Raw genomic sequence first — 57,671 nt, forward strand, 5'->3', positions numbered from 1 at the left:
CCTGATTAATGCGGAGGCCTTCTGATGGCTGCTCAGGCGTTTCTGCTTATTGCCAGCTTCTTAGTGGTACTGTTCGTTCTGGCAAGACCACTGGGAACAGGACTGGCACGATTGATCAACAACGTCCCCCTGCCCGGCACGGGAAGCGTTGAAAAAGGGATCTGGCGCGTACTGGGAATAGACGATCGGGAGATGAACTGGCGTGAGTATCTGCTCGCCATTCTGCTGCTGAATATCGTTGGGCTCGTTGCGCTTTTTGCCATGCTGATGTTGCAGGGCATCCTGCCGCTGAACCCGCAACAGTTACCGGGCCTGTCCTGGCATCTTGCGCTGAACACGGCGGTCAGCTTTGTCTCCAACACTAACTGGCAGTCCTATTCCGGCGAAACCACGCTCAGCTACTTCAGCCAGATGGTCGGGTTAACCGTGCAGAACTTCCTCTCTGCCGCGAGCGGTATTGCGGTGATCTTCGCGCTGACGCGTGCGTTTGCGCGCCAGAAGGTGAGTACGCTCGGTAACGCGTGGGTGGATCTGACGCGCATTACGCTGTGGATCCTGCTGCCGATTGCGCTGCTGATCGCGCTGTTCTTTATTCAGCAGGGCACCCTGCAAAACCTGATGCCTTACGCGCCGTATACCTCGCTGGAAGGGGCAAAACAGCTCCTGCCGATGGGGCCAGTGGCGTCACAGGAAGCCATCAAAATGCTCGGGACGAATGGCGGGGGCTTCTTCAACGCCAACTCGTCGCATCCGTTTGAAAACCCTACCGCGTTGACCAATTTCGTGCAGATGCTGGCGATTTTCCTGATCCCCGCCGCGCTCTGCTTTGCCTTTGGCGACGTGGTCAACGATCGCCGTCAGGGCCGCACCCTGCTCTGGACGATGTCGCTTATCTTTGTGGTCTGCGCCGCGCTGGTGATGTGGGCCGAGTGGCAGGGTAATCCTCACTTCCTCTCGCTGGGTGCCGATAGCGCAATCAACATGGAAGGTAAAGAGAGCCGCTTTGGCATTCTCGCCAGCAGCCTGTATGCGGTGGTCACCACGGCAGCCTCGTGCGGGGCAGTCAACGCCATGCACGATTCCTTTACGGCGCTGGGTGGCATGATCCCGATGTGGCTGATGCAGATTGGCGAGGTAGTGTTTGGCGGCGTGGGCTCGGGTCTGTACGGCATGCTGCTGTTCGTGCTGCTGGCGGTGTTTATTGCCGGTTTGATGATTGGCCGCACCCCGGAATACCTCGGTAAAAAAATCGACGTTCGCGAGATGAAATTAACCGCGCTGGCGATTCTGGTCACCCCGGCGCTTGTGCTGCTCGGCACCGCGCTGGCGCTGATGACCGAGGCCGGACGCAGCGGCATCTTTAACCCCGGCATTCACGGTTTTAGTGAAGTGCTGTATGCCGTCTCCTCTGCCGCCAACAACAACGGCAGCGCCTTTGCAGGCTTGAGCGCCAACTCACCGTTCTGGAACTGCCTGCTGGCGTTCTGCATGTTTGTGGGTCGCTTCGGGATCATTGTGCCGGTTATGGCGATTGCCGGATCGCTGGTGAATAAAAAAATTCAACCGACCACCACCGGGACATTACCGACCCACGGCGCGCTGTTTATTGGCCTGCTGACGGGCACCGTGTTACTGGTCGGCGCCCTGACCTTTATCCCCGCCCTCGCGTTAGGCCCGGTCGCGGAATACCTCTCTTTACGCTGATTTTGCGGAGAAATTGTCATGAGTCGTAAACAACTGGCCCTGTTCGAACCGTCATTAGTTCGCCAGGCGCTCATGGATGCGGTGAAAAAGCTGAGCCCGCGCGTGCAGTGGCACAACCCGGTGATGTTTATTGTCTGGGCGGGAAGCGTACTGACCACCGCCCTGGCGATTGCCATGGGAACGGGCCACATGCCGGGGAATGCGATGTTTACCGGCGCCATCAGCCTGTGGCTGTGGTTTACCGTGCTGTTCGCCAACTTTGCGGAAGCGCTGGCGGAAGGCCGGAGTAAAGCCCAGGCCAACAGCCTGAAAGGGGTGAAAAAAACCGCCTTCGCGCGCAAGCTGCGCGAGCCGAAATACGGCGCGCAGATGGACCACGTTCCGGCGGATGAACTGCGTAAAGGCGATGTGGTGCTGGTGGAAGCCGGTGACATTATCCCTTGCGACGGGGAAGTCATTGAAGGGGGCGCCTCGGTGGATGAAAGCGCCATTACCGGGGAATCCGCGCCGGTGATCCGTGAATCCGGCGGCGATTTCGCCTCCGTGACGGGCGGGACGCGCATTCTCTCCGACTGGCTGGTGATCCAGTGCAGCGTTAACCCGGGGGAAACGTTCCTCGACCGGATGATCGCCATGGTGGAAGGCGCGCAGCGCCGTAAAACGCCGAACGAAATTGCCCTGACCATCCTGCTGGTGGCCCTGACCATCGTCTTCCTGCTGGCAACCGCGACGCTGTGGCCGTTCTCCGCCTACGGCGGCACCGCGGTCACCATCACGGTGCTGGTGGCGCTGCTGGTCTGCCTGATCCCAACCACCATTGGTGGCCTGCTGTCAGCCATCGGCGTGGCCGGCATGAGCCGTATGCTCGGTGCCAACGTCATCGCCACCAGCGGACGTGCGGTGGAAGCCGCCGGTGACGTGGATGTCTTACTGCTGGATAAAACCGGGACCATTACCCTCGGTAACCGCCAGGCGTCAGATTTCTTACCCGCCCCGGGCGTGGATGAAAAAACGCTGGCAGATGCGGCACAGCTCTCCTCGCTTGCCGATGAAACCCCGGAAGGCCGCAGTATCGTGATCCTCGCCAAGCAGCGCTTTAACCTGCGCCAGCGCGACGTTCAGAGCCTGCACGCCACTTTCGTGCCCTTCACGGCGCAAACCCGCATGAGCGGCATTAACATTCAGGATCGCATGATCCGTAAAGGCTCTGTTGACGCCATCCGTCGCCACATTGAGGCCAATAACGGCCACTTCCCACCGGAAGTGGACAGCCTGGTCGAGAGCGTGGCCCGACAGGGGGCGACGCCGCTGGTGGTAGCCGAGGGCGCGCGCGTCCTGGGGGTGATTGCCCTGAAGGATATCGTCAAGGGCGGCATCAAGGAGCGCTTTGCCCAACTGCGTAAAATGGGGATCAAAACGGTGATGATCACCGGGGATAACCGTCTTACCGCCGCGGCGATTGCCGCCGAAGCGGGAGTGGATGATTTTCTTTCTGAAGCCACACCGGAAGCGAAGCTGGCGCTGATTCGTCAGTATCAGGCGGAAGGCCGTCTGGTGGCGATGACGGGTGACGGTACCAACGATGCGCCTGCCCTGGCGCAGGCCGACGTGGCGGTGGCAATGAACTCCGGTACCCAGGCGGCAAAAGAGGCGGGCAACATGGTCGACCTCGACTCTAACCCGACCAAGCTGATTGAAGTGGTGCACATCGGCAAGCAGATGCTGATGACGCGCGGGTCGCTGACCACGTTCAGCATCGCTAACGACGTGGCGAAATATTTCGCCATCATTCCGGCCGCGTTTGCTGCGACCTATCCGCAATTAAACGCCCTGAACGTGATGCACCTGCACTCCCCGGCATCGGCCATTCTCAGCGCAGTGATTTTTAACGCCCTGATTATTGTCTTCCTGATCCCGCTGGCGCTGAAAGGCGTGAGCTATAAGCCGCTCACGGCCGCCGCCATGCTGCGCCGCAACCTGTGGATTTACGGCCTGGGCGGGCTGGTGGTGCCTTTCATTGGTATCAAGGTTATCGACCTGCTGTTGACGCTGTTTGGCCTGGTTTAAAAGGTGAATCAAATGACGATGTTACGCCCCGCTATACTTCTGTTTATTCTGCTGTCTCTTATTACCGGCGGGCTGTATCCGCTGGTGACCACCGCGCTGGGCCAGTGGTGGTTTAAGGATCGGGCCAACGGCTCGCTGATTATGCAAAGCGGTGAAAACCGCGGTTCGCGTCTGATTGGCCAGAACTTTACGGATGCCCGTTACTTCCAGGGACGCCCTTCCGCCACTGCCGAAAGCCCGTATAATCCGATGGCATCCGGCGGCAGCAACCTGGCGGGCAGCAACCCTGAGCTGGATAAAGCCGTTGCCGTGCGCGTGGCAGCCCTGCGCGCCGCCAATCCACAGGCCAGCCGTGACGTTCCCGTAGAGCTGGTGACCGCCTCGGCCAGCGGGCTGGACTACAGCCTGACCCCGGCAGCAGCGGCCTGGCAAATCCCGCGCGTCGCCGCGGCCCGTCAGCTGACGGTAGAACAGGTTAGCCAGCTGGTTGCCGAGCACACGCAAAAGCCGCTGGTCAGCTTCATCGGCATGCCCGTGGTGAATATTGTTGAGCTGAATCTGGCGCTGGACGCGCTAAGGAAAAACTAAATGACCGACGAGCCCATGCGCCCGGATCCGGACAGGCTGCTTGAACAGACGGCTGAAGCCCATCGCGGCAAACTGAAAATTTTCTTTGGCGCCTGCGCAGGCGTCGGGAAAACCTTCGCCATGCTGACGGAAGCCCAGCGGCTTCGGGCGCAGGGGCTCGATATTTTGATTGGCGTGGTTGAAACCCACGGACGTAAAGAGACGGCATCGCTGCTGAAGGGGCTGGCTACCCAGCCGCCCCGGCGCATCAGCCACCGCGGTCGGTTAGTTACCGAATTCGATCTTGATGCCGCCCTCGCCCGCCGTCCCGCCCTTATCCTGATGGACGAACTGGCGCACAGCAATGCGCCAGGCTCACGCCACCCGAAGCGCTGGCAGGATGTTGAAGAGCTGCTTGAAGCCGGCATCGACGTTTTCACGACGGTTAACGTTCAGCATCTCGAAAGCCTGAACGACGTGGTGAGCGGCGTGACCGGCATTCAGGTGCGCGAGACGGTGCCCGATCCCTTCTTTGATTCCGCGGACGAGGTGGTGCTGGTTGACCTGCCTCCCGATGATTTACGCCAGCGCCTGCACGAAGGCAAAGTCTATATCGCCGGCCAGGCCGAGCGCGCCATCGAACATTTCTTCCGTAAAGGCAACCTGATTGCCCTGCGCGAACTGGCCCTGCGGCGAACCGCCGACCGGGTGGACGATCAGATGCGCGCCTGGCGCGACTTACAGGGACAGGAACGCGTCTGGCATACCCGGGACGCCATCCTGCTGTGCGTGGGCCACGGCAGCGGCAATGAAAAGCTTGTCCGCACCGCCGCTCGCCTGGCGGCCAAATTTGGCAGCGTCTGGCATGCGGTCTATGTCGAAACGCCGCAGCTGCACGCGCTGCCAGAAAACCAGCGCCGCGCTATTCTGAGTTCGCTTCGCCTGGCGCAGGAGCTGGGTGCCGAAACCGCCACCCTTTCCGATCCTCAGGAAGATAAAGCCATTCTGCGCTACGCCCGTGAGCACAATCTGGGGAAAATCGTGATTGGCCGTCGCCAGCATCGCCGCTGGTTTAGCCGCGAATCGTTTGCTGACAAACTGGCCCGCCGGGCACCGGATCTGGATCTGGTGATCGTGGCGCTGGACGACAAACCCACGCTCCTGCCCTCCCGCACACCGGACGCGCGGGCGTTTGGTGATAAATGGCGTATGCAAATTCGCGGCTGTCTTGTTGCCGTCGTGCTCTGTGCCCTGATCACCATGATTGCCAGCCAGTGGCTGTTTGCCTTCGACGCGGCCAACCTGGTGATGATTTACCTGCTCGGCGTGGTGGTGGTGGCGCTCTTTTACGGACGCTGGCCGTCGGTACTTGCGACCGTCATCAACGTCATCAGCTTCGATCTTTTCTTTATTGCCCCGCGCGGCACGCTGGCGGTTTCGGACGTGCAGTACATTCTCACCTTTGGCGTGATGCTCACCGTCGGGCTGGTTATTGGTAACCTGACGGCGGGCGTTCGCTATCAGGCGCGTATCGCCCGCTATCGCGAGCAGCGCACGCGCCATCTCTATGAGATGTCGAAATCGCTGGCGGTGGGCCGCACGCCGCTGGATATTGTGCAGACCAGCGAGCAGTTTATTCGCTCGACGTTTCATGCCAGCAACCTGATTTTACTCCCGGACGAACACGGCAGGCTGCGCCCGCTGACGTCGGCCTCAGGCATGACGCCCTGGGACGAGGCCATCGCGCGCTGGAGCTTTGATAAAGGGCTGCCTGCGGGCGCAGGCACCGACACCCTGCCCGGCGTGCCCTATCAAATTCTGCCGCTGCGCAGTGCCGATAAAAATCAGGGGCTGGTGATTGTTGAGCCCTCCAACCTGCGCCAGCTGATGATCCCCGAACAGCAGCGGCTGCTGGAGACCTTTACGCTGCTGGTTGCCAGCGCGCTGGAACGACTGTCCCTCACCGCCAGCGAAGAGCAGGCCCGGCTGGCGAGCGAGCGTGAAAGCATACGTAACTCGCTGCTGGCGGCGCTCTCTCACGATCTGCGAACCCCGCTCACCGTCCTGTTTGGTCAGTCGGAAATCCTGACGCTGGACCTGGCGGCGGAAGGCTCTAAACACGCCCTTCAGGCCAGCGAGATCCGCCAGCACGTGCTGAACACCACGCGCCTGGTGAATAACCTGCTCGATATGGCGCGTATCCAGTCAGGCGGTTTTAACCTCAAAAAAGAGTGGCTCACGATTGAAGAGGTGGTGGGCAGCGCCCTGAAAATGCTCGAACCCGGTCTGGGTGGGCGACATATCGCGCTGAACATGCCCGAGCCCCTGACGTTAATTCACGTCGATGGCCCGCTGTTTGAGCGGGTGCTGATCAACCTGCTGGAAAATGCCGGCAAATATGCGGGTACCAACGCTCAAATTGGGGTGGATGCGACGGTGGACGATGGCACGCTTCGCCTTGACGTCTGGGACACCGGGCCGGGCATTCCTGCCGGGCAGGAGTTGGCTATTTTCGAAAAATTCGCGCGCGGCAATAAGGAGTCGGCCATTCCGGGCGTCGGGTTGGGGCTGGCCATTTGCCAGGCGATCGTTGACGTCCACGGTGGGTCCATTTCAGCAGAGAATCGTCCGGAAGGCGGCGCGCGGTTTTGTGTTACACTTCCTCTGGAAACCCCGCCAGAACTTAATGAATTACCAGAGGATTTGTGATCAACGTTCTGATTGTTGAAGATGAGATCGCCATTAGCCGTTTTCTGCGCGCTGCGCTGGAAGGAGACGGTCTGCGCGTTCATGATGCGGGTACGCTTCAGCGGGGTTTAATTGAAGCCGCTACCCGCAAGCCGGACCTGGTGATCCTCGATCTTGGTCTACCGGACGGTGACGGCATCGACTTTATCCGGGAAGTGCGTCAGTGGAGCCAGATGCCAATCCTCGTGCTCTCCGCCCGTACTGAAGAGACGGATAAAATCGCGGCGCTGGATGCCGGTGCGGATGACTATCTGATTAAACCTTTTGGTATCGGCGAACTGCAGGCTCGCCTTCGCGTCGCGCTGCGTCGCCACAGCGCAACCACGCCTGCTGACCCCACCTACACGTTTGGGGATATCCGGGTTGACCTGGCCGCGCGGCGCATTGTGCGCGGCGATGAGGAGATTCATCTCACGCCAATAGAATTTCGCCTGCTCGCCGTACTGCTCAACAACCACGGCAAGGTACTCACCCAACGCCAGCTGTTAAGCCAGGTGTGGGGACCCAACGCTGTTGAACATAGTCATTATTTACGCATATATATGGGACATCTTCGTCAGAAACTCGAAGTCGACCCCGCTCGTCCTCGCCATTTATTAACTGAAACCGGTATCGGTTATCGGTTTATGCTTTGAATAACTATTCATTTTATTTTTAAATAAAAACGAAACCCCTCAGAAAATATTTCACAAATAACCCATGCGTTATTTTTCCGGGTTATTTCCGCTCATTTAAAACATTAATAACACAACCCATTAACGCATCATCAACAAATCAGAATTTTGATCTGCGATATTCATTTAAAACGAATATTTATTTCTGGTTTGATCGGTTAACGGTGATCTACCTCACGGTTAATCGGCTTTTCCTGGATAAAATGACCATGCTTTCAATTACTGAAAGGAAAATGAAACATGGAAAACAACAATCGCTTAATGCCCCATATAAGGCGGACAACACACATCATGATGTTTGCCCACCGAAACTGCTTTGACTTTCATCTCTTTAATGCCCGGTAGTCCTTCGACTTCTGGCGCACTCGCCTACAGGTTATCCTGAAACACCTTATCTTACAGGCTATTGCCTGTGATCTCGTGCGCTCATTCATGTTGATTCAGACTCATCCGCACCGGGCGGACTGAATTTCTATCATCAAAAAAGCAATTCACTGATTTTAATCAGCGGCCACCCTTTGCTTTTTTTCCGGAAAATTATCGATTTCTTTCTTGCAAGAAATCGAGGGACGCTTATTACCTAAAATAAAGAGAGAAAGATGAAAAGTTTAAAAATCGCAGCCAGCCGTGCATGTCCGGATTGCTTTACTACCCAGCGTGAACTGGTGGATGTCCGCGCGTCTGATTATATTGATGTTGCTGCCATTGTTCTGGCGGTCACGGATATTGCCAGCGGTATCCTGGACGAAATAGAAGCCACCGGTTTTGGCATTCCTGTATTTGTCGCGACGCACAAAGAAGAGTTCATCCCGGCAGACTATTTATCGCGCATTCATGGCGTATTTGAGTATTCAGACACCAGCAATGATTTTTATGGACGCCAGCTGGAAGCGGCAGCCCAGAAGTATGAAACCCAGCTGCGCCCGCCGTTTTTCCGCGCGCTTGTCGACTATGTGAAGCAGGGCAACAGCGCGTTTGACTGCCCGGGGCATCAGGGTGGCCAGTTCTTCCGCCGCCATCCTGCCGGTAATCAGTTTGTCGATTTCTTTGGTGAGACGCTTTTCCGCTCCGATCTGTGCAACGCCGACGTGGCGATGGGCGATCTGCTGATCCACGAGGGCGCGCCATGCATTGCCCAGCAGCATGCGGCAAAAGTCTTTAATGCCGATAAGACCTACTTCGTGCTGAATGGCACCTCGTCATCCAACAAAGTGGTGCTTAACGCCCTGCTCACCCCGGGCGACCTGGTGCTGTTCGATCGTAACAACCACAAATCTAACCATCACGGAGCCCTCCTCCAGGCTGGCGCAACGCCGGTCTATCTGGAAACCGCGCGCAACCCGTACGGCTTTATTGGCGGCATTGACGCCCACTGCTTTGAAGAACGTTATCTGCGCGAGCTGGTGACAGAGGTGGCGCCTGGCCGAACACGCGATGCGCGTCCGTTCCGTCTGGCGGTGATCCAGCTGGGTACCTACGATGGCACCATTTATAACGCCCGTCAGGTAGTGGATAAGATTGGGCACCTGTGTGATTACATCTTGTTTGATTCAGCATGGGTGGGTTACGAGCAGTTTATTCCGATGATGGCCGACTGCTCTCCGCTGTTGCTGGAGCTGAACGAAAACGATCCGGGGATCCTGGTCACTCAGTCCGTGCATAAACAGCAGGCCGGCTTCTCGCAGACCTCGCAAATCCATAAGAAAGACAGCCATATCAAAGGGCAACAGCGCTATGTCCCGCATAAGCGGCTGAATAATGCCTTTATGATGCACGCCTCCACCAGCCCGTTTTATCCGCTGTTCGCTGCGCTGGACATCAACGCCCGTATGCATGAGGGCCAGAGCGGCCGCAACATGTGGATGGACTGCGTGGTGAACGGTATCGAAGCGCGCAAGCTAATCCTGGAGAACTGCCGGTATCTGCGCCCCTTCGTGCCGGAGACGGTGGATGGCCGCCCGTGGGAAAGCTGGGACACGGCGGAGATTGCGACCGATCTGCGCTTCTTCCACTTCGTACCGGGTGAAAACTGGCACGCTTTTGAAGGCTACGCTGAGCATCAGTATTTTATCGACCCGTGCAAGCTCCTGCTGACCACGCCGGGCATCAACGCCCGCACCGGGGAGTATGAGGACTTCGGCGTGCCCGCCACTATCCTTGCCAACTTCCTGCGTGAAAACGGCATCGTGCCGGAGAAATGCGACCTCAACTCGATCCTGTTCCTGCTCACGCCTGCGGAAGATATGGGCAAACTGCAACAGCTGGTGGCGCAGCTGGTGCGCTTCGAAAAACTGCTCGAGAGCGATGTTCCGCTGAAAGACGTCCTGCCTTCTCTCTACAAACAGCATCCGGAACGTTACGCGGATTACACCCTGCGCCAGATCTGCCAGGAAATGCATGATCTGTACGCCCGCCACAACGTGAAACAGCTGCAGAAAGAGATGTTCCGCAAGTCTCACTTCCCACGCGTGATGATGAACCCGCAGGACGCGAACTACGCCTATCTGCGCGGTGAAGTTGAGCTGGTCTCCCTGCGCGACGCGGAAGGCCGCATCGCCGCCGAAGGCGCGCTCCCTTATCCGCCAGGGGTGCTGTGTGTTGTCCCAGGGGAAGTCTGGGGCGGTTCCGTGCTGCGCTACTTTGCCGCGCTGGAAGAAGGCATCAACCTTCTGCCGGGCTTCGCGCCGGAGCTGCAGGGTGTGTACGTCGAAGAGTGTGAGGGGCGCAAACAGGTTCGCTGCAACGTCATCAAACAACCCGCCGCTCAGCCCGCGCTGCTGAAAGGAGAGAAATTATGAGTAAGTCCAATAAGATGGGCGTGGTGCAGCTGACCATCCTCACCATGGTGAACATGATGGGCTCCGGGATTATCATGCTGCCCACCAAGCTGGCAGAGGTGGGTACCATCTCTATCATCTCCTGGCTGGTGACGGCAGTCGGTTCAATGGCGCTGGCGTGGGCGTTTGCCAAGTGCGGGATGTTCAGCCGTAAGTCAGGCGGCATGGGCGGCTACGCCGAATACGCCTTTGGCAAGTCGGGCAACTTTATGGCCAACTATACCTACGGCGTGTCGCTGCTGATCGCCAACGTGGCGATTGCCATCTCCGCCGTGGGTTACGGTACGGAGCTGTTTGGCGCGACGCTCAGCCCGGTACAAATTGGGCTGGCGACCATCGGGGTTCTGTGGATCTGCACCGTGGCTAACTTTGGCGGCGCGCGTATCACCGGGCAGCTCTCCAGCATCACCGTCTGGGGCGTGATTATCCCGGTTGTCGGCCTGTACATCATCGGCTGGTTCTGGTTCAGCCCGACGCTGTATGCGAATTCCTGGAACCCGCACCACGTGCCGTTCTTTACCGCTGTTGGGTCATCCATCGCCATGACGCTATGGGCCTTCCTGGGTCTGGAATCCGCCTGCGCGAATGCGGAAGTGGTGGAGAATCCGGAAAAGAACGTACCGATTGCGGTCCTCGGCGGCACGCTGGGCGCGGCGGTTATCTATATCGTCTCGACTAACGTGATTGCGGGCATCGTACCGAATATGGATCTGGCTAACTCCACGGCACCGTTCGGGCTGGCCTTTGCGCAGATGTTCACCCCGGAAGTCGGGAAAGTGATCATGGGTCTGATGGTCATGTCCTGCTGCGGCTCGCTGCTCGGCTGGCAGTTCACCATCGCACAGGTGTTTAAATCCTCGGCTGATGAAGGTTACTTCCCAAAAATCTTCTCCCGCGTGAGCAAAGCCGATGCACCGGTGCAGGGGATGCTGGCGATTGTCATCTTCCAGAGTGGATTGTCGCTGATGACCATTAGCCCGTCGCTGAACAGCCAGTTCAACGTGCTGGTCAACCTGGCGGTAGTGACGAATATCATTCCGTATATTCTGTCGATGGCGGCGCTGGTGATCATTCAGAAGGTGGCGAAGGTGGATCCACGCAAAGCGCGTGCGGCCAATATCGTGGCGCTGATTGGGGCAATCTACAGCTTCTATGCGCTCTACTCATCCGGTCAGGAAGCGATGCTCTACGGAGCGATGGTGACCTTTATGGGCTGGACGCTGTACGGTCTGGTATCGCCGAGATTTGAATTGAAGAATAAGCATAGTTAAAAAAAGCCCGGTGGCGCTAGCGCTTACCGGGCCTACGATCGCTGTTGTAGGCCGGGCAAACGCAGTGCCGCCCGGCACACAAACCGCACTTATGCGTTTTTCAGCACTTCGCTGACAATCTCTACCGCTTCTTTCTCAATCTGCTGACGATGTTCAGCGCCGAGGAAGCTTTCGCAATAGATTTTATACGCATCTTCCGTACCGGATGGACGCGCGGCGAACCAGCCGTTTTCGGTCATCACTTTCAGACCACCAATGGATGCGCCGTTGCCCGGTGCCGCCGTCAGACGGGCAGTGATCGGATCGCCCGCCAGGGTGCTTGCGCTGACCATCTCCGGAGAGAGTTTGGACAGGGCCGCTTTCTGAGCTGACGTCGCGCTAGCCTGAATACGGTTATAGCTTGGTGCACCAAAGCGTGCCGCCAGGTCATTGTAATGTTCCTGCGGGTTCTTACCGGTAACCGCGGTGATTTCCGCCGCCAGCAGGCACATGATGATGCCGTCTTTATCGGTTGACCATGGCGTGCCGTCGAAGCGCAGGAAAGATGCCCCCGCGCTCTCTTCACCACCAAAACCGAAGCTGCCGTCGTGCAGACCGTCAACGAACCATTTGAAGCCTACCGGCACTTCCACCAGCTTGCGGCCCAGCGCCTCGACCACGCGGTCGATCATCGCGGAGGAAACCAGCGTTTTACCGACAGCCACCTCTTTGCCCCACTGCGGACGGTGCTGGAACAGGTAGTTAATCGCGACCGCCAGATAGTGGTTCGGGTTCATCAGCCCGGCAGGGGTGACGATACCGTGACGGTCATAATCCGGGTCGTTAGCAAACGCCAGATCGAATTTATCGCGCAGCGCCAGCAGGCCCGCCATCGCGCATTCGGAGGAGCAGTCCATACGGATCGCGCCGTCTTTGTCCAGATGCATAAAGCGGAAGGTCTGATCGACGTGATCGTTCACGATGGTCAGATCCAGCTTGTAATGCTCGGCGATACGTTTCCAGTATTCGATACCGGAGCCGCCCAGCGGATCCACGCCCAGCTTCAGGCCGGCTTTCTGGATGGCCGCCATATCAACGATATCCGCCAGCCCTTCTACGAACGGCTGAACCAGATCCTGCTCTTTCACGTGACCGGACGCCATAGCCGCATCCAGAGAAATGCGCTTCACGCCTTTCAGGCCGTCAGCCAGCAAGGCGTTAGCACGATCTTCCACCACTTTGGTGACGTTCGTGTCTGCCGGGCCACCGTTAGGCGGGTTGTATTTGATACCACCGTCTTCCGGCGGGTTGTGGGATGGCGTGATAACGATACCGTCAGCCAGCGCGCCACCTTTTTTGTTGTGCACCAGGATGGCGTTAGAGACGGCAGGCGTTGGGGTGAAGCCGTTGTTTTCCTGAACAATCACGTCGACGCCGTTTGCCGCCAGCACTTCCACCACAGAGATGAACGCCGGTTCAGACAGGGCATGGGTATCTTTCCCCACGTAGCACGGACCGGTAACGCCGTTTTTAGCGCGCTCTTCCGCAATGGCCTGAGCAATGGCCAGAATGTGCGGTTCGTTAAAGCTGTGGCGCGCCGCGCTGCCGCGGTGACCGGATGTACCAAACTTCACTGCGTGTTCTGCGTTGCCCACGACCGGTTTCAGCACGTAATACTGCGCGGTCAGCTGAGCGACGTTAATCAAATCGCTTTGTTGTGCAGGTTGGCCTGCACGGCTGTGATTTGCCATTACCGGGTCCTTCTGATGCAAGGGTTAAATTGTACCGCAAACCTTTTCAATCAATTCCGCCGGGAACTGCATGGACTGCATGATGTGTTCAATCATGCTGCACTTGCGGCCCGTATTGGTATTGGTGATCACCCAGTACGGGGTGCCAGGAACATGTTTGGGTTTGGTTTGATTGCCATTTTGCAGCAGCGTCTGCTCGTCGCCCGCGAAATAGACGCGAGTACGGCCGTGAAGCGACTCGGTCGCTTCAGCAAACGCTTTGTTATCCAGTGAATAAAGTGTAGACAGCACCAGCATAAAGCGGTTGACCGCCTTTTTCTGCTCCGCGTATTCATCGGAGAGCAGCAGCTCGCGCATCGCGCGCACTTTATCTTTTGCCGGCGTCACGGCAGGTTTTGCTTGCGCAGCAACGCTCGGCTGAGACACGACATCTTTGGTGACTGGGGTAGCAGGCTGTGAAGCGGCGGAAATTTTAAGCATGCGCCGTAAAATGTCGGACGCGCTCTCCCCGATATGCCGAGTCTGGCTGGCAATATACTGATAGAGTTCGTCATCAACTTCGATTGTTTTCATCTTAATCCAGTGCGATATCTTATCTGAATACAAGTCATTGGGATTATAAGGTCAAATCCCAACAGCGGATAGCGTCAAACCAGGTTGGCGGCAAAAGTCAGATTAAACTGGAACCTTGCAGCCGGGCGGCAGAATGGTCAACATGATACCCTAACCTGACATACGTAAAAAAAGAACTTTGCCATGAAATTGAATACCCGAGCGCAAACTGCACAATCGCCGAACAATAATTCTCCCATCGTACTGGTTCACGGGCTTTTTGGCAGTCTGGATAACCTGGGCGTGCTGGCGCGCGATCTGGTTACCGACCACGATATTTTACAGGTCGATATGCGTAATCACGGTCTTTCCGGGCGTTCCGACGAGATGACCTACGCGGCGATGGCGCAGGATCTGCTGGATACGCTGGATGCACATAACCTGCAGAAGGTAACGCTGATCGGGCATTCCATGGGTGGCAAAGCGGTGATGGCCCTGACGGCACTGGCCCCGGAGCGTATTAGCGGCCTGGTGGTGATTGACGTCGCGCCCGTGGATTATGACGTCCGCCGTCATGACGAGATTTTTGCCGCCATTAATGCGGTCACAGAAGCGGGTGTTGCGACACGCCAACAGGCGGCTGTCGTCATGCGTGAGCATCTTGATGAAGAAGGCGTCGTCCAGTTCCTGCTGAAGTCGTTTGTTGACGGGCAATGGCGTTTTAACGTGCCGGTGCTCTGGGACCAGTACAACAATATCGTGGGCTGGGAAACCGTTCCCGCCTGGCCACACCCTACCCTTTTTATTCGCGGCGGAAACTCTCCTTACGTAACCGACGCGTACCGCGACACGCTGCTGGCCCAATTCCCGCAGGCACGCGCCCACGTGATTGCCGGTGCCGGGCACTGGGTGCATGCTGAAAAACCGGATGCCGTACTGCGCGCCATTCGCCGCTATCTCGCTGATACTGCAAATTGATTAAAAAGAAAGCGACTGGAAGGCTGCGGGCTTCCAGTCGTTGGCGTGCCGTTTTTGGTGATGTATGATGGCGCGCTTATCGCCCGGGCATTAGCAGGGCGGCGTGTTTCCCCCGAAGTCTCAGAATCATGGCCAAAGAACAAACGGACCGTACGACACTAGATCTGTTCGCGAATGAGCGTCGCCCGGGACGACCCAAGACGAATCCGCTTTCGCGCGATGAACAGCTGCGTATCAATAAACGCAACCAGCTTAAACGCGATAAAAATCGTGGGCTTAAACGTGTCGAACTGAAGCTTAACGCCGACGCCGTCGATGCGCTGAACGAGCTGGCTGACGCGCGAAATATCAGCCGCAGCGAGCTCATTGAAGAGATGTTGCTTGTCCAGCTTGAGACGTTACGCAGCCAGGCATAAGTCTGAAAATCCCCTTTATCGCCCTTTTCATGTAGCACAGAGTGCAGTCCTGCGCGATAGCTGTTTCCGCAGGGTTGCCAGTTCTGCTATTATTGCCCTTATCCGTGGCCGAATTGCGCCACCATACTATTAAGTTTCAAGAGGTTATTTTACTCATGGCAATCATCGGCATTTTCTTTGGCAGTGATACCGGCAATACCGAAAATATCGCAAAAAACATTCAAAAACAGCTCGGTAAAGACGTTGCTGATGTGCATGACATCGCCAAGAGCAGCAAAGAAGATCTGGAAGGCTATGACATTCTGCTGCTGGGTATCCCAACCTGGTACTACGGTGAAGCCCAGTGTGACTGGGATGATTTCTTCCCGACGCTGGAAGAAGTGGACTTCAACGGTAAGCTGGTCGCCCTGTTTGGCTGTGGCGATCAGGAAGACTACGCCGAATACTTCTGTGACGCGCTGGGTACCATCCGCGATATCATTGAGCCAAATGGTGCAGTGATCGTCGGCCACTGGCCGACCGCCGGTTACCACTTTGAAGCGTCTAAAGGCCTGGCCGATGACGATCACTTCGTGGGTCTGGCTATTGACGAAGACCGTCAGCCAGAGCTGACGGCAGAGCGCGTTGAGAAATGGGTGAAGCAGATCCGCGAGGAACTCCACCTGGACGATATTCTGAACGCCTGATTTTTATCGCGGCGCAGCGGCGGCTGCGCCCGTGCTCCAGGTCAAACCGATTAAATTAATCGCTACAATCTTTTAACTTTTTCGCCCAGACCTGTACAATGTCTCCCTGATAAAATGTGGTTTTCCATTGAGCAAGTTTGTTGGTGATACCCCATTTTTATAAGCATATTTTGCCTGAGACTTGCAGTTTTCATTTAGCCATGGCAGTTCTATAATGAGACGCATTATCCCAGGTGCATTTTCTGTCACTTCCTACGGAAGTGAATCGTTTAGCAACAGGACAGATTCCGCATGACTGACAACAATACCGCATTAAAGAAGGCTGGCCTGAAAGTTACGCTTCCTCGGTTAAAAATCCTTGAAGTGCTTCAGGGTCCAGACAATCACCATGTCAGTGCGGAAGACCTCTATAAACGTCTTATCGACATGGGTGAAGAGATTGGGCTGGCTACCGTCTATCGCGTGCTGAACCAGTTTGATGACGCGGGCATTGTTACCCGTCATAATTTCGAAGGCGGTAAATCTGTTTTCGAACTGACCCAGCAGCAGCACCACGATCACCTGATCTGCCTCGATTGCGGCAAGGTCATTGAATTCAGCGATGATTCCATTGAATCACGCCAGCGTGAAATCGCCGCGCGTCACGGCATCCGCCTGACCAACCACAGCCTGTACCTTTACGGTCACTGCGCTGAAGGCGACTGCCGCGAAGACGACCACGCGCACGACGCGAAATAATCAGTATTCATACTCTGAGCCAGCCGCAAGGTTGGCTTTTTTTTGCCTGAAAAAAGCCCGGTGGCGCTGCGCTTACCGGGCCTACGGGCTATGACACCGTTGTAGGCCCGGTAAGCGTAACGCCACCGGGCGTAAAGCACTTATTTATTGTTATTGCGTATCTCGTTCCAGATCTTATCGCAACGCTTCGCCACTTCCTGATCGTTACCGGTTTTACGCGCCTGAATGCAGGCCTGGTAATCCATCACGCGGACGTTCTCCTGCGTCGCGAACTGCTCGTGCGCTTTCTCTTTCTTCAGCACGTTCAGCACGCTCTGACAGGCTTCAATTTTCTCCGGCGATCCTTCCGCAGTATTAATGCAGGCGCTATAGGCCTCCTTCAGACGGGTGTCCTCTTTCGGCGCCTGCGTCTGAGCGCACGCCACCAGCCCTGATGCCAGCAGCGCGACGATTACGATTTTTTTCATCATGTGCAGTCTCCATACCGGCGGGACTCAGCCCGCCGGTGCGTTCATCAGAAAATGGTGAATGGGGCGATAACCATGAATTTCACGTCACGCTCATCCTGGAAGATGTTGCCGTAACCGCCCGCATAGCTCGGGATATCGGAGTGGTTGTCATACTGGGTGAAGTGCAGTTTGAACATCGTGCCTTTCGCGCGGCCATCCTGCAGGGTGTAGATAGCATCGAGGCTGTAGGAAGACTCTTTCAGGCGATAGTTGGGATCGTAGTATGCGTCCGGTGTTGCCATATCGGCAGGTTTTGCGTCCCAGGCGTAAGCGTAAGAAGCGCCCACCGCCCAGCCAGGCAAGTTCCAGTTTTTCAGGTCATACATTGCGCCGAAGAAGACCGCTTTCTCGCCGTCGGCGTTGAAGTCGGAACGGTTATCCCACCAGATATCAAGACGACCGTTGGAGGAGGCGTAGGTCGGGGTCATACGCTGCAGGAAGTAGCCCTGCTGCCCTTCCGCCTTCACCCATGTGCCTTCCAGACGTAAATCAACCTGACCGACCTTGTAGCCGAAGGTTAACGCCTGCAGCCACGCGGTGCCGTCATAAATGTCATTGACGCCACCGTTACTGACTTTATCGCGCGTACCGTAGAACTGGTAGCTGGTGCTCAGCGGGCTGCCTGCGACATCGAATTTATAGCTGGCCTTGGCAAAATACTGATCGATATAGCCTTGTGCCTGACCAAATGCCGCTTCAAGCACCAGATCGTTTTTGAAATCGTACTTCGCGCCCAGCGAGTGCAGGTAATCGACTTTGGTTTTTTTATCGTTCTGGTAGAACTTGTCCATCTCGATGTGCCACGGCGCTTTGTACTCGTTGGTCCACATATAGGAGAAGCTCAACGCACCCGCATCGCCGTAGTCAAAGTTAGCCCCGGCTTCCGCACCCTGATAGGTACCCGGCATAAAGCTCCAGTGCGGCGCTAACAGGGTCTGGCCAGTTGGCTGAATATAACCACCGCGCGCCCATACCGGGCCGTATTTAAATTTCGCAGCGGCTTTGTAAAGGCTGATACCGCTCTTATCGCCAGACCAGTCTTCTTTATACGCTTTGTTACTGGAGGAGAAGGCGATTTCGTTCGGGTGGCCGCTGTCGCCGTTTTCCGCCATTTCAATCGCGGTAAACGCAGCAATATCCAGACCGAACATATCCGCGGCATAGCCTGACTGGAAGTCCAGGTTGGCGTTCCAGGTGGAGTGCGAAAGGTTGGTTTTATATTTGTCTTCAGTGACGTCTTTACGGTCACGTTCACGCTGCCAGTAATAAATACCGCCCGTGAGGGTAGAATCGTCGATGAAGCCCGCGGCTTTCGCCTCTGGTGTTACCATCAGGCCCGACATTGCTGTCACACCGGCAATAGCCAGCGCCAGCGCACTACGTTTGCCACTGAACGTACGCATAGATTATTCCTCTTTGACGAATTAAAACGCCTGAAACGGCGTAAATAAAAAAGACCAAATGGTCAGGGGTAGTTTTAAATACCCTCGAATTAACTACCGTCTTTAGGTTATTTTTCGCGACGCGAATTATCAATGCTTTTTAGCGGACAAAAGTCAGGATTATGACGAAGTGCACATAATTGGTAGTGATTTGTAACATTTGCAGAGAGACGAGTAATGGCGGGGAATTATCAGGTATTTCAGTGGCTAGACGTGGATTCTCTTTCCTTTTTTATAACCTTTTTGATTTTCGTAATAGCACAAACTTTTTTTTAAAAAATAAGTAGCACCTCATTGACCTGATATTTTCATGGCGCCTCTTCAGGCCCTGACTTAATACCCTGATCGTTAAATAAAAAAACGCCGCATAGTGCGGCGTTTGTCTCTCATTGACCAGAGCAGCAATATTATTCGCCGATCTTCGTCCAGGTATCACGCAGACCAACGGTACGGTTAAATACCGGTTTTTCCGCGGTGCTGTAACGGCTGTCCAGGCAGAAGTAACCTTCACGTTCAAACTGGAACGCTTTGCCCGCTTCAGCGGCTTTAAGAGAAGGCTCCGCATAACCCTGCTTGATCACCAGAGATTCTGGGTTGATGGTCGCCAGGAAGTCTTCCGCAGCACCTGGGTTAGGCACGCTGAACAGACGGTCGTACAGACGAATTTCTACCGGCAGCGCGTGGGAAGCGCTCACCCAGTGAATAACGCCTTTCACCTTGCGGCCATCCGCAGGATCTTTGCTCAGGGTGTCAGCATCATAAGAACAGAAGATGGTGGTGATATTCCCTTCTGCATCCTTCTCTACGCGCTCGGCTTTGATGACGTAGGCATTACGCAGACGCACTTCTTTACCCAGCACCAGACGCTTGTACTGCTTGTTGGCTTCTTCGCGGAAGTCAGCGCGGTCAATCCAGATGTCAGCGCTGAACGGCACGTCACGGCTTCCCATTTCCGGTTTGTTCGGATGGTTAGGCATGGAGACCAGCTCGCTTTCACCCTGCGGATAGTTTTCGATGACCAGCTTAACCGGATCGATAACGGCCATCGCGCGCGGGGCGTTTTCGTTGAGATCTTCGCGAATGCAGGATTCCAGAGAAGCAATCTCAATGGTGTTGTCCTGCTTGGTCACGCCGATGCGTTTGCAGAACTCACGAATAGAGGCGGCAGTATAACCACGACGACGCAGACCGGAGATGGTCGGCATACGCGGGTCGTCCCAGCCCTCAACGTGCTTGTCAGTGACCAGCAGGTTCAGCTTACGCTTGGACATCACGGTGTATTCCAGATTCAGACGAGAGAACTCGTACTGGCGCGGATGCACAGGAATGGTGATGTTATCCAGCACCCAGTCGTACAGACGACGGTTGTCCTGGAACTCCAGCGTACACAGGGAGTGCGTAATGCCTTCCAGCGCATCGCTGATGCAGTGGGTGAAGTCGTACATCGGGTAGATGCACCACTTGTTACCGGTCTGGTGGTGTTCTGCAAACTTGATGCGGTACAGCACCGGATCGCGCATCACGATGAACGGAGATGCCATGTCGATTTTGGCACGCAGGCACGCTTTGCCTTCTTCGAAGCCACCGGCACGCATTTTTTCAAACAGCGCCAGGTTCTCTTCCACGCTGCGATCGCGGAACGGGCTGTTTTTGCCCGGCGCGGTCAGCGTACCGCGATATTCACGGATTTCATCTGCAGACAGTTCATCAACATACGCCAGACCTTTGTTGATCAGTTCAACCGCGTAGGCGTACAGCTGATCAAAATAGTCAGAGGAGTAGCAAATATCGCCAGACCAGTTGAAGCCGAGCCATTGCACATCATTCTTGATGGACTCAACGTATTCGATGTCTTCTTTTACTGGGTTGGTGTCATCGAAACGCAGGTTGCACTGTCCCTGGTAGTCTTGCGCAATGCCAAAGTTCAGGCAAATGGACTTCGCATGCCCGATATGCAGGTAGCCGTTCGGCTCCGGCGGGAAGCGGGTATGAATTGTGGTGTGCTTACCACTGGCCAGATCTTCATCGATGATCTGACGAATAAAGTTACTCGGGCGGGCTTCTGCCTCACTCATCGTGGATTCCTCAAAGCGTAAACAACGTATAACGGCGTATGATCTTATAAGCCGGACGTAGTGACAACCCTTAGTTACGGAAAATACGTCTCTGATGAAAATAATGGGGGCATTTGCTGCAAAAAAAAGCGGCGGAGGATATCCCCCGCCGCTTAAGGCATGACTCTACTCAGGAGCGATTACTTGCCTTTAATCTCATACAGCGGCGTTTGACCCGCAACAACCTGACCTTTCGCCTGAATAACCAGGCCACTGAAGTCATCGATGTTGCTGCAAACGACAGGGCTTATCATGGAGCGCGCGTTGGCGTTCAGGAAGTCCAGATCCATTTCCAGAATCGGCTGCCCGGCCACCACTTCAGCGCCCTCTTCCACCAGACGAGTAAAGCCCTGGCCGTTCAGCGCAACGGTATCGATACCCATATGAACAACGATCTCAGCGCCATTTTCGGTTTCGAGGCAGAACGCGTGGTTGGTGTTGAAGATTTTCACGATGGTACCGGCCGCCGGAGACACAACGGTTTTTTCCGTTGGTTTCACCGCCACACCGTCACCGACCGCTTTGCTGGCGAAGGCTTCGTCAGGCACCTGCTCAAGGTCAACCACGTCACCCGTTACCGGAGAGACCAGAGTTGCCACCGTCACGGCGTTAGGCACGGCCTGCGGCTTCGCTACCGGGGCAACCGTGGTCGCAGGCGCGCTGTCGGCTGATGCCGCCGCTACCGGGCCACGGGCAACCACTTTCTTCATTTCGTCACCGATGGATTCCGCTTTGGCGCCCACGATAACCTGGATAGTTTGCTTGTTCAGTTTAACGACGCCCGATGCGCCAAGGCGTTTACACATTGCGTCGCTTACGCGCGCAGAGTCACCCACCGTCAGACGCAGACGGGTGATACAGGCATCAATGGCTTTCAGGTTGTCAGTCCCTCCGACGGCAGCGATATAGCTTGTCGCCAACTGGGTCAGACCCTCCTCGGTATTGCTGTTGGCTTCGTTGGTTACCACTTCGTCGTTGGTATCTTCGCGGCCCGGCGTTTTGAGGTTAAACATACGAATAACCGCAGTGAACAGCACGAAGTAGATGACGAAGAACACCAGACCCATTACCACCAGCATCCAGACGTTCTTGCTTGCCGCCGGCAGGTTGTACATCAACACGTAGTCGATCGCGCCTGCAGAGAAGGAGAAGCCAGCATGGATACCCAGCAGGGTTGCCACAAACAGGCTGATACCGGTAAGCACCGCATGCATCAGGTACAGCACCGGAGCCAGGAACATGAACAGGAATTCCAGCGGCTCGGTAACACCGGTCAGGAACGCGGTAATCGCAACGGACAGCAGCATACCGCCAACCATTGGGCGACGCGCTTTTGGCGCAGCCAGGTACATTGCCAGCGCAGCGCCCGGCAGACCAAACATCATGATTGGGAAGAAGCCAGACATGAACATGCCTGCGGTGCCGTCACCTGCATAGAAGCGGTTAATATCGCCCTGGAATATGGTGCCCGCAGCATTGGTGAACTCGCCAATCTGGAACCATGCGATAGTGTTCAACACCTGGTGCAGACCGGTTGGGATCAGCAGACGGTTGATAAAACCAAAGATACCCGAGCCAACTGCACCCGCTGATACGATCCACTCGCCGCCCGCATGGATCGCATGCTGCACCGGTGGCCAAACGTAGCCAAAGATGGCGGCCAGAACCAGACAGAAGAAGCCCGTCGCGATCGGCACGAAGCGTTTGCCGCCAAAGAAACTCAGGAAGTCTGGCAGCTTAATGTTCGCCCAGCGGTTGTACGTCGCACCACCGACCAGACCGGTAATAATACCTGCCAGTACACCCATGTTGATTTCTGGGTTAATCGTTACCATCGCTTTCGTCAGGATGAAATAACCGACTGCCCCTGCCAGCGCTGCAGCGCCCGCGCTGTCTTTTGACCAGCTTGACGCAACACCGATGGCGAAAATCAGCGCCAGGTTGTCAAAAATGGCACCGCCAGCCTGGGCAATAAACGGTACATTAAGAAGATCGGGTTGCCCGAATCGCAGCAGCAGCGCTGCAACCGGTAGCACGGCGATAGGGAGCTGCAAAGCCCTACCGAGGCGCTGGAAAAAACCTAAAATATTCATCCTATTCCCCCTACGAGACCTTTTTCAGGCTCGCGCATAAACTATGTTTTTATTGTGTCACGAACGATAGATACCGTTGATAATTCACTGGCAGTCTGAGTGTGTGAAAAATTAATTCGTATCGCAAATTAAATGGGTATTTTTTGTGATTTTTGTCACCAAATATCGTTTCTCACCCTCCCTTACACTGGCTAACAGCGAAAACTTATTTTATCATTCAAAAAATCAAGACGGATTGATCCGGCCTGAAAGTTTCCAGGTTACGCTTAAGTATCAGGTTCCGATAGCCATCCGCCCACTCTTCTACTTTAACTCTTGAGGTGAACAATGAGACTGATTCCCCTGGCAACTGCTGAACAAGTCGGTAAATGGGCCGCTCGCCATATCGTTAATCGTATTAACGCTTTTAAGCCAACTGCCGATCGTCCTTTCGTTCTTGGACTTCCGACAGGCGGCACGCCGCTGACCGCTTATAAGGCGCTGGTTGAGATGCATAAAGCAGGCCAGGTTAGCTTCAAACATGTTGTGACCTTCAATATGGATGAATACGTTGGCTTACCGAAAGACCACCCGGAAAGCTACCATAGCTTTATGCATCGCAATTTCTTTGATCACGTTGATATTCCATCTGAAAATATTAACCTGCTGAATGGAAACGCGCCTGATATTGACGCAGAATGCCGTCAGTATGAAGAAAAAATCCGTTCTTACGGTAAGATCCATCTGTTCATGGGTGGTGTAGGTAATGATGGTCACATCGCGTTTAACGAACCGGCGTCATCTCTGGCTTCCCGCACCCGTATTAAAACGCTGACCCATGACACGCGCGTGGCAAACTCCCGCTTCTTTGACGGCGATGTTAACCAGGTTCCAAAATACGCCCTGACCGTTGGCGTAGGCACCCTGCTGGATGCCGAAGAAGTGATGATTCTGGTACTGGGCGGCGTGAAAGCGCAAGCGCTCCAGGCTGCCGTTGAAGGCAACGTTAACCATATGTGGACCATCAGCTGCCTGCAGCTGCATCCTAAATCCGTCATCGTGTGTGACGAACCGTCCACGATGGAGCTGAAAGTAAAAACGCTGAAATACTTCAACGAGTTAGAAGCTGAGAACATCAAAGGTCTGTAATTGAATAACCGCCTCTTCATCAAGAGGCGGCCGCTTTTTTTAACCGGGGGTCGTTATGTACGCTTTAACCCACGGTCGGATTTTTACCGGCCATGAAATTCTGGATGACCATGCGATTGTTATCGCTGATGGCCTGATTGAACGTGTTTGCCCGCTGGCAGAGCTGCCGCCGGAGATTGAACAGCGCTCACTCAATGGAGCAGTAATCTCCCCCGGTTTCATCGACGTACAGCTCAACGGCTGCGGCGGTGTGCAATTCAATGATACCGCCGATGCGGTGACGGTCGAAACGCTGGAGATCATGCAGAAAGCCAACGAGAAATCGGGCTGCACCAGCTATCTGCCAACGCTCATCACCAGCAGTGATGACCTCATGAAGCAGGGTATCCGCGTGATGCGCGAATACCTGGCCAAACACCCTAATCAGGCGCTGGGTCTGCACCTTGAAGGGCCATGGCTGAATATGGTCAAGAAAGGCACGCATAACCCGGACTACGTGCGTAAGCCTGATGCGGAGCTGGTTGACTACATGTGTGCGAACGCCGATGTGATCACCAAAGTGACGCTGGCGCCTGAAATGACGGGTACGGATGTCATCAGCAAACTGGCTGGTGCCGGGATTATCGTTTCAGCAGGCCACTCAAACGCGACGCTGAAAGAAGCGAAAGCCGGTTTCCGCGCGGGCATTACCTTCGCAACGCACCTTTACAACGCCATGCCATATATCACGGGGCGTGAACCGGGTCTGGTCGGGGCGATTCTGGATGAGCCAGACGTCTACTGCGGCATTATTGCTGACGGCTTACACGTCGATTATACCAACATTCGCAACGCTAAGCGGCTGAAAGGTGACAAGCTTTGTCTGGTGACGGATGCCACCGCACCGGCAGGTGCAAATATTGAGCAGTTCATTTTTGCCGGTAAAACAATATACTACCGCAATGGACTGTGTGTGGATGAAAACGGTACGCTGAGCGGTTCCTCTTTGACCATGATTGAAGGGGTGCGTAACCTGGTTGAACATTGCGGGATTGCGCTTGATGAAGTCCTGCGTATGGCAACCCTTTATCCGGCTCGCGCAATGGGCGTGGATAAACAGCTCGGCGGAATTGCACCAGGTATGGTTGCAAACCTGACGGCATTCACACACGATTATAAAATTATTAAGACCATCGTTAACGGTAACGAGGTCGTCACTGAGTAAGTAAAAGTATGACACCTGGCGGACAAGCTCAAATCGGTAATGTCGATCTCGTTAAACAACTTAACAGTGCGGCGGTGTACCGCCTGATTGACCAGCACGGACCAATCTCGCGAATTCAGATAGCCGAACAAAGCCAGCTTGCTCCCGCCAGCGTGACAAAAATTACCCGCCAGCTCATTGAGCGCGGTCTGATCAAAGAAGTCGATCAGCAGGCCTCCACCGGGGGCCGTCGCGCGATCTCCATTATTACCGAAACCCGCAATTTTCAGGCAATTGGCGTCCGTCTGGGCCGCCATGACACCACGCTCACGCTGTACGATCTGAGCAGTAAAGCCATTGCGGAAGAGCACTACCCTCTTCCGGAGCGCACCCAGGAGACGCTGGAGCATGCGCTGCTGAATACCATCGCGCAGTTTATTGAAAGCTGTCATCGCAAGATCCGCGAACTCATCGCCATCTCCGTGATTCTGCCCGGTCTGGTCGACCCGGAAAGCGGCGTGATCCGCTATATGCCGCACATTCAGGTTGAGAACTGGGGGCTGGTCGATGCGCTGGAAAAGCGTTTTAAAGTGACCTGCTTTGTGGGCCACGACATTCGCTCGCTGGCGCTGGCAGAGCACTACTTTGGTGCAAGCCAGGACTGTGAAGACTCTATTCTGGTGCGCGTACACCGCGGAACGGGCGCGGGTATTATCTCTAATGGGCGTATTTTTATTGGTCGCAACGGTAACGTCGGTGAGATTGGCCACATTCAGGTTGAGCCCCTCGGGGAGCGTTGCCACTGCGGCAACTTCGGTTGTCTTGAAACCATTGCCGCCAACACGGCCATCGAGCAGCGCGTTCGCCATCTCCTTGAACAGGGTTACCAAAGCCGCGTCACGCTGGACGATTGCAAGATAGGCACCATCTGCAAAGCCGCCAATAAAGGCGACGCGCTGGCCTGTGAAGTGATCGAGCAGGTAGGACGCCACCTGGGGAAAACCATCGCCATCGCCATTAACCTGTTTAACCCACAAAAAGTGGTGATCGCCGGTGAAATTGTGGAAGCGGAAAAGGTGCTGCTCCCCGCCATTGAAGGCTGTATTAACACCCAGGCGCTGAAAGCATTCCGACAGAATCTCCCGGTGGTTCGTTCAAAGCTTGACCATCGTTCGGCGATTGGCGCGTTCGCGCTGGTCAAACGCGCGATGCTCAACGGAATTCTGCTGCAGCATTTGCTGGAAAGTTGATCGGACCTTATAGTAACGCCTTCTTTTTTTTGATGTCGGACTGTCCATGACCATTAAGAATGTAATTTGTGATATCGACGGCGTGCTGATGCACGACAACGTTGCCGTGCCGGGTGCTGCGGAGTTTCTGCACCGCATCATCGACAAAGGAATGCCTCTGGTTCTTCTCACGAACTACCCTTCTCAGACCGGTCAGGATCTGGCAAACCGCTTTGCCACGGCGGGTGTCGACGTCCCGGACAGCGTGTTTTATACCTCGGCGATGGCCACGGCGGATTTTCTGAAGCGTCAGGAAGGGAAAAAAGCCTACGTGGTGGGTGAAGGTGCGCTGATCCATGAGCTGTACAAAGCAGGCTTTACCATCACCGATGTCAACCCTGACTTTGTGATTGTTGGCGAAACGCGATCCTTTAACTGGGAGATGATGCATAAAGCAGCATACTTTGTCGCCAGCGGCGCGCGGTTTATCGCCACCAACCCGGATACGCACGGCCGTGGTTTTTACCCGGCCTGCGGCGCGCTCTGCGCCGGTATCGAGAAAATCTCCGGTCGTAAGCCGTTTGTGGTAGGGAAACCTAGCCCGTGGATCATTCGTGCCGCGCTGAACAAAATGCAGGCACACTCTGAAGAAACCGTTATTGTCGGCGACAACTTGCGCACCGATATTCTGGCCGGTTTCCAGGCGGGTCTGGAGACGATTCTGGTCCTCTCCGGCGTCTCTCAACTTGATGACATTGATTCGATGCCGTTCCGGCCAAGCTGGATTTACCCCTCCGTCGATGAAATTGACATTATCTGATACCGAACCACGCCTCAGGGCGTGGTTTTTCATTTATGGCCTATACAAATAAAATCCCATCTAACAAAAATCACGTTTTATTGCATAATCATCAATAAAAGAGTTCATGGCGTACTCTTTTTTCACTATTCCGCAATCACCATTGCACTATTTCCGTTTTCACCCGTAAAACGCTTGCGCGCCCTGCCCCTTTGCGGCATTTTCATAAGCAAGCAACATTACAAAGCAACAGGGTTAACGGAGAAGGTTATGTGTTCAATTTTTGGCGTACTAGATATTAAAACTGACGCGGGCGAACTGCGTAAAAAGGCACTCGAACTGTCCCGCCTGATGCGCCATCGCGGACCGGACTGGTCAGGCGTTTACGCCAGTGACAAAGCGATTCTGGCTCACGAACGTCTGTCTATTGTTGACGTCAATGCCGGTGCACAGCCGCTATATAACGAGAAAAAAACGCACGCGCTGGCTGTCAACGGTGAAATCTACAACCACCAGGCGCTGCGCGCCGAATACGGCGACCGCTACGCGTTCCAGACCGGTTCTGACTGTGAAGTGATCCTGGCGCTGTATCAGGAGAAAGGACCCGAGTTCCTGGACGACCTGCAGGGCATGTTTGCCTTCGCCCTGTACGACAGCGAAAAGGACGCTTACCTGATTGGCCGTGACCATATCGGCATTATCCCGCTGTACATGGGTCACGATGAGCACGGCAACTTCTACGTTGCCTCTGAAATGAAAGCCCTGGTCCCGGTCTGCCGCACCATTAAAGAGTTCCCGGCGGGCAGCTACCTGTGGAGCAAAGACGGCGAGATCCGTCAGTATTATCAGCGTGACTGGTTCGATTTCGACGCGGTAAAAGACAACGTCACGGACAAAGCCGAGCTGCGTCAGGCGCTGGAAGATTCCGTGAAAAGCCACCTGATGTCCGACGTGCCGTACGGCGTGCTGCTCTCCGGCGGTCTGGACTCCTCCGTGATCTCCGCGATCACCAAGAAATTCGCGGCCCGTCGCGTGGAAGATCAGGAGCGCTCAGAAGCCTGGTGGCCACAGCTGCACTCTTTTGCCGTTGGTCTGGAAGGCGCTCCTGACCTGAAAGCCGCGCAGGAAGTGGCGAACCACCTCGGCACCGTGCACCACGAAATTCATTTCACCGTGCAGGAAGGTCTGGATGCGATCCGCGACGTGATCTATCACATTGAAACCTATGACGTGACCACCATCCGCGCCTCGACCCCGATGTACCTGATGTCGCGTAAGATCAAAGCGATGGGCATCAAGATGGTGCTCTCCGGTGAAGGTTCTGACGAAGTGTTTGGCGGCTACCTGTACTTCCATAAAGCGCCGAACGCCAAAGAGCTGCACGAAGAGACCGTGCGTAAGCTGCAGGCGCTGCATATGTTTGACTGTGCGCGTGCCAACAAAGCGATGTCCGCATGGGGCGTGGAAGCGCGCGTGCCGTTCCTGGATAAGAAATTCCTCGACGTCGCGATGCGCATCAACCCGCAGGACAAAATGTGCGGCAACGGTAAAATGGAAAAACATATCCTGCGCGAATGTTTTGAATCCTACCTGCCGGCGAGCGTGGCGTGGCGTCAGAAAGAGCAGTTCTCTGATGGAGTAGGTTATAGCTGGATCGACACCCTGAAAGAGGTCGCGGCGAAACAGGTTTCTGACCAACAGCTGGAAACCGCAAGCTTCCGCTTCCCGTACAACACGCCGGGCTCGAAAGAGGCGTATCTGTACCGTGAAATTTTTGAAGAGCTGTTCCCGGTACCGAGTGCTGCCGAGTGCGTACCGGGTGGTCCGTCCGTCGCCTGCTCTTCTGCCAAAGCGATTGAATGGGATGAATCTTTCAAATCCATGAACGATCCTTCAGGACGCGCGGTAGGCGTTCACCAGTCAGCCTACAAATAATCACTCAGATCGCAATCAGGCCCCTCAGGGGCCTGATTTTTTTGCCTCGTATTTCACCGTCTAAATCTGATTAATAACCAATAATTGCCGAATATTCGGTCACGCTGTTCGCAACCTAACCAAACAGTCACTTTCCGGCTATTTTCGTTGAAAAAGGTGTTGACGCTGCAAGGGTCTATACGCATAATGCGCCCCGCAACGCCGATAAGGTAACGCGAAAAAAGATGGCTACGTAGCTCAGTTGGTTAGAGCACATCACTCATAATGATGGGGTCACAGGTTCGAATCCCGTCGTAGCCACCATCTTTTTTGCGGGAGTGGCGAAATTGGTAGACGCACCAGATTTAGGTTCTGGCGCCGCAAGGTGTGCGAGTTCAAGTCTCGCCTCCCGCACCATTCCCAGGTAAGCGTTGCACGGATGGGGTATCGCCAAGCGGTAAGGCACCGGTTTTTGATACCGGCATTCCCTGGTTCGAATCCAGGTACCCCAGCCATATTTCTTCGATTTTGCGGTTCTCCGCGGTATTGGGGTATCGCCAAGCGGTAAGGCACCGGTTTTTGATACCGGCATTCCCTGGTTCGAATCCAGGTACCCCAGCCATCGAAGATTGCAGTACTGGCTACGTAGCTCAGTTGGTTAGAGCACATCACTCATAATGATGGGGTCACAGGTTCGAATCCCGTCGTAGCCACCAAATTAGTAATCTGTCGAATGATTCGATAGACTAAAAAAAATTGTTGGGGTATCGCCAAGCGGTAAGGCTCTGGTTTCTGATACCAGCATTCCGAGGTTCGAATCCTCGTACCCCAGCCAATTTAAAAAGTCGTTAAGCCGTTTGTTTAACGCAATTGGGGTGTCGCCAAGCGGTAAGGCACTGGTTTCTGATACCAGCATTCCGGGGTTCGAATCCCTGCACCCCAGCCACTTAAGTAACAAAAAAGCCCGCTCTGCGGGCTTTTTTGTTTTTGTTGTTCAGAATTGTGCGGCCTGATGCCCTCACCCTGCCCCTCTCCCACAGGGAGAGGGGCAAAAGGTTAGAGTCCGAGGGCGTATTTCAGCGCCTGGCGCTTCAGACCACCGGCGCGTTCTGCCGCCATCAATCCAATATTACGCAGAATGCGCACCGGGGCTAAGTCATTGCTGAACCCGGCATAGAACAGATCCATCCCCGACTGCATGATGAAATTGTCCGCCATGCGCCGCGTCTGGTAACGCTTCAGGACCTGATGGCTGGCCCAGTTTTCCGCATGCCCGCGAGCGCTGCCCAGCACATCCAGTAACGCATCGACATCACGATACCCCAGGTTGACACCCTGCCCGGCCAGCGGATGGATGGTGTGTGCCGCATCGCCCACCAGCGCCAGCCCTTCACGGGCATACTGCAAAGCGTGACGTCGCGTGAGGGGAAACGCCCCTGCAGTAACCGGCGTTACGTTGCCCAGACGGCTCGGGAAGTGCAGCAGGATCTCGCGCTGCAGCTGTTCCATGTTCATCCCCTGCAGCTGGCGAATGCGCGCGGGTTTGTCGTACCACACCAGCGACGCCCAGTTATCAAACAGCGGTAAAAAGGCGTGCGGACCGTTCGGCGTAAAGTGCTGCCAGGTGCTTTCTCCCGGCGCATTCTCGCACTCGACGGTAATCAGCATGCAAGATTGCTCATACTGCCAGGCATGAACCCCGATACCCGCCATCTGTCTGACCTGCGAGTTAGCGCCGTCCGCCCCAACGACCAGCTTCACGGCCAGTGCATCCCCGCTGTCGAGCGTCAGTGAATAGCCGCTCTCGTGAGGATGCAGTGCTTTAATCGAGGCAGGAACTCGCAGCGTCACCTTCGGATGCGCCTCCAGCGCCTGCCAGAGCGCCAGCTGGAGCACGTTGTTTTCCACCATATAACCCAGGCGCGGCAGCTTCAGCTCAGCGGCATCAAACGCAACGTGGGCATTTTCCCACTCCCAGGTTTCAAGACGGCTGTAAGGATGGGCGCGCATCGCCAGCACCGCCTCCCAGACGCCCAGCCCGCGCAGCAGATCGACGGACGCCGCGCTGATCGCGGAAATGCGCACATCCGGTTTGCTGGTGGGATCGAAGGCCGGCGGAGCAGCCTGTTCAATTACAGTTACCTCAAATCCCTGCTGCGCCAGCCCCAGCGCCAGCGCGCCGCCGACCATACCGCCGCCGACAACGGCAACTTCGGTGTGTAGGAGTGTCATGGTCAATTTTCCTTATTGGAGAATCCCTTAAGTTTACCGGATTTTTGCGGTCCTGAGACACATAACCTTCATACTGGTCACAACCCCACCAAAGCATTACAATACGCGGCTTGCAATCCTGAGCTGAGCAAGTCGATGACTAAAAAACTCCATATAAAAACCTGGGGCTGTCAGATGAACGAATACGATTCATCCAAGATGGCCGATCTGCTGGATTCAACCCACGGATACCAGCTGACAGAAAATGTGAAAGAAGCGGACGTGCTGCTGCTGAACACCTGTTCGATTCGTGAAAAAGCGCAGGAAAAAGTCTTTCACGTGTTAGGCCGCTGGAAGCTTCTCAAACGAAAAAATCCGGACCTGATCATCGGCGTGGGTGGCTGCGTCGCGTCGCAGGAAGGCAAGCTGATCCGCCAGAGAGCCCCGTATGTGGATATTGTCTTTGGCCCTCAGACCCTGCACCGCCTGCCAGAGATGATTAATCAGGTTCGCGGCAACCGCAGTCCGGTCGTTGACGTCAGCTTCCCGGAAATCGAAAAGTTTGACCGTCTGCCGGAGCCGCGCGCCGATGGCCCAACCGCCTTCGTCTCCATCATGGAAGGCTGCAACAAATACTGCACTTACTGCGTGGTGCCTTACACCCGCGGTGAAGAAGTCAGCCGTCCGGCAGACGATATTCTGTTTGAAATCGCGCAGCTTGCCGCGCAGGGCGTTCGCGAAGTGAACCTGCTGGGCCAGAACGTTAACGCCTGGCGCGGAGAAAACTACGACGGCACCACCGGCAGCTTTGCCGAGCTGCTGCGTCTGGTGGCCGCGATTGACGGCATTGACCGTATTCGCTTTACCACCAGCCATCCGATGGAGTTTACCGACGACATCATCGACGTGTATCGCGATACGCCAGAGCTGGTGAGCTTCCTGCACCTGCCGATTCAGTGTGGCTCTGACCGCGTGCTGAACCTGATGGGCCGCCCACATACGGTGCTGGAGTACAAATCCACCATTCGTAAGCTGCGTGAAGCGCGTCCGGATATCCAGATCAGCTCCGATTTTATCGTCGGCTTCCCTGGCGAAACCGCTGATGATTTCGAGCGCACCATGAAGCTCATCGGTGAAGTGAATTTTGACGTCAGCTACAGCTTCATCTTCTCTGCGCGTCCTGGAACACCAGCGGCCGATATGGTTGACGATGTGCCGGAAGAAGAGAAAAAGCAGCGTCTGTATATTCTGCAGGAGCGTATTAACCAGCAGGCCAACGCGTGGAGCCGCCGTATGCTCGGCACCGTCCAGCGTATTCTGGTGGAAGGTACCTCGCGCAAGAGCATTATGGAACTCTCCGGTCGTACCGAAAACAACCGCGTGGTGAACTTTGAAGGCACCCCGGACATGATTGGCAAATTCGTGGACGTCGAAATTGTCGACGTGCTGACCAACTCGCTGCGCGCGAAGCTGGTACGCACCGAGGATGAAATGGGCCTGCGTATTGCCGAGTCACCGGAATCCGTGATCTCTCGCACCCGCAAAGAAAACGATTCTGGCGTTGGGATTTACCAGCCTTAATCCCCAAGGCCTGCCCTTCCGGCAGGCCTTGTATTTCCTCTCATCGTCCCCAATATCTTCCGCAACGCTTGCGCCTTTATTCTGTGGCGTGAATAATTTCGGTAATGACCGTTTTATTACGCCCTATCGCAACGGATCGGTTAACCAATTAAAGAGGAACAGTTTGAACATAGATACGCGTGAAATTAGCCTTGAGCCAGCAGACAACGCTCGCCTGCTGAGCCTGTGCGGGCCGTTTGATGACAATATCAAACAACTGGAGCGACGTCTGGGTATCGAAATCAATCGTCGCGATAATCATTTCAAACTTACCGGACGCCCTATCTGCGTCAACGCCGCTGCGGATATTCTGCGTAGCCTGTATGTTGATACCGCCCCAATGCGCGGCGAAACGCAGGATATTGAGCCGGAACAGATCCACCTCGCCATTAAAGAGGCGCGCGTGCTTGAACAGAGCGCGGAAAGCGTACCGGACTACGGCAAGGCCATTAACATCAAGACCAAACGTGGCGTCATTAAGCCGCGTACGCCAAATCAGGCGCAGTACATCGCCAATATTCTTGACCACGACATCACCTTCGGGGTGGGGCCTGCGGGGACGGGTAAAACCTATCTCGCCGTTGCCGCTGCGGTAGATGCGCTGGAACGCCAGGATATCCGTCGAATTCTGCTGACCCGTCCGGCCGTTGAGGCGGGTGAAAAACTGGGCTTTCTGCCGGGCGACCTGAGCCAGAAGGTCGACCCGTATCTGCGTCCTTTATACGATGCGCTGTTCGAAATGCTGGGCTTTGAGAAGGTCGAGAAGCTCATTGAGCGTAACGTTATCGAAGTTGCCCCGCTCGCCTACATGCGCGGTCGTACGTTGAACGATGCGTTCATCATTCTCGATGAGAGCCAGAACACCACCATCGAACAGATGAAAATGTTCCTGACGCGTATCGGTTTTAACTCGAAGGCGGTCATTACCGGTGACGTCACCCAGATCGACCTGCCGCGCAGCACCAAATCCGGCCTGCGCCACGCCATCGAAGTGCTGGCCGAAGTCGACGAAATCAGCTTTAACTTCTTCCACAGTGAAGACGTGGTACGCCACCCGGTGGTCGCGCGTATCGTTAACGCCTATGAAGCCTGGGAAGAGGCGGATCAGAAGCGTAAGGCCGAACTGGCCGCAGAACGTAAGCGCGAAGCGCAGGAGCAAGAACAGAAATGAGTCAGGTGATCCTCGATTTACAGCTGGCCTGTGAAGACAATTCCGGCATGCCAGATGAGGCACAGTTTCAGAAATGGCTGGATGCCGTTATTCCTCAGTTTCAGGAAGAATCAGAAGTGACGATTCGCCTGGTGGATGAAGCGGAAAGCCATGAGCTTAACCTGACCTATCGTGGGAAAGATAAGCCGACCAACGTGCTCTCTTTCCCGTTCGAAGCCCCACCGGGCATTGAGATGCCGCTGCTGGGCGATCTGATCATCTGCCGTCAGGTGGTTGAGCAGGAGGCCAAAGAGCAGCAAAAGCCGCTTGAGGCCCACTGGGCGCATATGGTGGTACACGGCAGCCTGCACCTGCTCGGCTACGATCACATTGAAGATGACGAAGCGGAAGAGATGGAGTCCCTCGAGACAGAGATAATGCTTGCTCTGGGCTATGAGGATCCGTACATTGCCGAGAAAGAATAGTCCGTCACCTGACTGACTCACATGCCGCCACGAAAGGACATCGCGTGGCGGTAAACGTTGAACTAACAAGAGAACCCTTAACAAACGCCATGAGCGACGACAATTCACACAGTAGCGACACGACAACCAGTAAAAAGGGATTTTTCTCCCTCATTCTGAACCAGCTTTTCCACGGCGAACCCAAAAACCGTGATGAACTGCTGGAGCTGATTCGTGATTCCGGGCAGAACGACCTTATCGACGAAGATACGCGCGAAATGCTCGAAGGGGTTATGGACATCGCCGACCAGCGCGTTCGCGATATCATGATCCCCCGCTCGCAGATGATCACCCTGAAACGTAACCAGACGCTGGACGAGTGCCTCGATGTGATCATCGAATCCGCCCACTCGCGTTTCCCGGTCATCAGCGAAGACAAAGATCACATCGAAGGGATTTTGATGGCGAAAGATCTGCTGCCGTTTATGCGCAGCGATGCCGAAGCCTTCAGCATGGAAAAAGTGTTACGCCAGGCCGTGGTTGTGCCGGAAAGTAAACGTGTGGATCGGATGCTGAAAGAGTTTCGCTCTCAGCGTTACCACATGGCGATTGTTATTGATGAGTTTGGTGGCGTTTCCGGTCTGGTCACGATCGAGGATATTCTTGAGCTGATCGTGGGCGAAATCGAAGACGAGTACGACGAAGAAGAAGATATCGACTTCCGTCAGCTTAGCCGCCACACCTGGACCGTGCGTGCGCTGGCCTCGATTGAGGACTTCAACGACGCCTTCGGTACCCACTTCAGCGATGAAGAGGTCGATACCATTGGCGGGCTGGTGATGCAGGCCTTTGGCCACCTCCCGGCGCGCGGTGAGACCGTTGACATCGACGGTTACCAGTTCAAAGTGGCAATGGCCGACAGCCGACGTATTATACAGGTTCACGTCAGAACGCCGGACGACTCACCGGTGCCAAAACTGGAAGATTAATGTAAATGGCATTTGCCCCACTGCTTGAACGCCAGCGCGTCCGTTTGCTGCTGGCGCTGTTACTTGGAGCCAGCGGTACGCTGGCTTTTTCTCCTTACGACATCTGGCCCGCGGCTATTCTCTCCCTGATGGGGCTTCAGGGCCTGACCCTGAATCGTCGTCCGGTACAGGCCGCTGCCATCGGTTACTTCTGGGGGCTGGGGCTATTTGGCTCAGGCATCAACTGGGTCTATGTCAGCATCGCCCAGTTTGGCGGTATGCCTGGCCCGGTAAACGTCTTCCTGGTGGTATTGCTCGCCGCGTATCTCTCGCTCTATACCGGTCTGTTCGCCGGCATCCTTTCTCGCCTGTGGCCAAAAACCACCTGGCTGCGCGTGGCTATTGCCGCGCCGGTGGTCTGGCAACTCACCGAGTTCCTGCGCGGCTGGGTGCTGACGGGCTTCCCATGGCTGCAGTTCGGCTACAGCCAGATTGACGGCCCGCTGAAAGGCCTGGCGCCGGTAATGGGTGTTGAAGCCATCAACTTCCTGTTGATGGTGGTGAGCGGCCTGCTGGTCCTGGCGCTGGTCCAGCGCTGCTGGAAACCGCTGGCCGTGGCGCTGGTGCTGTTCGCCCTGCCCTTCCCGCTGCGCTATATCCAGTGGTTCACGCCTGAGCCCGATCGCGCCATGCAGGTTTCCATGGTGCAGGGGAATATCCCGCAGTCCATGAAGTGGGATGAGAAAGAGCTGCTGAATACGCTGAAGATCTACGCCAACGCTACCGAAGAGGTAATGGGCAAATCGCAGCTGATTATCTGGCCGGAGTCTGCAATCCCCGATCTGGAAATTAACCAGCAGCCGTTCCTCAACATGATGAACGACCTCCTGCTGGCGCGCGGCAGCACGCTGATCACCGGGATTGTCGATGCGCGTCTGAATCAGCAGAACCGCTACGACACCTACAACAGCATCATTACGCTCGGGAAGGATAGCGAGTACAGCTACCACTCCACTGACCGATATAACAAGAACCACCTGGTGCCGTTTGGTGAGTTTGTTCCGCTGGAGTCGATTCTGCGCCCGCTGGCCCCGTTCTTTGACCTGCCGATGTCCTCTTTCAGCCGCGGCCCGTATGTTCAGCCTCAGCTGCACGCGCACGGCTTTGCCCTGACGGCGGCCATCTGCTACGAAATCATTCTCGGCGAGCAGGTACGCGATAACTTCCGCCCGGATACTGACTATCTGCTGACCATCTCCAACGATGCCTGGTTTGGTAAGTCAATCGGCCCGTGGCAGCACTTCCAGATGGCACGTATGCGCTCCCTGGAGCTGGCGCGTCCGCTGCTGCGCAGCACCAACAACGGCATCACCGCCGTGATTGGTCCACAGGGTGAAATTCAGGCGATGATCCCGCAGTTTACCCGTGAGGTACTGACCACTAAAGTCACGCCAACTACGGGGCTGACGCCATACGCGCGCACCGGCAACTGGCCGCTGTGGATACTGACCGTGCTGTTCGGCTTTGGCGCAGTGCTGATGAGCCTGCGTCAGCGTCGTCGATAATCTCACCTCTTCCTGCCGGGTGGCGGCTACGCCTTACCCGGCCTACATTCAACATTTCCGTTCCCGTAGGTCGGGTGAGACGTAGCCGCCACCCGACAATTCCCTCCAGACGCCCATTCTGGCACGCCTATTGCTTTGTTTATTCAGGTAAACGCAGTTTGGCTTAACGTGCAACTTTGTCGCACCAGCGTAGATCATCGGTAGCACCGAAACGGTGCAACGGGAGATATTTGCCTCTGAATGGTGCGGCGCGCTTCGCAAAAATAAACAATAACGCAGCAAAATCTTTACATTAAGCCAGACTAAATGTTAACAAGCTTGCATAACACTGCACTCGCATTGCGCGAGATATAACAACATCACAATGGGTATCAAAGCGTCTCTGGCGCTGATAAAAAAGGAGTTGGGTATGCAATTACGTAAACTGGCCACAGCAATGCTGGTTATGGGAATGTCTGCAGGCGTGGTTCACGCTGAAGATGCGCCGGCAGCAGGCAGCACTCTCGACAAGATTGCCAAAAACGGCGTCATCGTGGTCGGCCACCGTGAATCTTCTGTCCCGTTCTCTTACTACGACAACACGCAAAAAGTCGTGGGCTATTCACAGGATTACTCCAACGCCATCGTTGAAGCTGTGAAGAAAAAGCTGAACAAACCTGACCTGCAGGTGAAGCTGATCCCAATCACTTCACAGAACCGTATTCCACTGCTGCAAAACGGCACCTTTGACTTCGAGTGTGGTTCCACCACCAACAACCTCGAGCGTCAAAAACAGGCTGCCTTCTCTGACACCATCTTTGTCGTGGGCACCCGTCTGCTGACGAAGAAAGGCGGTGAGGTCAAAGACTTCGCTGACCTGAAAGGCAAAGCGGTTGTTGTCACCTCCGGTACCACTTCAGAAGTGCTGCTGCACAAGCTGAACGACGAGAAGAAAATGGATATGCGCATCATCAGCGCGAAAGACCATGGCGACTCCTTCCGCACCCTGGAAAGCGGTCGTGCCGTCGCGTTTATGATGGATGACGCCCTGCTGGCGGGCGAACGTGCGAAAGCGAAAAAACCAGACAACTGGGATATCGTCGGTACCGCGCAGTCTAAAGAAGCCTACGGCTGTATGCTGCGTAAAGACGATCCGCAGTTCAAAAAGCTGATCGATGACACCATCGCTCAGGTGCAGACCTCCGGCGAAGCCGAAAAATGGTTCGACAAGTGGTTCAAGAACCCGATTCCACCAAAAAACCTGAACATGAATTTTGAACTGTCTGAAGACATGAAAGCGCTGTTCAAATCTCCAAATGACAAGGCTCTTAACTAATTAGAACAACAGGGGCGGGATCTCCTGCCCTCTCGATTGTCGGGAAGCATGGACAGACTATACGCTGAGTGGTCGTTCCCCACTCGGCGCGAAAAATGAGCTTCTCACCAATCTTCGAGGGTAGCGCTGCTACCCTTTTTTTTCTGGAGTTTATTATGTCAATAGACTGGAACTGGGGCATATTCCTGCAACAAGCCCCGTTCGGCAACACCACCTATCTTGGCTGGCTGTGGAGCGGCTTTCAGGTCACCGTGGCATTATCGATAACGGCGTGGATCATCGCGTTTCTTGTCGGTTCTTTGTTCGGTATTCTGCGCACCGTCCCAAACCGTTTTCTTTCAACACTTGGCACCCTGTATGTGGAACTGTTCCGTAACGTTCCGCTGATCGTGCAATTCTTTACCTGGTATCTGGTCATCCCGGAACTGCTGCCGGAAAATATTGGCATGTGGTTCAAGTCGGAACTGGATCCGAACGTACAGTTCTTTGTCTCCTCCATGATGTGTCTGGGGCTGTTTACCGCTGCGCGCGTTTGCGAGCAGGTGCGTGCCGCCATTCAGTCATTACCCCGTGGACAAAAAAATGCGGGCCTGGCGATGGGCCTGACCCTGCCGCAAACCTACCGCTATGTGCTGCTGCCTAACGCCTACCGCGTTATCGTTCCACCGATGACCTCTGAGATGATGAACCTGGTGAAAAACTCGGCCATCGCCTCGACTATCGGCCTGGTCGACATGGCCGCACAGGCGGGCAAGCTGCTGGATTACTCCGCCCACGCGTGGGAATCCTTCACCGCGATCACGCTCGCGTATGTTCTGATTAACGCTTTCATCATGCTGGTGATGAACCTGGTTGAACGCAAAATCCGCCTGCCGGGTAATCTGGGGGGCAAATAATGTACGAATTTGACTGGAGTTCTATCGTTCCATCCATGCCTTACCTGCTTGATGGCCTGGTGATTACCTTAAAAATCACCGTTATCGCCATCATCATTGGTATCGTCTGGGGTACCCTGCTGGCCGTCATGCGCCTGTCGAGCTTTAAGCCGTTCGCCTGGTTTGCGACCGCCTACGTTAACGTGTTCCGCTCCATACCGCTGGTGATGGTGCTGCTGTGGTTTTACCTGATTGTACCCGGCTTCCTGCAGAACGTGCTGGGGCTGTCGCCAAAAACCGATATCCGTCTGATCTCCGCCATGGTGGCGTTCTCGATGTTTGAGGCCGCTTACTACTCGGAGATTATCCGCGCGGGCATTCAGAGTATCTCCCGCGGGCAATCCAGCGCCGCGCTGGCGCTGGGAATGACGCACTGGCAGTCCATGCAGCTCATTATTCTGCCGCAGGCGTTTCGCGCCATGGTTCCGCTCCTGCTGACCCAGGGTATCGTGTTGTTCCAGGATACCTCACTGGTCTATGTGCTGAGTCTGGCAGACTTCTTCCGTACCGCGTCAACCATCGGTGAACGTGATGGTACGCAGGTCGAGATGGTGCTCTTTGCGGGTGCGGTCTATTTTGTGATTAGTTTAAGCGCGTCGCTGTTGGTCAGCTGGCTGAAGAAAAGGACGGTATAATGATTTCCCTGAAAAATGTTTCTAAATGGTATGGGCACTTTCAGGTGCTGACCGACTGCTCCACTGAAGTCAAAAAAGGCGACGTAGTGGTGGTGTGCGGGCCGTCCGGCTCCGGTAAATCGACGCTGATCAAAACCGTCAACGGACTGGAGCCGGTGCAGCAGGGTGAGATCGTCGTCAACGGCACCAAAGTCAACGACAAGAAAACCAACCTCGCCCAGCTTCGCTCTCACGTTGGCATGGTGTTCCAGCATTTTGAGCTGTTCCCTCACCTCTCCATTATTGAGAACCTGACGCTGGCGCAGGTAAAAGTGCTTAAGCGTGATAAAAAAGCGTCGCGCGAGAAAGGCCTGAAGCTCCTGGAACGCGTTGGGCTCTCGGCGCATGCCGATAAGTTCCCGGCACAGCTTTCTGGTGGTCAACAGCAGCGCGTGGCGATCGCCCGCGCGCTGTGTATGGATCCGGTGGCGATGCTGTTTGATGAACCTACGTCGGCGCTCGATCCTGAGATGATCAACGAAGTGCTGGACGTGATGGTCGAGCTGGCGCACGAAGGGATGACCATGATGGTGGTAACCCACGAAATGGGCTTTGCCCGTAAAGTGGCCAACCGCGTGATCTTTATGGACGAAGGGAAAATTGTCGAAGACTCACCGAAAGAAGAGTTCTTCGCTAACCCGAAATCCGACCGCGCCAAAGACTTCCTCGCCAAAATCCTGCACTAATCTTCCCGGTGCGCAATCTGCGGATTGCGCACTGCTTCACGCTTTCACTCACTTCCTCTCGTCGGCGTCACATTGCAGCGTTAACCTTGTCACAAAATAACGCTACGTATGGAGAACGCTATGGCACAGCCTATTATTCTCGATTGCGATCCGGGTCATGATGACGCGATCGCGCTCGTCCTTGCACTTGCCTCCCCTGAACTCAACGTGAAAGCCGTCACCTCGTCCGCCGGAAACCAGACCCCTGAAAAAACCCTGCGCAACGTGCTGCGCATGCTCACGCTGCTCAAACGCACCGATATTCCTGTCGCCGGCGGGGCCGTGAAGCCGCTGATGCGCGAGCTGATTATTGCCGACAACGTTCATGGCGAAAGCGGGCTGGACGGTCCGGCACTGCCGGAGCCGGGCTTTACGCCGCAAAACTGTACCGCCGTGGAGCTGATGGCAAAAGTGCTGCGTGAAAGTGCAGAACCGGTAACGCTGGTGGCTACCGGACCGCAAACCAACGTTGCGCTGCTGCTGAACAGCCATCCCGAGCTGCATAATAAAATTACCCGCATTGTGATTATGGGCGGGGCCATGGGGCTCGGTAACTGGACGCCTGCGGCGGAGTTCAACATCTTTGTCGACCCGGAAGCCGCCGAGATTGTCTTCCAGTCCGGCTTGCCGATTGTGATGGCGGGACTGGACGTTACCCACCGCGCGCAGATTATGGCAGACGATATTGAGCGTTTCCGCTCCGTGGGCAATCCGGTTGCGACAACCGTGGCCGAACTGCTCGACTTCTTTATGGAGTATCACAAAGCCGAGAAATGGGGATTCCACGGCGCGCCCCTGCACGACCCGTGCACGATTGTCTGGCTGCTGAAGCCTGAGATGTTTACCACGGTGGACAGATGGGTTGGCGTGGAGACGCAGGGGAAATACACCCAGGGAATGACGGTGGTGGATTATTACTCGCTGACGGGGAATAAACCGAATACCACGGTGATGGTGGACATTGACCGGGAGGCGTTTGTGGATTTACTGGCGGAGAGACTGGCTTACTATTCTGCGGCCTGATGCCCTCACCCCGGCCCTCTCCCATAGGGAGAGGGAGCAGACACTAAAAACGGCAACCACGTTGCCGTTTTGCTTTTACCTAGGGCTCAAACGGCCGACGCTGGAACTGATCGTGGCCGCATTTCGGGCACATCGGCAGAACATCCGGCGTATACACCGCAATATGGTGGTGGCAATTCTCGCACACCAGATTTCCCAACCCGACCACCTCACCGCTGTGATACACACCGTGATGGTTCAAATCCTGAAAGACCTCGCGCCACTCCAGCTGCGTTTTATCCGTGATATCGGCCAGCTCTTGCCACAGGCTCTCTTTAATCACCCGCATAAAAACGCTGTCCGTGACCTCCTCCTGACTCTCCTGGTAGCTGCGCGCGAACTCCTCCAGATCGCGACGCACGGCGCGCGTCACCTCTTCCACTTCGGTTCGCGTTAACTCACCCGTTTGCGTCACGCGGGCACGCGCTTGTTCCACCAGCGCGTCGATATCTCTCTCGCCGTTACGCAGCCGTTCCGTCAGTGTCGCCACCAGTTCGCGGTAAAATTGAGCAACCTTGTTCATCATTTTGCCTCCCGGGTAAGTAACTATTTCTAATAATAGACCTTATTTCATCGCCGCTTTGTCAGGTGAAGCACAGACCCGGTAAATTCCTGCAAAGCGCATTTGTGCGAAAGGCTGTTTTGACGCGGGCGTTTGGGCTATGCTATGCGGATCTGAATTACCACATCCATTGGCTACATTTGTAGCTGTATTGAAAACAGGACCACTGGCTGCCATGCAAGAGCAATACCGCCCGGAAGAGATAGAATCAAAAGTCCAGCAACACTGGGACGAGAAGCGCACCTTTGAAGTAACCGAAGACGAGAGCAAAGAGAAGTATTACTGCCTGTCGATGCTTCCCTATCCTTCTGGTCGACTACACATGGGCCATGTGCGTAACTACACCATCGGCGATGTGATTGCACGTTACCAGCGCATGCTGGGCAAAAACGTTCTGCAGCCTATCGGTTGGGATGCGTTTGGTCTGCCTGCGGAAGGCGCGGCGGTCAAAAACAACACCGCACCGGCGCCGTGGACGTACGACAACATCGCGTACATGAAAAACCAGCTCAAAATGCTGGGCTTTGGCTATGACTGGAGCCGCGAGCTGGCAACCTGCACTCCGGAATACTATCGCTGGGAGCAGAAGTTCTTCACCGAGCTGTACAAAAAAGGCCTGGTGTATAAGAAGACCTCTGCCGTTAACTGGTGTCCGAATGACCAGACCGTTCTCGCGAACGAACAGGTTATTGACGGCTGCTGCTGGCGCTGCGACACCAAAGTTGAGCGTAAAGAGATCCCACAGTGGTTTATCAAAATCACCGCTTACGCTGATGAGCTGCTGAACGATCTGGATAACCTGGACCACTGGCCTGATACCGTTAAGACCATGCAGCGCAACTGGATCGGCCGTTCTGAAGGCGTAGAAATTACCTTCAACGTTAAGAACTACGACCAGACCCTGACTGTCTACACCACCCGTCCGGACACCTTCATGGGCGCGACCTACCTGGCCGTGGCCGCTGGTCACCCGCTGGCGCAGAAAGCGGCGGAAAACAATCCGGAGCTGGCTACCTTCATCGACGAGTGCCGCAATACCAAAGTGGCCGAAGCCGACATGGCGACGATGGAGAAAAAAGGGGTTGATACCGGCTTTAAAGCCATTCACCCACTGACTGGCGAAGCGATCCCTGTCTGGGCCGCCAACTTCGTTCTGATGGAGTACGGCACAGGCGCCGTGATGGCTGTCCCGGGTCACGACCAGCGCGACTACGAATTTGCCACCAAATATGGCCTGACCATCAAGCCCGTTATTCTGGCGGCAGACGGTTCAGAACCAGACCTGTCTGAACACGCGCTGACTGAAAAAGGTACCCTGTTCAACTCCGGCGAGTTCAGCGGCCTGAGCTTCGAAGAGGGCTTCAACGCCATCGCAGACAAGCTGGCCTCTCTGGGCGTGGGTGAGCGTAAAGTTAACTTCCGTCTGCGCGACTGGGGCGTGTCCCGTCAGCGTTACTGGGGTGCGCCAATCCCGATGGTGACGCTGGAAGATGGCACCGTGATGCCAACGCCTGAAGATCAGCTCCCGGTGATCCTGCCGGAAGACGTGGTCATGGACGGCATTACCAGCCCGATCAAAGCCGATCCTGAGTGGGCAAAAACCACCGTCAACGGCAAGCCTGCACTGCGTGAAACCGACACCTTTGACACCTTTATGGAGTCATCCTGGTACTATGCGCGCTACACCTGCCCGCAGTATCAGGACGGTATGCTCGATTCCGATGCGGCAAACTACTGGCTGCCGGTAGACATCTACATCGGTGGTATCGAACACGCCATCATGCACCTGCTCTACTTCCGCTTCTTCCATAAGCTGATGCGCGATGCGGGCATGGTGAACTCTGACGAGCCGGCAAAACAGCTGCTGTGTCAGGGCATGGTGCTGGCAGATGCGTTCTATTACGTCGGTGCCAACGGCGAGCGTAACTGGGTTTCTCCGGTTGATGCGATCGTTGAGCGCGATGAGAAGGGCCGTATCGTTAAGGCGAAAGACGCCGAAGGTCATGAGCTGGTCTACACCGGCATGAGCAAGATGTCCAAGTCGAAAAACAACGGCATCGATCCGCAGGTGATGGTTGAGCGTTACGGTGCAGATACCGTGCGTCTGTTCATGATGTTTGCCTCTCCGGCGGACATGACCCTGGAATGGCAGGAGTCTGGCGTGGAAGGCGCGAACCGCTTCCTGAAACGCGTCTGGAAACTGGTGTACGAGCACACCGCACTGGGCGATGCGCCGGCACTGAACGCCGCCGCACTGACTGAAGATCAGCAGGCGCTGCGTCGTGATGTTCATAAAACGATTGCGAAAGTGACCGATGATATTGGTCGTCGTCAGACCTTCAATACCGCAATTGCGGCTATTATGGAACTGATGAACAAGCTGGCGAAGGCCCCGCAGGACGGCGAGCAGGATCGTGCCTTAATGCGTGAAGCCCTACTGGCCGTTGTTCGCATGCTGAACCCGTTCACTCCGCACGTTAGCTTTACTCTGTGGCAGGAGCTGAAAGGCGAAGGCGATATCGACAACGCGCCGTGGCCAGTGGCAGACGAATCAGCGATGGTGGAAAACACGACGCTGGTTGTGGTCCAGGTAAACGGCAAAGTCCGCGGTAAAATTACCGTGGCGGTCGATGCAACCGAAGAACAGGTTCGCGAGCGCGCGGGCCAGGAAACTCTGGTCGCAAAATATCTTGAGGGCGTTACCGTACGTAAAGCGATCTACGTACCGGGTAAACTGCTCAATCTGGTCGTTGGCTAAGCGCGGGAGGAAACGTGCGACAACTGGCAACAATACTCTTATCTCTGGCGGTGCTTGTCACCGCTGGCTGTGGCTGGCACCTGCGCAATACTACGGCGGTGCCTGCTGAGATGAAAACGATGATTTTCGACTCATCAGATCCGAATGGTCCACTCAGCCGGGCAATTCGTAATCAGCTGCGTCTGAACGGCGTTGAACTTGTTGAGAAAGATACGCTGCGCCAGGATGTACCGTCTCTGCGTGTCCTGGGGATGTCTCTCGGCAAAGATACAGCCTCTATCTTCCAGGACGGTCGTACCGCAGAGTACCAGATGGTTATGACGGTCAACGCTGCCGTTCTGATCCCGGGTAAAGACATCTATCCGATCAGCACGAAAGTGTACCGTTCGTTCTTTGATAACCCGCAGACGGCGCTGGCAAAAGATGCCGAGCAGCAGATTATCATCAACGAAATGTACGACAAGGCGGCGGAACAGCTGATCCGTAAACTGCCAGGTATTGCAGCGTCAACCAAACAAGGGTCTGACATTGTTGAAAAACCGGATGCCGGCACGCTTCCTGCTGCTACCTCTCTGGGTAAATGATGATCAGGCTGTATCCAGAACAACTCCGCGCGCAGCTCAATGAAGGGCTGCGTGCGGCGTATCTGCTTCTTGGAAACGATCCGCTATTACTTCAGGAAAGCCTGGATGCCGTGCGGCATGCGGCAGCCGCTCAGGGCTTTGATGAACACCACACCGTCCAGCTGGATAACAACACCGACTGGAACGCCCTCTTCTCGCTTTGTCAGGCGATGAGCCTTTTTGCTTCGCGCCAGACAATTCAGATCCTGCTGCCGGATAATGGTCCTAACGCGGCCATGAATGAGCAACTCGCCACGCTGGTCAGCCTGTTACATAGCGATCTGCTCTTTATTGTGCGTGGCAACAAGCTTACCAAAGCCCAGGAAAACGCGGCGTGGTTTACCCAGCTCGCAGCCCAAGCGGTGCAGGTCACCTGCCAGACGCCTGAGCAGGCGCATCTGCCCAAATGGGTGGCCGCGAGAGCGAAGCAGAACAACCTTCAGCTGGATGATGCGGCGAATCAACTGCTCTGCTACTGCTACGAAGGTAACCTGCTGGCCCTGGCGCAGGCGCTGGACAGACTCTCTCTGCTCTGGCCGGACGGCAAACTCACCTTGCCGCGCGTCGAGCAGGCCGTTAACGACGCGGCGCACTTCACCCCGTTCCACTGGGTGGACGCGCTGCTGTCGGCGAAGAGCAAACGCGCCCTGCATATTCTGCAACAGCTGCGTCTTGAAGGGAGCGAACCCGTCATTCTGCTGCGTACGCTGCAGCGCGAATTGCTGCTGCTGATTACGCTCAAGCGTCAGTCCGCCCATACGCCGCTGCGTTCGCTGTTTGATAAACACCGCGTGTGGCAAAATCGCCGGGCTTTGACCACGGAGGCCGTCAACCGCCTGAGTCATGAACAGCTTCGTCAGGCTGTACAGCTTCTGATGCGCGCTGAGCTCACGTTAAAACAAGATTACGGTCAGTCGGTCTGGGCGGAGCTGGAAAGCCTTTCTCTGCTGCTCTGCCACAAGGCGCTGGCAGACGTTTTTATTGATGGATAGTATGCATTCTTTACAGGCCTTGTATGGCGGCACCTTCGACCCGGTACATTACGGGCATCTGAAGCCGGTTGAAATTCTGGCGAATCTGATCGGCCTTCAGCGCGTCACCATCATGCCCAATAATGTCCCGCCCCATCGTCCGCAGCCCGAGGCGACCAGCGAGCAGCGAAAAGAGATGCTTGCCCTTGCTATCGCAGATAAGCCGCTCTTCCGACTTGACGAGCGTGAACTGCGTCGCGACACCCCCTCCTGGACGTCTCAGACGCTTCAGGAGTGGCGCGCCGAACAAGGGCCAGACCAGCCGCTGGCGTTTATCATCGGCCAGGATTCCCTGCTGAATTTCCCAACGTGGCATCAGTATGAAACCATTCTGGAGAACAGCCATCTTCTCGTCTGCCGCCGTCCCGGCTACCCGCTGACCATGCGCGAAGAGCAGTACCAGCAGTGGCTGGAAGACCACCTCACCGATAACGTTGAAGATCTTCACAATCAGCCTGCCGGGAAAATCTATCTGGCGGAAACGCCGTGGTTCGATATCTCTGCGACCCTTATTCGTGAGCGTTTACAACAGGGTTTAGCGTGTGACGATCTGCTGCCGACCCCGGTGCTGGCCTATATCCATACGCACGGTTTGTATCAGAAAAGCGCAGATGAATAGCCGGAGGGTATAAAAAGCGGCTTATTGTTTATCCTGCCTTGACAGGGTAAGCCATACTGTTATTCTCCGCTGCCAGACTTTCCTGCCGATCATTGCTTTACAGAAATTGTTTTACAAAAATGGCGATGCAATCTCAGGCGGAGGGTGGGATGATACCCGCCTTCAAAAGCCCGGCCGGAGACATTTGTCCCGACACAGGCGTGAGTTCAGGTATACTGTCTGGCTACGAATTCAAAGTTTTACAATCTTATTCACCCCAGGGGGAAAACTTGCAGGGTAAAGCACTCCAGGATTTTGTTATTGACAAAATTGATGACCTGAAAGGTCAGGACATCATCGCTATCGACGTTAAGGGTAAATCCAGTATTACCGACTGCATGATCATCTGCACCGGTACATCTACGCGTCATGTTGTTTCGATTGCCGATCACGTGGTTCAGGAATCGCGTGCCGCAGGGCTGTTGCCGCTGGGCGTTGAAGGTGAAGCGACGGCTGACTGGGTGGTTGTCGACCTCGGCGATGTGATTGTCCACGTCATGCAGGACGAGAGCCGTCGCCTGTATGAGCTGGAAAAACTCTGGGGTTAATGCGTGAAGTTGCAGCTGGTCGCCGTCGGCACAAAAATGCCGGACTGGGTACAAACCGGTTTTACTGAATATCTGCGTCGTTTTCCAAAAGACATGCCGTTCGAGCTGGTGGAAATTCCCGCCGGTAAGCGCGGCAAGAACGCCGATATCAAACGTATTCTCGATAAAGAGGGCGAACTGATGCTGGCTGCCGCAGGCAAAAACCGCATCGTCACCCTCGATATTCCAGGAAAACCCTGGGATACGCCGCAGCTGGCGCACGAACTGGAGCGCTGGAAGCAGGATGGCCGTGACGTCAGTCTATTGATTGGCGGACCAGAAGGGTTATCCCCCGCCTGCAAAGCCGCGGCTGAACAAAGTTGGTCCCTCTCCGCGCTGACGCTTCCCCACCCGCTCGTCCGGGTACTGGTGGCAGAAAGCCTGTATCGCGCGTGGAGCATTACTACCAACCACCCCTATCACCGCGAGTAATGACTGACCAGGGTAGATTAAGCAGCGGATGAAACTACAGAATTCTTTTCGCGACTATACGGCTGAGTCCGCGCTGTTTGTGCGCCGGGCGCTTGTCGCCTTTACCGGGATTTTGCTGCTTACCGGCGTGCTGATCGCCAACCTTTATAATCTGCAAATTGTCCGCTTTACCGACTACCAGACGCGTTCAAACGAAAACCGTATTAAGCTGGTGCCTATCGCTCCCAGCCGCGGCATTATTTACGATCGTAACGGCACCCCGCTGGCGCTAAACCGCACCATCTATCAAATCGAGATGATGCCGGAAAAAGTCGATAACGTTCAGGATACGCTGGAAGCGCTGAAAAGCGTTGTCGATCTTAACGATGACGATATTGCCGCCTTCAAAAAAGAGCGCTCCCGCTCCCATCGTTTCACCTCCATTCCGGTTAAAACCAATCTGACGGAAGTCCAGGTAGCCCGCTTTGCGGTAAACCAATACCGCTTCCCCGGCGTGGAAGTGAAGGGATATAAGCGTCGCTACTATCCCTACGGCTCCGCGCTGACGCATGTGATTGGCTACGTCTCCAAGATTAACGACAAAGACGTCGACCGCCTCGATAAAGACGGCAAGCTGGCAAACTACGCTGCAACGCATGATATCGGTAAGCTGGGGATCGAACGTTACTACGAAGACGTCCTGCACGGGCAAACCGGCTATGAAGAGGTTGAGGTTAACAACCGCGGCCGCGTGATTCGCCAGCTGAAAGAAGTCCCTCCTCAGGCGGGGCATGACGTCTATCTGACGCTCGATCTTAAACTTCAGCAGTATATCGAAACCCTGCTGGCAGGCAGCCGTGCAGCCGTTGTGGTCACCGATCCTCGTACCGGCGGCATCCTGGCAATGGTCTCCATGCCTAGCTATGACCCGAACCTCTTCGTTGACGGCATTTCCAGTAAAGACTATTCCGGTCTGCTGAACGATCCGAACACGCCGCTGGTGAACCGCGCGACGCAAGGGGTTTACCCGCCAGCATCAACGGTTAAACCGTACGTGGCGGTCTCTGCGCTGAGTGCCGGCGTCATCAATCGTAATACCAGCCTGTTTGACCCGGGCTGGTGGCAGCTGCCGGGTTCAGACAAGCGCTATCGTGACTGGAAAAAATGGGGCCACGGTCATCTGAACGTCACCAAATCGCTGGAGGAATCTGCGGATACCTTCTTCTATCAGGTGGCGTATGACATGGGTATCGATCGCCTGTCAGAGTGGATGAGCAAATTCGGCTACGGGCATTACACCGGCGTTGACCTTTCAGAAGAACGTTCTGGCAATATGCCAACGCGTGAATGGAAGCTGAAGCGCTTTAAAAAACCGTGGTATCAGGGTGACACCATTCCGGTGGGTATCGGCCAGGGCTACTGGACGGCGACGCCGATTCAGATGAACAAAGCCATGATGATCCTCATCAATGACGGCGTGGTAAAAGTGCCTCATCTGCTACAGAGCACGGTTGAAGACGGCAAAAAAGTGCCGTGGAACCAGCCGCACGAGGCGCCGGTGGGTGACATTCATTCCGGCTTCTGGGAAATTGCGAAAGACGGTATGTACGGCGTGGCAAACCGCCCGAACGGTACCGCGCACAAGTACTTCGCCGGTACGCCGTACAAAGTGGCCGCAAAATCCGGTACTGCGCAGGTATTTGGTCTGAAAGCCAACGAAACCTATAACGCGCACCGCATTGCTGAACGTCTGCGTGACCATAAGCTGATGACGGCGTTTGCCCCTTATGACAACCCGCAGGTCGCGGTGGCGATGATTCTGGAGAACGGCGGTGCCGGGCCAGCAGTAGGGACCATCATGCGCCAGATCCTTGACCACATTATGCTGGGTGATAACAACACCGAACTGCCGGCTGAAAACCCGGCCGCCGCTGCGGCGGAGGACCAATAATCATGACGGATAATCCAAATAAAAAATCGCTGTGGGACAAAATCCACATCGACCCAGCCATGCTGCTGATCCTGCTGGCTCTGCTGGTTTACAGCGCCCTGGTTATCTGGAGCGCCAGCGGCCAGGACATTGGCATGATGGAGCGTAAAATCGGCCAGATCGCCATGGGTCTGATCATCATGGTGGTGATGGCGCAAATTCCGCCGCGCGTCTACGAAGGCTGGGCGCCCTACCTCTACATCTTCTGTATTATTTTGCTGGTTGCGGTAGATGCGTTTGGCGCCATTTCAAAAGGGGCGCAGCGCTGGCTGGATCTGGGCGTTGTCCGCTTCCAGCCTTCGGAAATTGCCAAAATCGCCGTTCCACTGATGGTGGCTCGCTTTATCAACCGCGACGTCTGTCCGCCGTCTCTGAAAAATACCGCCATCGCGCTGGTGCTGATTTTCCTGCCGACGCTGCTGGTTGCGGCGCAGCCTGACCTTGGCACCTCAATCCTTATCGCCCTCTCCGGCCTGTTTGTCCTTTTCCTGTCGGGACTGAGCTGGCGTCTGATTGGTATCGCGGTGGTGCTGATTGCGGCGTTCATTCCTATCCTCTGGTTCTTCCTGATGCATGATTACCAGCGCCAGCGCGTCATGATGCTGCTCGATCCGGAAACCGATCCGCTGGGGGCGGGCTATCATATTATTCAGTCCAAGATTGCGATTGGCTCCGGCGGGCTGCGCGGTAAAGGCTGGCTGCACGGCACGCAGTCACAGCTGGAATTCTTACCGGAACGCCACACCGACTTTATTTTCGCCGTACTGGCGGAAGAGCTGGGGCTGGTGGGTATCCTGATACTCCTGGCGCTCTATGTCCTGCTGATCATGCGGGGATTGTGGATTGCAGCGCGCGCGCAAACCACCTTTGGTCGCGTCATGGCTGGCGGGTTGATGCTGATTTTATTCGTTTATGTCTTCGTAAATATTGGTATGGTGAGTGGTATTCTGCCGGTGGTAGGCGTACCGCTGCCGCTGGTGAGTTACGGAGGCTCGGCACTGATCGTGTTGATGGCCGGGTTTGGTATCGTGATGTCGATCCATACCCACAGAAAAATGTTGTCAAAAAGCGTATAAAAATAAGGGGATCGGAATGCGTAAGCAGTGGCTGGGGATCTGCATCGCGGCAAGTTTACTTGCGGCCTGCACAAGTGATGATGGTCAGCAACAGGCAACCGTCGCGCCGCCGCAGCCTGCGGTGTGTAATGGCCCGATCGTTGAAATCAGCGGTGCCGATCCCGTTTATGAACCGCTGAATGCCAGTGCCAATCAGGATTACCAGCGCGACGGCAAAAGCTATAAAATTGTTCAGGATCCGTCCCGTTTCAGTCAGGCGGGCTTTGCCGCCATTTATGATGCCGAGCCGGGCAGTAACCTGACGGCTTCCGGGGAAGCCTTCGACCCCATGCAGCTGACGGCGGCACACCCAACGCTGCCGATCCCGAGCTACGCCCGTATCACCAACCTGGCTAATGGCCGCATGATCGTCGTGCGTATCAACGACCGCGGCCCCTACGGGAATGACCGGGTGATTTCCCTGTCGCGCGCGTCTGCCGATCGCCTGAACACCTCGAACAACACCAAAGTCCGTATTGACCCGATTATCGTCGCGCAGGATGGTTCGCTCTCCGGGCCGGGTACCGCGTGTACGACGGTGGCAAAACAGACCTATGCCCTTCCTGACCGCCCAAATCTTGACGGCGGAATGGGAAGCGTCTCGTCTCCGGCAGAGCCTGCTCAGCCGGGGGGAGAAATACGCCCGATCAGCAATGACACGCTGCAAAGCGATGATTCTACCGGCGCGCCGGTAAAGAGTAGCGGCTTTCTTGGCGCGCCGACGACCTTAGCCTCGGGCGTGCTGGAAGGAAGTGAGCCGACTCCAGCCCCTGCTCCCGTAGCTGCGCCAGCAACCCAGCCAGCTCCCGTAACGGCGCCAGCGGCCACGCAAAGTGCGGCGGTGGCGGCTCCAGCAGCGGCCAGCGGCAGCTATCTGGTTCAGGTAGGCGCAGTGAGCGATCAGGCCCGAGCCAAACAGTATCAACAGCGTCTGAGCCAGCAGTTTGGCGTACCAGGACGCGTTGAGCAGAACGGCGCGGTCTGGCGTATTCAGATGGGGCCGTTTGCCAGCAAATCGCAGGCAGCATCCCTGCAGCAGCGTCTGCAGAATGAGGCTCAACTTCAGTCATTTATCGCTGTTGCGAAATAATGAACCGGCGGTATCCGAATTGTCAGTTAGTGTAAAATACATTCACAAACTCATGCTTAAAGTCGGATGCCTGCCTGAATAGCATTTGCTATAGTAAGGCACTTTTTTTAATTCCATCACGGATGTCGTAGTTCTGACCATGAAGACCACTTTTTCTGCTCGTTTTGTGCAGCGCATGGCGCTGACCACGGCCCTTTGCGCTGCTGCGCTCTCCGCAGCTCACGCCGATGACCTGAATATCAAGACCATGATCCCTGGCGTTCCGCAAATCGACGCGGAATCCTACATCCTGATCGATTACAACTCTGGCAAAGTGCTGGCAGAACAGAATGCCGATGCCCGCCGTGACCCGGCCAGCCTGACCAAAATGATGACCAGCTACGTTATCGGCCAGGCGATGAAGGCAGGTAAATTCAAAGAGTCGGATCTGGTCACCATCGGTAACGACGCGTGGGCAACCGGGAACCCTGTCTTCAAAGGTTCCTCCCTGATGTTCCTGAAGCCGGGTATGCAGGTTCCTGTTTCCCAGCTGATTCGTGGTATCAACCTGCAGTCGGGTAACGATGCCTGCGTGGCGATGGCCGATTTCGCCGCCGGTAGCCAGGATGCCTTCGTGGGTCTGATGAACAGCTACGTCACCGCGCTGGGTCTGAAAAACAGCCACTTCCAGACCGTACACGGCCTGGACGCAGACGGTCAGTACAGCTCCGCACGCGATATGGCCCTGATTGGTCAGGCGCTGATCCGCGATGTCCCTAATGAATACTCTATCTATAAAGAGAAAGAGTTCACCTTCAACGGTATCCGTCAGACCAACCGTAACGGCCTGCTGTGGGATAACAGCCTGAACGTTGACGGCATTAAAACTGGCCACACCGACAAAGCGGGCTACAACCTGGTGGCTTCTGCCACTGAAGGTCAGATGCGTCTGATCTCTGCCGTGATGGGCGGCCGCACCTTTAAAGGTCGTGAAACAGAAAGCAAGAAACTGCTGACCTGGGGCTTCCGTTTCTTCGAAACCGTGAATCCACTGAAAGCAGGCAAAGAGTTTGCGTCTGAACCCGTCTGGTTCGGCGACAACGACCGTGCTTCTCTCGGCGTCGATAAAGACCTCTACCTGACCATTCCGCGCGGTCGTATGAAGGATCTGAAAGCCAGCTACGTGCTGAACAGCACCGAATTGCATGCTCCACTGCAGAAAAACCAGGTTGTGGGCACGATCAACTTCCAGCTGGATGGAAAAACGATCGATCAGCGTCCGCTGGTTGTCCTGCAAGAAATTCCTGAAGGCAATTTCTTCGGCAAAATCATTGATTACATTAAATTGATGTTCCATCACTGGTTTGGTTAAAAATTGAACACTTGAAAGTGTGATTTTGATCCCCATATACTAAGTATCCTGATAACTCCCACCTGACGTGGGAGTTATTATTTTTTGACGTTACGCCGGAGCTGACATGAAAACCAAACTTAACGAACTGCTTGAATTCCCTACCTCATTTACCTACAAAGTAATGGGTCTGGCGAAACCTGAGCTGGTTGATCAGGTGGTTGAAGTGGTACAGCGCCATGCGCCGGGTGACTACTCTCCGTCAGTAAAACCAAGCAGCAAGGGCAACTACCACTCGGTTTCTATTACCATCACTGCGACACACATTGAGCAGGTGGAAACGCTGTACGAAGAGCTCGGCAATATCGAAATTGTTCGTATGGTGCTGTAGTCCCTTTGCGGTTACCCGGTTTGCCGGGTAACCCCTCTCCCCGCTGTGATATACTCCCCCACACCTTTTGTCCCTCGTCTTCGGAGACGCAGTTTTGTATCAGGATAAAATTCTGGTCCGTCACCTCGGGCTGCAACCTTATGAGCCTGTCTCCCAGGCTATGCATGACTTCACCGATTCACGCGATGACAACACCCCAGATGAAATCTGGCTGGTCGAACACCTGCCGGTATTTACGCAGGGTCAGGCGGGTAAAGCAGAGCATCTATTAATGACGGGTGATATCCCGGTTATCCAGAGCGATCGCGGCGGTCAGGTCACTTACCATGGGCCCGGGCAGCAGGTGATGTACGTCCTGCTAAATCTGAAACGCAGAAAGCTGGGCGTGCGTGAACTGGTGACTTTGCTGGAACAAACTGTCGTCAACACGCTGGCGGAATATGGTATTGACGCGCATCCGCGCGCCGATGCGCCGGGCGTCTACGTTGGGGAAATGAAGATCTGCTCTTTGGGGCTGCGTATTCGTAAAGGCTGCTCATTCCATGGCCTGGCCTTGAATATTAATATGGACCTCACGCCTTTCCAGCGCATAAACCCCTGCGGCTACGCCGGCATGGAAATGACGCACATGCGCCAGTGGGTAGAAACCGCTACGCCAGAAAATATTCGTCCCGTGCTTTTGAAGAACGTGTTAGCACTACTTAACAATCCCCCGCACGAATATATCCCTGCTTAATATATCGTACAACAGGGCTCGATAATTTGACGGGCCGCTGTTTATTTACCGTTTTTGCACTTTACAATAATCCACAGATTCTATATTTTCGAAGCGCCCGAATATTACCGCTACATATTATTTAGCCCCCAGCAAGCACGGCAAACACGGCATATGTAAGGTGAGCAATTATCATACAACCGTTTGCTTTTGATAAACAAGTGAAACAAAACCAACACTTTACGAATCTCTACAAGCATAATAAATAAATTCAACTATCATTCATATTGTGAATGAATACGGAGTGAAAGCGTGGAGTATAATAATTTACCAGCCAAACGACTGAATGAACCTGGTGGCGAAGACAAGCCGCAAATTTTTCGGACTTTACGTAATATTGATCTCAATTTACTGACTATTTTTGAGGCAGTATATGTCCACAAGGGTATCGTTAACGCTGCGAAAATTCTTAATCTCACGCCATCAGCAATAAGCCAGTCAATCCAAAAGCTACGCGCTATATTTCCTGACCCGTTATTTATCCGCAAGGGCCAGGGGGTAACGCCGACGGCTTACGCCACGCATCTCCACGAGTACATCAGCCAGGGGCTGGAGTCGATTCTGGGCGCACTGGATTTAACCGGGAGCTATGACAAGCAGAGAACCATCACCATCGGCTGTTCCCCTTCTGTGGGTGTGCTGGTGATGCCGGCGATCTTCCAGGCCGTGAAAGAGCATGCTCCGCAGCTCCTGCTTCGCAATGTGCCGCTCAATGAACCTGACATTCAGCTTGCGCAGTTCCAGACGGACCTGATTATTGAAAGCGGCAGCTTCAGTGCCAGAGCGCTGGGGCAAAACGTGCTCTATGCAGATAACTTGGTGCTGGTTTGCCGGCAGCAGCACCCGGTTCTCAGCGAACCGCTGACCATCGAAAACCTGCGCAACTACGACCACTCGTCTTTCATGACCGAAGGGCAGTCTAACCATGCGCTTCGTCAGCGTATTGATGAAATTTTCCCGGAACGCCAGATCAGCTTCAGCAGTTACAATATGTTCACCACCGCATCCCTGATCGGCAGCAGCGACATGCTGTGCATTATGCCATCACGCCTTTACAGCCTGCTGCGAAAATGCTGGCCGCTGGAGAGCATTCCGCTCAGTCAGCTTAATGCGGAATCTATCGAGATTTCACTGCATTACAACAAGCTGAGTTTGCGCGATCCGGTCCTGGAAAACGTCATCCGCATTATCCGTCAGGCCTTCTGACAGGTTCAGCCAGCACAAGCCCCTGCAACAGGCAGGGCAAAAGGCAGAAAACAACAACTATTTTACAAATTGGCGATCTGGCAGGCTGCTTTAACGACCGTTTCAATGATATACTGCCTGTCGTTCGTTCAAAAATAGTTGATAAATACAACATTCCCTTGAATTGAAACGCTTTCCTTCGATATTCGCAACTGGAACACGCACGCTATGAGTAAACCCATTGTGATGGAACGCGGTGTTAAATACCGCGATGCCGATAAAATGGCCCTTATCCCGGTTAAAAACGTGGCTACAGAGCGCGAGGCGCTGTTAAGAAAACCGGAATGGATGAAAATCAAACTTCCGGCCGACTCTTCGCGTATCCAGGGGATCAAAGCGGCGATGCGCAAGAATGGCCTTCACTCAGTGTGTGAAGAAGCCTCTTGTCCGAACCTTGCTGAATGTTTCAATCACGGCACCGCGACGTTTATGATTCTGGGTGCTATCTGCACCCGCCGCTGCCCGTTCTGCGATGTTGCTCATGGCCGTCCAGTCGCACCTGATGCTAACGAACCCCAGAAACTGGCGCAGACCATCGCCGACATGGCGCTGCGTTATGTGGTGATCACGTCCGTTGACCGTGACGATCTGCGTGATGGTGGTGCTCAGCACTTCGCCGACTGCATTACGGCCATTCGCGAGAAAAGCCCTAGCATCAAAATCGAGACGCTGGTGCCTGACTTCCGTGGCCGCATGGACCGCGCTCTGGATATCCTGACCGCAACGCCGCCAGATGTGTTTAACCACAACCTGGAGAACGTGCCGCGTATCTACCGTCAGGTCCGCCCGGGTGCTGACTATAACTGGTCTCTGAAACTGCTGGAGCGTTTCAAAGAAGCGCATCCGCATATTCCGACCAAGTCTGGCCTGATGGTGGGTCTGGGTGAAACCAATGAGGAAATCATTGAGGTGATGCGCGATCTTCGCCGCCACGGTGTGACCATGTTGACCCTGGGACAGTATCTGCAGCCAAGCCGTCACCACCTGCCGGTACAGCGCTACGTGAGCCCGGACGAGTTCGATGAAATGAAAGCCGA

50 protein-coding genes and 7 tRNA genes (2 of these 57 only partly in view) are annotated in these 57,671 nt (G+C 55.1%); 49 read left to right on the forward strand and 8 right to left on the reverse strand.

The features are described 5' to 3' along the window. From kdpF to potE, 9 genes are all read left to right on the forward strand, one after another. On the forward strand, positions 1 to 25 hold the final stretch of the coding sequence (gene kdpF / locus V4835_RS17305) for a K(+)-transporting ATPase subunit F (protein WP_014069365.1). 65 nt of this gene lie to the left of the window's left edge; 25 of the gene's 90 nt are visible here — the last part of the coding sequence; its start codon lies off the left edge, out of view; its stop codon occupies positions 23 to 25. Then, on the forward strand, positions 25 to 1,704 hold the full coding sequence (gene kdpA / locus V4835_RS17310; protein WP_063143162.1) for a potassium-transporting ATPase subunit KdpA: 1,680 nt from the start codon (positions 25 to 27) through the stop codon (positions 1,702 to 1,704). Before kdpF ends, kdpA begins: the two co-directional genes overlap by 1 nt. A gap of 18 nt (positions 1,705 to 1,722) precedes the next feature. Continuing rightward, positions 1,723 to 3,771: a potassium-transporting ATPase subunit KdpB gene (kdpB, locus tag V4835_RS17315; RefSeq protein WP_198886491.1), complete on the forward strand. Its 2,049-nt coding sequence runs from the start codon at positions 1,723 to 1,725 to the stop codon at positions 3,769 to 3,771. A gap of 12 nt (positions 3,772 to 3,783) precedes the next feature. Continuing rightward, positions 3,784 to 4,359: a potassium-transporting ATPase subunit KdpC gene (gene kdpC / locus V4835_RS17320; RefSeq protein ID WP_331412997.1), complete on the forward strand. Its 576-nt coding sequence runs from the start codon at positions 3,784 to 3,786 to the stop codon at positions 4,357 to 4,359. Next, positions 4,360 to 7,047, forward strand: coding sequence for a two-component system sensor histidine kinase KdpD (kdpD, locus tag V4835_RS17325; protein WP_063143164.1), 2,688 nt, complete (start codon positions 4,360 to 4,362; stop codon positions 7,045 to 7,047). It abuts the gene before it with no gap. Beyond that, a complete protein-coding gene (gene kdpE, locus V4835_RS17330; RefSeq protein ID WP_024908812.1) occupies positions 7,044 to 7,721 on the forward strand; it encodes a two-component system response regulator KdpE in 678 nt (225 codons plus the stop codon). Before kdpD ends, kdpE begins: the two co-directional genes overlap by 4 nt. A 279-nt stretch (positions 7,722 to 8,000) precedes the next feature. Further along, a complete protein-coding gene (gene speFL / locus V4835_RS17335; protein ID WP_003858645.1) occupies positions 8,001 to 8,105 on the forward strand; it encodes a leader peptide SpeFL in 105 nt (34 codons plus the stop codon). Between the two features lie 254 nt (positions 8,106 to 8,359). Continuing rightward, positions 8,360 to 10,558, forward strand: a complete 2,199-nt coding sequence (gene speF / locus V4835_RS17340) for an ornithine decarboxylase SpeF (protein ID WP_331413000.1) — start codon at positions 8,360 to 8,362, stop codon at positions 10,556 to 10,558. Continuing rightward, positions 10,555 to 11,868, forward strand: coding sequence for a putrescine-ornithine antiporter (gene potE / locus V4835_RS17345; RefSeq protein ID WP_331413002.1), 1,314 nt, complete (start codon positions 10,555 to 10,557; stop codon positions 11,866 to 11,868). The genes speF and potE overlap by 4 nt, the downstream gene beginning before the upstream one ends. A gap of 89 nt (positions 11,869 to 11,957) precedes the next feature. Here the strand turns inward: potE and pgm are convergent, their stop codons facing one another. Beyond that, entirely contained in the window at positions 11,958 to 13,598 is a 1,641-nt protein-coding gene (gene pgm / locus V4835_RS17350; protein WP_032649535.1) for a phosphoglucomutase (alpha-D-glucose-1,6-bisphosphate-dependent), read from the reverse strand. Positions 13,599 to 13,622: 24 nt separating this feature from the next. Next, complete coding sequence (gene seqA / locus V4835_RS17355; RefSeq protein ID WP_063143166.1) at positions 13,623 to 14,171, reverse strand: replication initiation negative regulator SeqA; 549 nt, start codon at positions 14,169 to 14,171, stop codon at positions 13,623 to 13,625. 183 nt (positions 14,172 to 14,354) lie between these two features. Here seqA and ybfF point away from each other — a divergent pair, with 183 nt between their 5' ends. From ybfF to fur, 4 genes are all read left to right on the forward strand, one after another. Beyond that, the gene (gene ybfF / locus V4835_RS17360) at positions 14,355 to 15,128 is read left to right on the forward strand and encodes an esterase (RefSeq protein WP_331413004.1); all 774 of its coding nucleotides are present in this window, start codon (positions 14,355 to 14,357) and stop codon (positions 15,126 to 15,128) included. A 128-nt stretch (positions 15,129 to 15,256) separates the two neighbouring features. After that, positions 15,257 to 15,544: a LexA regulated protein gene (ybfE, locus tag V4835_RS17365; RefSeq protein WP_028019455.1), complete on the forward strand. Its 288-nt coding sequence runs from the start codon at positions 15,257 to 15,259 to the stop codon at positions 15,542 to 15,544. A gap of 155 nt (positions 15,545 to 15,699) precedes the next feature. Further along, complete coding sequence (fldA, locus tag V4835_RS17370) at positions 15,700 to 16,230, forward strand: flavodoxin FldA (RefSeq protein WP_008501067.1); 531 nt, start codon at positions 15,700 to 15,702, stop codon at positions 16,228 to 16,230. Between the two features lie 291 nt (positions 16,231 to 16,521). Continuing rightward, positions 16,522 to 16,968, forward strand: coding sequence for a ferric iron uptake transcriptional regulator (fur, locus tag V4835_RS17375; protein WP_023310771.1), 447 nt, complete (start codon positions 16,522 to 16,524; stop codon positions 16,966 to 16,968). Between the two features lie 140 nt (positions 16,969 to 17,108). Here the strand turns inward: fur and chiQ are convergent, their stop codons facing one another. From chiQ to nagE, 4 genes are all read right to left on the reverse strand, one after another. Further along, the gene (gene chiQ / locus V4835_RS17380) at positions 17,109 to 17,435 is read right to left on the reverse strand and encodes a ChiQ/YbfN family lipoprotein (protein WP_032661388.1); all 327 of its coding nucleotides are present in this window, start codon (positions 17,433 to 17,435) and stop codon (positions 17,109 to 17,111) included. Positions 17,436 to 17,482: 47 nt separating this feature from the next. Continuing rightward, entirely contained in the window at positions 17,483 to 18,880 is a 1,398-nt protein-coding gene (gene chiP / locus V4835_RS17385) for a chitoporin ChiP (RefSeq protein WP_063143168.1), read from the reverse strand. Positions 18,881 to 19,326: 446 nt separating this feature from the next. After that, positions 19,327 to 20,994: a glutamine--tRNA ligase gene (gene glnS, locus V4835_RS17390; protein ID WP_331413007.1), complete on the reverse strand. Its 1,668-nt coding sequence runs from the start codon at positions 20,992 to 20,994 to the stop codon at positions 19,327 to 19,329. A gap of 179 nt (positions 20,995 to 21,173) precedes the next feature. Next, complete coding sequence (nagE, locus tag V4835_RS17395) at positions 21,174 to 23,126, reverse strand: PTS N-acetyl glucosamine transporter subunit IIABC (RefSeq protein ID WP_331413008.1); 1,953 nt, start codon at positions 23,124 to 23,126, stop codon at positions 21,174 to 21,176. Positions 23,127 to 23,453: 327 nt separating this feature from the next. Between nagE and nagB the strand changes: the two genes are divergently transcribed. The 12 genes from nagB to V4835_RS17455 all read left to right on the forward strand — a co-directional run bounded on the left by nagB (position 23,454) and on the right by V4835_RS17455 (position 30,325). Next, positions 23,454 to 24,254, forward strand: a complete 801-nt coding sequence (gene nagB / locus V4835_RS17400; protein ID WP_023310765.1) for a glucosamine-6-phosphate deaminase — start codon at positions 23,454 to 23,456, stop codon at positions 24,252 to 24,254. Between the two features lie 55 nt (positions 24,255 to 24,309). Further along, positions 24,310 to 25,458, forward strand: a complete 1,149-nt coding sequence (gene nagA, locus V4835_RS17405) for an N-acetylglucosamine-6-phosphate deacetylase (protein ID WP_063143171.1) — start codon at positions 24,310 to 24,312, stop codon at positions 25,456 to 25,458. A gap of 8 nt (positions 25,459 to 25,466) precedes the next feature. Continuing rightward, a complete protein-coding gene (nagC, locus tag V4835_RS17410) occupies positions 25,467 to 26,687 on the forward strand; it encodes a DNA-binding transcriptional regulator NagC (RefSeq protein WP_063143172.1) in 1,221 nt (406 codons plus the stop codon). A 46-nt stretch (positions 26,688 to 26,733) separates the two neighbouring features. After that, a complete protein-coding gene (gene nagD / locus V4835_RS17415) occupies positions 26,734 to 27,486 on the forward strand; it encodes a ribonucleotide monophosphatase NagD (RefSeq protein ID WP_063143173.1) in 753 nt (250 codons plus the stop codon). 249 nt (positions 27,487 to 27,735) lie between these two features. Then, the gene (gene asnB, locus V4835_RS17420; RefSeq protein WP_014069343.1) at positions 27,736 to 29,400 is read left to right on the forward strand and encodes an asparagine synthase B; all 1,665 of its coding nucleotides are present in this window, start codon (positions 27,736 to 27,738) and stop codon (positions 29,398 to 29,400) included. Between the two features lie 226 nt (positions 29,401 to 29,626). Beyond that, positions 29,627 to 29,703: transfer RNA gene (locus V4835_RS17425), tRNA-Met, on the forward strand. A gap of 8 nt (positions 29,704 to 29,711) precedes the next feature. Beyond that, positions 29,712 to 29,796, forward strand: a tRNA-Leu gene (locus tag V4835_RS17430). A 23-nt stretch (positions 29,797 to 29,819) separates the two neighbouring features. Then, positions 29,820 to 29,894, forward strand: a tRNA-Gln gene (locus tag V4835_RS17435). A gap of 32 nt (positions 29,895 to 29,926) precedes the next feature. Then, positions 29,927 to 30,001 (forward strand) — tRNA-Gln (locus V4835_RS17440). Between the two features lie 17 nt (positions 30,002 to 30,018). Further along, positions 30,019 to 30,095, forward strand: a tRNA-Met gene (locus V4835_RS17445). A 44-nt stretch (positions 30,096 to 30,139) separates the two neighbouring features. After that, positions 30,140 to 30,214 (forward strand) — tRNA-Gln (locus V4835_RS17450). Positions 30,215 to 30,250: 36 nt separating this feature from the next. After that, positions 30,251 to 30,325: transfer RNA gene (locus V4835_RS17455), tRNA-Gln, on the forward strand. A 110-nt stretch (positions 30,326 to 30,435) separates the two neighbouring features. Here the strand turns inward: V4835_RS17455 and ubiF are convergent. Continuing rightward, the gene (gene ubiF, locus V4835_RS17460; protein WP_331413010.1) at positions 30,436 to 31,611 is read right to left on the reverse strand and encodes a 3-demethoxyubiquinol 3-hydroxylase; all 1,176 of its coding nucleotides are present in this window, start codon (positions 31,609 to 31,611) and stop codon (positions 30,436 to 30,438) included. A 135-nt stretch (positions 31,612 to 31,746) separates the two neighbouring features. On the opposite strand from ubiF, the gene miaB reads away from it, so the two are divergent. From miaB to rihA, 10 genes are all read left to right on the forward strand, one after another. Next, positions 31,747 to 33,171: a tRNA (N6-isopentenyl adenosine(37)-C2)-methylthiotransferase MiaB gene (gene miaB, locus V4835_RS17465; protein ID WP_148242850.1), complete on the forward strand. Its 1,425-nt coding sequence runs from the start codon at positions 31,747 to 31,749 to the stop codon at positions 33,169 to 33,171. A 163-nt stretch (positions 33,172 to 33,334) separates the two neighbouring features. Further along, entirely contained in the window at positions 33,335 to 34,381 is a 1,047-nt protein-coding gene (locus V4835_RS17470; protein ID WP_029740142.1) for a PhoH family protein, read from the forward strand. Next, positions 34,378 to 34,845: an rRNA maturation RNase YbeY gene (ybeY, locus tag V4835_RS17475; protein ID WP_008501052.1), complete on the forward strand. Its 468-nt coding sequence runs from the start codon at positions 34,378 to 34,380 to the stop codon at positions 34,843 to 34,845. The genes V4835_RS17470 and ybeY overlap by 4 nt, the downstream gene beginning before the upstream one ends. 89 nt (positions 34,846 to 34,934) lie before the next feature. Continuing rightward, positions 34,935 to 35,813 carry a CNNM family magnesium/cobalt transport protein CorC gene (gene corC / locus V4835_RS17480; protein WP_021242574.1) on the forward strand — a complete coding sequence of 293 codons (879 nt, stop codon included), beginning with the start codon at positions 34,935 to 34,937 and terminating at the stop codon, positions 35,811 to 35,813. Positions 35,814 to 35,818: 5 nt separating this feature from the next. Beyond that, positions 35,819 to 37,357, forward strand: coding sequence for an apolipoprotein N-acyltransferase (gene lnt / locus V4835_RS17485; RefSeq protein WP_331413011.1), 1,539 nt, complete (start codon positions 35,819 to 35,821; stop codon positions 37,355 to 37,357). A gap of 409 nt (positions 37,358 to 37,766) precedes the next feature. Then, positions 37,767 to 38,672 (forward strand): amino acid ABC transporter substrate-binding protein, encoded by a 906-nt coding sequence (locus tag V4835_RS17490; protein ID WP_063143178.1) that lies wholly within the window; start codon positions 37,767 to 37,769, stop codon positions 38,670 to 38,672. A gap of 155 nt (positions 38,673 to 38,827) precedes the next feature. After that, positions 38,828 to 39,568, forward strand: coding sequence for an amino acid ABC transporter permease (locus V4835_RS17495; RefSeq protein ID WP_023310756.1), 741 nt, complete (start codon positions 38,828 to 38,830; stop codon positions 39,566 to 39,568). Continuing rightward, positions 39,568 to 40,242 (forward strand): glutamate/aspartate ABC transporter permease GltK, encoded by a 675-nt coding sequence (gltK, locus tag V4835_RS17500; RefSeq protein WP_023334900.1) that lies wholly within the window; start codon positions 39,568 to 39,570, stop codon positions 40,240 to 40,242. The genes V4835_RS17495 and gltK overlap by 1 nt, the downstream gene beginning before the upstream one ends. Continuing rightward, complete coding sequence (locus V4835_RS17505; RefSeq protein WP_010428605.1) at positions 40,242 to 40,967, forward strand: amino acid ABC transporter ATP-binding protein; 726 nt, start codon at positions 40,242 to 40,244, stop codon at positions 40,965 to 40,967. The genes gltK and V4835_RS17505 overlap by 1 nt, the downstream gene beginning before the upstream one ends. A gap of 120 nt (positions 40,968 to 41,087) precedes the next feature. Further along, complete coding sequence (gene rihA, locus V4835_RS17510; protein ID WP_331413012.1) at positions 41,088 to 42,029, forward strand: pyrimidine-specific ribonucleoside hydrolase RihA; 942 nt, start codon at positions 41,088 to 41,090, stop codon at positions 42,027 to 42,029. Between the two features lie 79 nt (positions 42,030 to 42,108). Here rihA and V4835_RS17515 read toward each other — a convergent pair whose 3' ends face one another. Next, a complete protein-coding gene (locus tag V4835_RS17515) occupies positions 42,109 to 42,591 on the reverse strand; it encodes a zinc ribbon-containing protein (protein WP_029740138.1) in 483 nt (160 codons plus the stop codon). Between the two features lie 214 nt (positions 42,592 to 42,805). Between V4835_RS17515 and leuS the strand changes: the two genes are divergently transcribed. From leuS to lipA, 14 genes are all read left to right on the forward strand, one after another. Next, positions 42,806 to 45,388, forward strand: coding sequence for a leucine--tRNA ligase (gene leuS, locus V4835_RS17520; RefSeq protein ID WP_331413013.1), 2,583 nt, complete (start codon positions 42,806 to 42,808; stop codon positions 45,386 to 45,388). A 14-nt stretch (positions 45,389 to 45,402) separates the two neighbouring features. Beyond that, positions 45,403 to 45,972: an LPS assembly lipoprotein LptE gene (gene lptE / locus V4835_RS17525; RefSeq protein ID WP_063143181.1), complete on the forward strand. Its 570-nt coding sequence runs from the start codon at positions 45,403 to 45,405 to the stop codon at positions 45,970 to 45,972. Then, positions 45,972 to 47,003, forward strand: coding sequence for a DNA polymerase III subunit delta (holA, locus tag V4835_RS17530; protein ID WP_331413014.1), 1,032 nt, complete (start codon positions 45,972 to 45,974; stop codon positions 47,001 to 47,003). Before lptE ends, holA begins: the two co-directional genes overlap by 1 nt. Then, positions 46,996 to 47,661: a nicotinate-nucleotide adenylyltransferase gene (gene nadD, locus V4835_RS17535; RefSeq protein ID WP_063143183.1), complete on the forward strand. Its 666-nt coding sequence runs from the start codon at positions 46,996 to 46,998 to the stop codon at positions 47,659 to 47,661. The genes holA and nadD overlap by 8 nt, the downstream gene beginning before the upstream one ends. Before the next feature lie 269 nt (positions 47,662 to 47,930). Next, a complete protein-coding gene (gene rsfS / locus V4835_RS17540; RefSeq protein ID WP_023334893.1) occupies positions 47,931 to 48,248 on the forward strand; it encodes a ribosome silencing factor in 318 nt (105 codons plus the stop codon). 3 nt (positions 48,249 to 48,251) lie between these two features. After that, positions 48,252 to 48,719 (forward strand): 23S rRNA (pseudouridine(1915)-N(3))-methyltransferase RlmH, encoded by a 468-nt coding sequence (gene rlmH / locus V4835_RS17545; RefSeq protein WP_003858701.1) that lies wholly within the window; start codon positions 48,252 to 48,254, stop codon positions 48,717 to 48,719. Positions 48,720 to 48,747: 28 nt separating this feature from the next. Then, positions 48,748 to 50,649 (forward strand): peptidoglycan DD-transpeptidase MrdA, encoded by a 1,902-nt coding sequence (gene mrdA, locus V4835_RS17550; protein ID WP_063143184.1) that lies wholly within the window; start codon positions 48,748 to 48,750, stop codon positions 50,647 to 50,649. 2 nt (positions 50,650 to 50,651) lie between these two features. Continuing rightward, on the forward strand, positions 50,652 to 51,764 hold the full coding sequence (mrdB, locus tag V4835_RS17555) for a peptidoglycan glycosyltransferase MrdB (protein ID WP_023310746.1): 1,113 nt from the start codon (positions 50,652 to 50,654) through the stop codon (positions 51,762 to 51,764). Between the two features lie 16 nt (positions 51,765 to 51,780). Beyond that, positions 51,781 to 52,893, forward strand: a complete 1,113-nt coding sequence (gene rlpA, locus V4835_RS17560; protein ID WP_331413015.1) for an endolytic peptidoglycan transglycosylase RlpA — start codon at positions 51,781 to 51,783, stop codon at positions 52,891 to 52,893. A 139-nt stretch (positions 52,894 to 53,032) separates the two neighbouring features. Further along, positions 53,033 to 54,244 carry a D-alanyl-D-alanine carboxypeptidase DacA gene (gene dacA, locus V4835_RS17565; RefSeq protein WP_014069323.1) on the forward strand — a complete coding sequence of 404 codons (1,212 nt, stop codon included), beginning with the start codon at positions 53,033 to 53,035 and terminating at the stop codon, positions 54,242 to 54,244. A gap of 106 nt (positions 54,245 to 54,350) precedes the next feature. Next, a complete protein-coding gene (gene ybeD, locus V4835_RS17570) occupies positions 54,351 to 54,614 on the forward strand; it encodes a DUF493 family protein YbeD (protein ID WP_006177135.1) in 264 nt (87 codons plus the stop codon). 94 nt (positions 54,615 to 54,708) lie between these two features. Beyond that, a complete protein-coding gene (lipB, locus tag V4835_RS17575; protein WP_063143187.1) occupies positions 54,709 to 55,350 on the forward strand; it encodes a lipoyl(octanoyl) transferase LipB in 642 nt (213 codons plus the stop codon). 291 nt (positions 55,351 to 55,641) lie between these two features. After that, positions 55,642 to 56,595 carry a YbeF family transcriptional regulator gene (locus V4835_RS17580; protein WP_331413017.1) on the forward strand — a complete coding sequence of 318 codons (954 nt, stop codon included), beginning with the start codon at positions 55,642 to 55,644 and terminating at the stop codon, positions 56,593 to 56,595. 207 nt (positions 56,596 to 56,802) lie between these two features. After that, on the forward strand, positions 56,803 to 57,671 hold the 5' portion of the coding sequence (lipA, locus tag V4835_RS17585; protein WP_331413018.1) for a lipoyl synthase. 97 nt of this gene lie beyond the right edge of the window; only the first 869 of its 966 coding nucleotides appear in the window; it begins with the start codon at positions 56,803 to 56,805; the stop codon falls past the right edge of the window.

The sequence above is a fragment of the Enterobacter cloacae complex sp. CARB60 genome (genome assembly GCF_036487345.1).
Classification (GTDB): domain Bacteria; phylum Pseudomonadota; class Gammaproteobacteria; order Enterobacterales; family Enterobacteriaceae; genus Enterobacter; species Enterobacter asburiae_D.

Excerpts from the sequence above, each read along its gene's own strand:
- V4835_RS17505 (WP_010428605.1), top strand. The coding sequence starts at position 40,242 with ATGATTTCCCTGAAAAATGTTTCTAAATGGTATGGGCACTTTCAGGTG.
- nagD (WP_063143173.1), top strand. The coding sequence starts at position 26,734 with ATGACCATTAAGAATGTAATTTGTGATATCGACGGCGTGCTGATGCAC.
- miaB (WP_148242850.1), top strand. The coding sequence starts at position 31,747 with ATGACTAAAAAACTCCATATAAAAACCTGGGGCTGTCAGATGAACGAA.
- V4835_RS17515 (WP_029740138.1), bottom strand. The coding sequence starts at position 42,591 with ATGAACAAGGTTGCTCAATTTTACCGCGAACTGGTGGCGACACTGACG.
- rlpA (WP_331413015.1), top strand. The coding sequence starts at position 51,781 with ATGCGTAAGCAGTGGCTGGGGATCTGCATCGCGGCAAGTTTACTTGCG.
- nagE (WP_331413008.1), bottom strand. The coding sequence starts at position 23,126 with ATGAATATTTTAGGTTTTTTCCAGCGCCTCGGTAGGGCTTTGCAGCTC.
- asnB (WP_014069343.1), top strand. The coding sequence starts at position 27,736 with ATGTGTTCAATTTTTGGCGTACTAGATATTAAAACTGACGCGGGCGAA.
- kdpA (WP_063143162.1), top strand. The coding sequence starts at position 25 with ATGGCTGCTCAGGCGTTTCTGCTTATTGCCAGCTTCTTAGTGGTACTG.
- nagB (WP_023310765.1), top strand. The coding sequence starts at position 23,454 with ATGAGACTGATTCCCCTGGCAACTGCTGAACAAGTCGGTAAATGGGCC.
- dacA (WP_014069323.1), top strand. The coding sequence starts at position 53,033 with ATGAAGACCACTTTTTCTGCTCGTTTTGTGCAGCGCATGGCGCTGACC.
- potE (WP_331413002.1), top strand. The coding sequence starts at position 10,555 with ATGAGTAAGTCCAATAAGATGGGCGTGGTGCAGCTGACCATCCTCACC.
- fur (WP_023310771.1), top strand. The coding sequence starts at position 16,522 with ATGACTGACAACAATACCGCATTAAAGAAGGCTGGCCTGAAAGTTACG.
- mrdA (WP_063143184.1), top strand. The coding sequence starts at position 48,748 with ATGAAACTACAGAATTCTTTTCGCGACTATACGGCTGAGTCCGCGCTG.
- V4835_RS17490 (WP_063143178.1), top strand. The coding sequence starts at position 37,767 with ATGCAATTACGTAAACTGGCCACAGCAATGCTGGTTATGGGAATGTCT.
- ybfF (WP_331413004.1), top strand. The coding sequence starts at position 14,355 with ATGAAATTGAATACCCGAGCGCAAACTGCACAATCGCCGAACAATAAT.
- seqA (WP_063143166.1), bottom strand. The coding sequence starts at position 14,171 with ATGAAAACAATCGAAGTTGATGACGAACTCTATCAGTATATTGCCAGC.
- ubiF (WP_331413010.1), bottom strand. The coding sequence starts at position 31,611 with ATGACACTCCTACACACCGAAGTTGCCGTTGTCGGCGGCGGTATGGTC.
- speFL (WP_003858645.1), top strand. The coding sequence starts at position 8,001 with ATGGAAAACAACAATCGCTTAATGCCCCATATAAGGCGGACAACACAC.
- fldA (WP_008501067.1), top strand. The coding sequence starts at position 15,700 with ATGGCAATCATCGGCATTTTCTTTGGCAGTGATACCGGCAATACCGAA.
- kdpD (WP_063143164.1), top strand. The coding sequence starts at position 4,360 with ATGACCGACGAGCCCATGCGCCCGGATCCGGACAGGCTGCTTGAACAG.
- chiP (WP_063143168.1), bottom strand. The coding sequence starts at position 18,880 with ATGCGTACGTTCAGTGGCAAACGTAGTGCGCTGGCGCTGGCTATTGCC.
- rihA (WP_331413012.1), top strand. The coding sequence starts at position 41,088 with ATGGCACAGCCTATTATTCTCGATTGCGATCCGGGTCATGATGACGCG.
- nagC (WP_063143172.1), top strand. The coding sequence starts at position 25,467 with ATGACACCTGGCGGACAAGCTCAAATCGGTAATGTCGATCTCGTTAAA.
- nagA (WP_063143171.1), top strand. The coding sequence starts at position 24,310 with ATGTACGCTTTAACCCACGGTCGGATTTTTACCGGCCATGAAATTCTG.
- kdpB (WP_198886491.1), top strand. The coding sequence starts at position 1,723 with ATGAGTCGTAAACAACTGGCCCTGTTCGAACCGTCATTAGTTCGCCAG.
- glnS (WP_331413007.1), bottom strand. The coding sequence starts at position 20,994 with ATGAGTGAGGCAGAAGCCCGCCCGAGTAACTTTATTCGTCAGATCATC.
- pgm (WP_032649535.1), bottom strand. The coding sequence starts at position 13,598 with ATGGCAAATCACAGCCGTGCAGGCCAACCTGCACAACAAAGCGATTTG.
- kdpC (WP_331412997.1), top strand. The coding sequence starts at position 3,784 with ATGACGATGTTACGCCCCGCTATACTTCTGTTTATTCTGCTGTCTCTT.
- chiQ (WP_032661388.1), bottom strand. The coding sequence starts at position 17,435 with ATGAAAAAAATCGTAATCGTCGCGCTGCTGGCATCAGGGCTGGTGGCG.
- nadD (WP_063143183.1), top strand. The coding sequence starts at position 46,996 with ATGGATAGTATGCATTCTTTACAGGCCTTGTATGGCGGCACCTTCGAC.
- ybeD (WP_006177135.1), top strand. The coding sequence starts at position 54,351 with ATGAAAACCAAACTTAACGAACTGCTTGAATTCCCTACCTCATTTACC.
- speF (WP_331413000.1), top strand. The coding sequence starts at position 8,360 with ATGAAAAGTTTAAAAATCGCAGCCAGCCGTGCATGTCCGGATTGCTTT.
- lnt (WP_331413011.1), top strand. The coding sequence starts at position 35,819 with ATGGCATTTGCCCCACTGCTTGAACGCCAGCGCGTCCGTTTGCTGCTG.
- leuS (WP_331413013.1), top strand. The coding sequence starts at position 42,806 with ATGCAAGAGCAATACCGCCCGGAAGAGATAGAATCAAAAGTCCAGCAA.
- gltK (WP_023334900.1), top strand. The coding sequence starts at position 39,568 with ATGTACGAATTTGACTGGAGTTCTATCGTTCCATCCATGCCTTACCTG.
- V4835_RS17495 (WP_023310756.1), top strand. The coding sequence starts at position 38,828 with ATGTCAATAGACTGGAACTGGGGCATATTCCTGCAACAAGCCCCGTTC.
- mrdB (WP_023310746.1), top strand. The coding sequence starts at position 50,652 with ATGACGGATAATCCAAATAAAAAATCGCTGTGGGACAAAATCCACATC.
- corC (WP_021242574.1), top strand. The coding sequence starts at position 34,935 with ATGAGCGACGACAATTCACACAGTAGCGACACGACAACCAGTAAAAAG.
- ybeY (WP_008501052.1), top strand. The coding sequence starts at position 34,378 with ATGAGTCAGGTGATCCTCGATTTACAGCTGGCCTGTGAAGACAATTCC.
- holA (WP_331413014.1), top strand. The coding sequence starts at position 45,972 with ATGATCAGGCTGTATCCAGAACAACTCCGCGCGCAGCTCAATGAAGGG.
- ybfE (WP_028019455.1), top strand. The coding sequence starts at position 15,257 with ATGGCCAAAGAACAAACGGACCGTACGACACTAGATCTGTTCGCGAAT.